The sequence below is a fragment of the Phytoactinopolyspora halotolerans genome, from assembly GCF_010550675.1.
In the GTDB taxonomy this organism is placed as follows: Bacteria; Actinomycetota; Actinomycetes; order Jiangellales; family Jiangellaceae; genus Phytoactinopolyspora; species Phytoactinopolyspora halotolerans.
Window position 1 is genome coordinate 1 of sequence record NZ_JAAGOA010000012.1, and the last position, 57,671, is coordinate 57,671.

Here is a 57,671-nt window from a genome sequence, read left to right on the forward strand (position 1 = left end):
CGTTGATCCTGTGGGGCACCGGGGGCGGGCCCGGTCAGGGCGGGCTGAGCGTGGTGGTGCACCTGTACCGCACCGCGTTCACCTCGTTCCAGCTCGGCTACGCCTCGGCCATCGGCGTCGTGCTCGCGTTGATCATCATGACGCTGTCGCTGGTCACCCTGAAACTCTTCGGCTTCTTCAAGAAGGAGTGAGACGGCCGTGACAAGTGAGAACAACAGCGGTCAGCACGCACGGCCCACCACCGGCACCACCGGCACCACCGGCGCCGGCGCCGGCGGTGCGGGTGCGGGTGTCGCGGTCCAGCCGGGCACTGGCGGCGTGCCCGGCGATGGTGACCCGCGCCGGTGGCCGGCGAGTCTGCACCCGGACGGCCGGCGCCGCCGGCTGCACGGCGGACCGAAGAAGGTGATCGCGACCGCGTTGGTCACCGCGGTCGCGGTCGTGTTCATCATCCCGTTCTACTGGCTGCTGATCAGCGCGCTGCGCCCATCGGAGCGGATCTTCGCCGACGCCGGGGACTTCCTCCCCTCGGCGATCACCCTGGACAACTTCACCAACCTGTTCAACCAGACCCCGATCCTCACCTGGTTCGCCAACTCGGTCATCCTCGCCACCGGCTCCACCATCGGATCGATGATCGTGGTCACCATGGCCGCCTACGCCCTGGCCAAGATCGAGTTCCCGCTACGCAACACCATCTTCGTCGGGATCCTGGCCTCCCAGATGCTGCCGTTCCACCTGCTGCTCATCCCGCTGTTCCTGCTCATGATCGACCTCAGCCTGATCGACACCCACCTCGGCGTGATCATACCCATGCTGGCACACCCGTTCGGGCTGTTCTACATGCGCCAATACATGCTCGGCCTACCCCAAGAAGTCTTCGACGCCGCCCGCGTGGACGGCGCCTCGGAATACCGCATCTTCTTCGGCGTCGTCGTCCCCATGGTCAAACCCGCCATGGCCACCCTGGCCATCATCTTCTCCCTGGAACAATGGAACGACCTGCTCTGGCCCCTGATCGTCATGCGCTCAGAAAACAACTTCCCCCTCTCCGTCGGCATCACCACCCTCGTCGGTCTCTACCGCCCCCGCTGGGACCTGGTCATGACCGCCGCCGTCCTCGCCGTCGTCCCCATCATGATCCTGTTCTTCCTCCTACGCCGACAATTCATCAACGGCCTCGGCCAATTCGGAACCGGAACCAAATAACACCCATGATCATGAACAGAAACCATCCACATAACACGACTTCTGTTCATGATCATGGGGACGCGTCCCAGCCAGAAGCAAAGAAGGAGCGAACGTGCCGAACGGCCACTCCCCCACCCGAACCATCTACAGTGACCCGGGCGCGTCCATCGAGGACCGAGTCGACGACCTGCTGGGACGGATGACACCAGACGAGAAGCGTGCACAACTCGGCAGTGTGTGGGCCTTCTCCCTGTTGGAGGGCAACAGGCTCGCTCCACAGCGGGCGCGTTCGGTGCTAGCCCAGGGCCTCGGTCACCTGACGCGTCCCGCCGGGTCGACCGGCATGAGGCCGCGCGACGTCGCCCGGTTGACCAACGATGCCCAGCGGTTTCTCGTGACCGAGACGCGGCTGGGCATCCCCGCCATCGTGCACGAAGAGGTCTGCTCAGGGGTGATGGCCCGCGACTCGCTGATCTACCCGCAGGCGATCGGGGTGGCCAGCACGTGGGACCCGGAACTCAATCGGCAGCTGGCCGACTCGGTCCGCATCCAGATGCGGGCGATGGGAAGCCATCAGGGCTTGTCGCCGGTCCTCGACGTCGTCCGCGATCCACGTTGGGGACGCACGGAGGAGACCTACGGTGAGGATCCGCATCTGGTCGCCCAGATGGGTCTGGCATTCGTCCGTGGACTCCAGGGCGGCTCGCTCGCCGACGGGGTGATCGCGACGGCCAAACATCTGGTCGGGTATGGAGCATCGGAGGGCGGCATGAACTGGGCTCCCGCGCACCTGCCGCCCCGCCTGCTGCGGGAGGTCTACCTGTATCCCTTCGAGGCGGCCGTGCGCGAGGCCGGTCTCGAATCGGTCATGGCCGGATATCACGAGGTCGACGGCGTCCCGTGCCATGCGAACCATGAGCTGTTGACCACGGCGCTGCGGGACGAGTGGGGGTTCGCCGGCACCGTGGTATCCGACTACTTCGCCGTGGAACAGCTGTCCTCCTACCACCAGCTAGCAGTGGGCAAAGAGGAGGCCGCCGGGCTGGCCCTCGATGCGGGCGTCGACGTGGAGCTGCCCGCCACCGACGCCTACGGCGAGCCGCTGGCCGATGCGCTCGTGGCGGGACGGGTCAAGGACGACCGGCTCGACCATGCGGTGGCGCGGGTGTTGCGGCACAAGTTCGAACTCGGCCTGTTCGAGGACCCGTATGTCGACGAGTCGGCCGTGGACGGGGCCGTCATGACCAAGGGGCAGCGAGCGCTTGCTCTAGACATCGCTCGTCGCAGCATCGTGCTGCTGAAGAATGACGCGACCGTCCTGCCGCTCGACGACGGCGTGCGATCCGTCGCCCTCATCGGCCCGACCGCCGACGAGGCCCGCCATCTCCTCGGTGACTACACGTTTCCTGCGCATGCCGAGACGCTTGCCGTGGCACGCAGTGAGGGCGGTCTGCTCGGCGGTGACATGTCCATACCGGAGGACCTCGAGATCAACGAGCATGTCGACGGCGTGCCGACGGTACAGGACGCGCTGGTGGCGCGGCTCGGTGACCGCCTCCGGCTCGCGGTCGGCTGCGAGATCGACTCACCGTCGACCGACGGATTTGCGGATGCCGTGGCAGTGGCCGCAGCCGCCGATGTCGCGATCATGGTTCTCGGTGACCGCTCGGGACTCACCATACAGTCGACGTCGGGCGAGTCTCGCGACCGCGCGTCCCTGGACCTCCCTGGCGTGCAGGAAGATCTGTTTCGGGCGGTAGCCGCCACCGGAACCCCGATCATCGCTGTGCTGGTCGCCGGCCGGCCAGTCGGCAGTGACTTCCTGCACTCACACAGCAGCGCGGTCATCATGGCCTGGCTGCCGGGCGAGTGCGGCGCCCAGGCCATCGCTGAGACATTGTTCGGCGACAACAACCCCAGCGGGAAGCTGCCCATCTCCTACCCGCGCGGCGTCGGCCAGATTCCCGTCTACTACGGTCACAAGCTCTCCGGGGGCAGATCTCATTGGCACGGAGACTACGTCGACATGCCGACGAGCCCGCGGTATGCGTTCGGTCACGGACTGACCTACACGACGTTCACCGTCGAACAGGCCGGCATCGCTCGCTCGGAGGTGGTCGCCGGCGAGAATGTGGACGTGGAGGTCGTCGTCGCCAACACCGGCCAACGAGCCGGTGAGGACGTGGTCCAACTCTACGTCCGTGACCCCCAGGCCAGCGTCACCCGTCCGGTTCTGGAGCTGAAGAGCTTCGCCCGTGTCTCGGCCGCGGCCGGAGAACGGAAGACTGTGCGATTCCAGCTGCCCACCGGGCAGCTCGGCTTCTACAACCATGACATGGAGTACCTGGTAGAGGCCGGAGCCATCGAGCTGCACGTGGGGTTCGCCTCCGACGCGCTCGTGCACGCCGGCACGGCCACCGTCGCCGCAGTCAGGGACGGCCGGCCAATTCCTCCGGTTTACACCGGGTCGGTGGTCATCGAGCCGACTGCCACACGGACATGACAGCCCATGGGGGGAGGTCGATGTCGAGGGCAAGCACCCCGGTGTCCGGGACGGTCAGCGTGTAGCGCAGGAGCGAATCGGCGACATCACGCAGGTACGCGTTCTCCGCCCGGGATGGGTTGATCGGAGATCCCATCCGATACCAGGCCTCGGCGACGTTTCCGTGCTCGACGTCCATGATCTCGACCATGAACGTGGTGCCCGGCTGAAGGCCGTCGATCCGGTGCCGGATCCTCCGTTCTGATCCCAGCTCGGCAAGCGCGCGTGCCTCCCGGTATGAGCCGCACGAACCGACTGACGCCCCACCCATGTCATCGGGGTAGTTGAAGAACAGCCCGGATACAGCCGACGTCTCGCTGTCGCGAGTGATCACCCCATGGGACGTCTCGAGCAGCAGCCGATCGCCGAGCCGTTCGAGCATGGCGAAGGCATGGAAGGTGGGCTTGTGGATGCCCTGCTCGTTGACCAGGCCGAATCCTCCGTGGAACGGCCCTATCCCGGCACCTCCCTCCTCGAACACGTCCGTGAAGGTCCAGTACGAGATCGAGTCTGCCAGGGCAGCGCATGTCAGATACGCTCGCGTGATGTACGTGGCGGCGAACAGTGAATCGTGGATGTGATCGCGCGACGACGGCGACGAGGACCACTCCGTGATGTGAATCTCCGCACCGGGATAGGCGCTGTCTGCGATCAGCCGACGAAGCAACGTCAGGTCGTCGAAGGTCGCATCGGCATAGCGTGCGATCTGCACTCCTTCGCCGTCGGAGTCGAACGCGAAATCGGTCGGATACAGATGGGTTGAGACGAAGTCGACCGGCAGTCCCCGGTCGGCACACCAGTCGAAGAAATCCTCGATCCAGACCGGGCGCCAGTCGAGCGTGTCGACATCGGTCGCGACGGCTGTCTCGTGCATCGCCGAGCGGTCCTCGGTCTCGCCCTTGTAGCGGTCGTCAGGCACGAACACACTCGTGGAGGGCCCACCCACCTTCAGCTCGCGGTCGATCTCCTTGATCGCCGTCACGGTCTGCGCGTACAGCTCGAAGTACTCGGTCTTCGTCCCGGTCCAGAAGTGCGGAACCAGGTTCGGTTCGTTCCACACTTCGAATCGCCACTCCCTCACCTCGGCCGATCCGTACCGCTCGATCCAGTGCTCGACCGTCCTTGTGACCAGCTCCACCCAGCGCGCCATGTCCTTGGGCGGGCTGCAGTGCGCACCCCACCAGAACACCGTCTCCTCCACCGTCGCCAGTTCTCGCGGCATGAAGCCCAGCTCGACGAACGGACGGGCGCCGCATTCCAGGATGAAGTCGAACACCTTGTCCACGTAGCTGAAGGTGTATACCGGCGACGCAAGGCGCTTGTTCGGGCCGAAGCCACCGCCATAGCTCTCCCTATACACGAACATGTCGTCGTGGAACACGCCATGGAATCGGATGTACCGGAACCCGAGCGTATCGACGGCTTCAGCGAACTGCCGCTGCCAGTCCGCACGTAGCGCTTCGTTCGCCCGCCCGGCGCCCACGCATTCTCTCCACACGTGCTTCAGAGGGCTTTCCTCGCATAGGTCGCCATCGATCCGGAATGGGGAGTCCGCCCGGAATGTGGTGCCGAACGTGTCGCGACTCATCTATGCCTCACTTCTCTTCGCTTATCGGGCGTGGATTGGAAGCGGAATGGCAAATGACGCCCGTAGCTCTCCGCCCCTGCCCACATCAAGCGACAGACCTGGCTGCCAGTGCCCGGACCCGCTCCCTCATGACACCGATGACCCGAAAATATTTCGAAAATGTTCGAACGTATTCGCACGATATCCAGGGCGCCCACCATCGTCAATAGGCGATCACCGAGAACCATCACCGTAGAGGACGAAGATTCGACATGGTAGGTTCGAAATACTTTCGACGACGAGAGGAGTGCCATGAGCGGTCGGCCCCGTTCCGAGCGGGCCACTCTGGCGGACGTCGCCCGCTTGGCCGGCGTCTCACCCGCGACCGCCTCGAAGGTTCTCAACGGACGCAGCGACGTCGCCTCGCACACCCGTGACCGCGTCCTGCGCGTCGTCGCCGAAATCGGCTACAGGCCGACGACGGCCCATCAGGCACAGACGCGACATCGGACCCTCGTGACCGTGCTCGACATCGTGGAATCCCGTTATGCCGCCACAGTGCTTCAAGGAATACTCGTGGCCGCGACCGCCGCGCAGGCCGAACTTCTGCTACGCCTGCCACCCGACGAATCAGTCGGCACAGGCCGAGCAGCGGCGCGCTCCTGGATCGCCGAACTGAAGTCGTCCGGTGCGATCGGGATCGTCGAACTCGCCGTCACCGTGCCCGACGCGGTGCTGCTTGCCGCACAGGACCTCGAGCTGCCCGTCGTGACCATCGACCCGATCGACACAACCGGTTCTCGTGTCGTCAGCATCGGCGCCACCAACTGGGCCGGCGGACGGTCGGTGACCGACCACGTCCTCGAGCTCGGGCACCGGAGGATCGCCTGGATCGGCGGACCCGTGCGCTCTGCCCCCTCGGCCGAACGCTTCCACGGATACCAGGCCGCACTCGACTTGGCCGGAATAGCGCCGGACCACGAGCTGATCCGCCACGACACCTTCTCCGTCGAGGCGGGCCACCGCCACGGCCACGACATCCTCACCCTCGACGAGCGCCCGACCGCGATCGTCGCGGGCAACGACGAGATCGCCGTCGGCGTTCTGGCCGCTGCCAAGGAGCTGGACATCGCCGTCCCACGTCAGCTCTCGGTCACCGGGTTCGACGACACGCCACAGACCGAGTGGACCACCCCCCGACTCACCTCGGTTCGACAGCCCCTCACCGGGATGGGCCGGATGGCCGTCGAAACCGTGCTCAGCATGGCGGACGGCACCCAGCCCGTATCCAGACACCTGCAGCTGGCCACGAGTCTCAGCGTCCGCGACTCGACAGGACCCGCGTTCTCGTCCTGATCCGCCGGTATCGCCGTGATGACTAGTGCTACTGATCGAGCAGCCACTGGAGAATCGACATGTCCTCGTACGTGGGCCCAAATGCGGCGTGGCAATCGGGCTCGGAGAACGCGCTGTTCCTCTGCCGTATGGCAGCAGTTCGGCGCCCTGGGCGCCTTTCAATGTCAGTAGACATCGACATCCCGCTGGTCTGCGCGGGATATCCGCCCATTCTCGCGCCGACGCTCGTCGTCGTCCTCATCTCCCAACGTCGTTTCGTCGCCGCCCTTCTGCAGGGCTCTGTGAAGGGGTGGGGAAAGCCGCTCGGCGCTGGCGGATGAGCCCGGTCCGACGGACTGACTGTCCACAGCAACGACGCTGACAAGGCGGTTGCATATATTGCACTTACTGTCATGTTATATGCAACTCGATCTTGACACGCCGGATGTGCGTCAGCCATGGTTTAACGATCAATGATCGGCGAGGCTCCGCTTGATCACTCGCCCAATGAAGGGAGAGGCAATGCCCGTGGCACATCCCGATCACCTCGCGGCACGGCACGTGGCCCGGCGACTACGGCGGTCGATCCTGGCCGGCTTGGTCGTGGCAGGCGCGCTGGCCGCCGGAACGCTCACGGCTCCCGCGACGACGGCCGAGCCCGCGGCCGACCTGGGCCCCCAGGTGGTCCGCACGGACGCACCGCCGTCCGGATACTCGGTCACCTTCAGATACGACGCGCCCGACGACGTGGAGGCCGTACATATCTATGGCGACTGGTTCTACTCTCAGCCTGAGAGCGTGACCTGCTTCGACTGTGGCGACGGCCGTGACCCATCACAGTGGCGACCGGGCGACATCGCCGCCACTCCGTGGAAGACCCTGGCGATGGAGCGCGGGGACGACGGAGTCTGGTCGATCACGGTACCGCTGCCCGCGGGCAGCTTCCGCTACGCCTTCACTCACGACTGCACCGACGAGTTGGCCACCGGATGCACCCTGCACGACGACCCGGCCAACCGATGGCAGATCCAACCGCAGTACGAGGGCGCGCCTGGTGCTGTGCGTAGCACGATCTACGTCCCGGAGAGCAAGAAGTTCCCGACCTACGACACCGATGACCAGGCTCCACCCCGACCCAACAAGACCGGGACCTTGGAGTCGCGCCGCTATCCGTCGCCGCAGTCCACCAACCCCGTAGGCGTCCATGATCTGGTCGTGTACCTTCCGCATGGGTACGACCCGGATCGAGCGACGCCGTACCCGACGCTCTACCTCAGCCACGGCGGCGGCGATCACTCGATCGCGTGGACCATGCAGGGCGTCGCCCACCACATCCTCGAGAACGCCATCCAGGACGGTTCAGCTCAGCCGATGGTGATCATCTCCACCGATTTCAACGGACTGCCGGGCGGGAACGAAGGTTACGTCGACGAACTCAGGGACAACGTCATCCCGTTCGTGGAGCAGAACTACAACGTGTCCGATCGAGCGGAGGACCGCGCATTCGGGGGCTTCTCCGCGGGTGGCAGCCGTGCCTACACGGTCATGTACGACCACACCGAACTGTTCGGCTATCACGCCGCATGGAGCGCCGGTGAGCGCGAGGCGAACGAGGCACAGATCGACCGCATGAAGGCCGTGACCGGAGGCATCATGATCGGCACCGGCCTGCAGGACCATTTGGGCAACATCGCCGAGAACTCGCAACTGAACGCGGCCGCTCTGAAGGCAGCCGGCGTCGATATCGACGAGCACAACGTGCCCGGCACCCATACCTGGCACGTCTGGCGCCCGCTGCTCAATCACTACCTGCGGGAGCTGGCGTTCAGCACGACGTCGACCAGCCTGGAGCTCGACGTGACCCCGGCTGGGCATGCGGATCGCGTGACGGTGACGGCGACCGCCACGGTCGACGCAGTGACCACGAGCATCACCGCACCTACGGGCAAGGTGGACTTCTTCGCCGGCGACCGCCATCTCCGATCCGCACCGTTACGCGACGGCGAAGCTCGCATCCGCACGTCCATCGACAAGGCAGTGCTCGACGAGCCCGTGGTCGCCCACTACCACGGCGATGATCTGTTCAGCGGGTCGGACAGCACGCCGGTGACCGTTCGCTGATCTTTCCCTTCCGGCTCCTTCCACCAATCAGGGGCGGCACCTCTCACCCGCGGAGGTGCCGCCTCGACGCCCGCGCGGAGGTCGGCCCCTCGTGGTCAGCCGTCCCGACCGACCCGCCGGGCGCGGTCTCGGCCGAGTGTCCGAGCTCGGCCGAGATCAGCGCCGCCGTGTCGAGGAGGAGCGGAAGCCTCGCCTCCAGCTGCGCCAAGGTGGCGATGACCTCGATCGCGGTGATCGAGACCGCGGCGACCACTTCGCCACGCGAGTCTCTGATCGGTGCGGCCACACACATGACGTAGGCGTCGTGTTCGCCGTTGTCGGTGGCCCAACCGCGCTCCCGGACCTGAATGAGCTCGAGCTCGAGAGAGGCCCGGTCGGTGAGGGTGGTGTCGGTGTGCCGCTCGAACCGGACGTGCGACAAGAGGCGGTCGCGCTCGTCCCGCGGCAAGTACGCCAGAATCACCTTGCCGACCGCGCTGGCATAGATCGATACGGCGCGCCCGATTCGCGACGGCAGCTTCACCGCATCGAAGGCGGGACTGTCCACCTTGTCGATGTAAATGATCTCGTCGCCGGTCAACTGGGCGAGATGCACGGTATGCCCAGTTTCGCGCTGAAGCCGCCGCAGGTGGGTCGACGCGAGCTGGCGCAGGTCCATCGAGCCGAGCGCGACTTCGGACAGTTCGATGAGGCCGCTGCCGAACACATAGGTGCCCGCTCCTGTCTTCCGAACGAACCGCGCGGCTTCGAGCGTCTGCAGGATCCGCAGGGCCGTCGACTTGTGGACGCCGAGCACGACCGCCGCCTCGGTGAGCGACAGCGGGCGCTCCGCGGACCTCCGGATGATCTCGATCGCCCGCTGGACCGTCTGTGCCACGACCCCTCCGTATTGCAGTAACTGCAACCGTTCACGACTCCAACCAGAGCCGCGCTTGACAGCGTTGCATATGTTCTTATGATTGTGGCACGACTTTAACGATCAACCACCTATCACCTTCTGAGGAGCGCCCGATGAGGACACCTCGCGTTCGCCGCGTCACGGTCGCCGCGGCAGCCGTCGGCCTTGCCGCAGTCGTCTCGACCGGATGTGGTTCCGACAGCGAATCCGGGGGTGGTGAATCCGAGGGGGGCGTGACCACGCTCGCCTTCGCCGCCTCGACCTTCGGCGACCCGGGCCGCGGCCCGCAACTGCAGGAATGGATCGACGAGTTCAACGCGAGCCAAGACGAGATCCGGGTCGAGGCCGCGTCGGTCCCCTACCCCACGTTCGGTCAGACCGTGCTGACCCAGATGGGCGGTGGTGAGGGGCCAGACCTTGTCCGCTTCGACATGCCCGAGTTCGAGGCCGCCTCGGACGCTGGCCTGATCGCGCCGCTCGACGACCTGATCGACGTCAGCCAGTATGAGCTGCTTGAGCAGCCGGATCAGTTCATGGTCCACGACGGCGTACGGCACGGGATCATCTTCGAGGCGTCCAACTACGCGATGTTCTACAACGCCGACCTGATCCCCGAACCGCCCACGACCTACGAAGAATTCTTCGACACTGCCCAGTCGCTGACGAGCGGCGATATCTTCGGCCTGGCGTTCCGTCAGACTGAAGCCGAGGAGGCGGGCGTCTGGCAGGACATCTTCAACTACGTCTACGGCTTCGGCGGCGCGTGGTCCGACGGCGAGAACCTGACGATCAACGCGCCGGAGAACCTCGAAGGCCTGCAGGCCTACAAGGACCTCTACGACGCGAACGTCATCCCGCGCGGCGCCGACGCCGCCACGTTCCGCCGCATGTTCGCCGAGGGCAAGGTCGCCATGGAGCTCAACAACGGCGGCTACGCCACCCACCTGCGCGCGGAGAGCCCGGAGCTGAACTTCGATGCCGCCCCGATCCCGTTCCCCGTGCGCAGCCAGGGCTCCATCCTCGCGCCGATCGTGATCAATGAGGCGAGCAGCGCCAAAGAGGAGGCGGCCACGTTCATCCGCTGGGCTCTGGAACCGGAGAACCAGGTGAAGCTCCAGGAGATCCTTGGGGCGAGCAGCGTGGCGACGGCCACTGAACGCAGCTCCGAATCGCTACAGGACATGCCGTACCTCACAACCTTCGACGACCTCACTGAATCAAGTCTTCCGCAGGTCGTCCTCGGATTCGAAGCGCAGACGCCGGACATCCGCAAGATCGTGGTGCAGAACGTGATCGCCGCGCTGCAGGGTCAGGTCGATCTCGAGACCGCTCTGGACAACGCCCAGGAGCAGGCGACCGACCTGGTCGGCTGACGCCACGGCGCCGGGGGCGAGGCGCACTCGTCCCCGGTGCCGGACCACGCAACGAAGGACACCCACCCGATGACCGTGATCGAGCAGACCCGAGCGCCCCGATCCGAGGCCCGGCGTCGGCGTAGTCCACTCGGGAGCCGGTGGACGCCGTATCTGTTCCTTGCCCCAGCGGCCCTCTTCATCGCCCTGTTCCAGGCCGTTCCACTCGCTCAGGAGATCTTCCTGAGCTTCACCCACACATCTCTTCTGAATCCCACGAGCAACACATGGGTGGGGCTGGAGAACTACGCCCACATCTTCAGCGACGACGAGTTCCACCGCACTCTGACGATCACACTGGTCTACGTCGTCGTCTGTGTCGTCGGCTCCGTCGGTGCCGGGCTGGGCGTGGCCCTCATCCTCAACCGGAGCTTCCGTGGCCGGGGCATCGCCCGTGCGCTCGTCACGGTTCCATGGGCCGCTCCGGGTATCGCGGTCGCCCTCATCGCGACGTGGATGCTCAACCCCCAGTACGGGATCGTCAACCGGTTCCTCAACGCCGTCGGGCTCGGCGTTCCCGGGGGCGCCATCCTGGACAGCTCGACCTACGCCCTCCCGGCGATCCTCGTGACGACCACCTGGCAGCTTTTCCCCCTCACCTCCGTGGTGCTGCTCTCGGCTCTGCAGGCCGTCCCGAAGGATCTGACCGAGGCCGCGACCATGGACGGTGCCGGTCGATGGTGGACCTTCCAGGCCGTCACATGGCAGGTCATCAAGCCCACGGTGGGTCTGCTGGCCCTGCTCATGACCATCTGGTCGCTGCGTCGCTTCGAATTGATCTGGCTGATGACCAAAGGCGGTCCGGTGGGCTCCACCGAGACGCTCGTCATCGACCTCTACGCCCAGGCATTCGACTCCAAGCAGCTGGGCACGGCGGCAGCCATCGGCATGGTCGGCGTCGTCATCTCGCTCATCGTCATCGCTGGAAGTCGATTCGTCGCGCGCGCGGCGGAGAAGGAGAACATCCGATGAGCGGCGAGATGCCGAGCGAGCGGAGCGGCCGGCACAGCGAGGAACGAGCGCAGCCGCCCGCGGAGCAAGCGAGAAATCGAGCGCGACCAGAACACACGAGCGGCGAGATGCCGAGCGAGCGGAGCGGCCGGCACAGCGAGGAACGAGCGCAGCCGCCCGCGGAGCAAGCGAGAAATCGAGCGCGACCAGAGCCGACGAGCCGGCTCCGGATCGGTCTCACGCTGCGCATCGTCGCCGTCCTCGCCGTCATGGGGATCGCGATCTTTCCGCTGTACTGGATGTTCGTCACAGCACTGTCGAGCGACGCCGACCTGTTCGCCTCTGACGCTCGGCTCCTCCCGGACTTCTCCCAGTTCGGCGTGTTCGTCGACGCGTTGGCCGAAGGCGAGACGGTGCGCTGGCTACGCAACAGCCTGGTGATCGCCACCGGCACAACGGCCCTGTCGATCGTCCTGGGCATACCCCTCGGCTACGCGCTCTCGCGATTCTCGTTCCGAGGCAAGGCCCTGATGACGGTCGTGCTGCTGCTGACCCAGATGCTTCCCGAGGCGCTCATGGTGGTGCCGCTGTTCTCGCTGTTCAACCGTTTCGAGCTGCTCGACTCCCTGGTCGGGCTGATTCTGGCGAACGCGGCGTTCGTGCTGCCGATCGCGGCGCTGATCCTCAAGGGCGCGATCGACGGTATCCCGCGCGAGCTGGAGGAGGCCGGTCGAGTCGATGGTGCCCGGCCGTTCACCATGCTGACGCGCATCAATGTCCCCCTGATCGCGCCGTCGATTGCGGCCGCCGCGGTCATCGCGTTCTTCCACGCCTGGAACGAGTACGTCTTCGCGGTGACGTTCATCTACTCACCAGAGATGCAGCCGGCGTCGGTGGGTATCGCGAGCTTCATCGGCGAGGTCGGCACCCCTGTCCAGACCGTCATGGCGGTGGCCTTCATGTTCACCCTGCCCGCCGTGGGCTTCTATCTGTTCGCACAGAAATACGTGGTGGCCGGCATGACCGCCGGCGCCGTGAAGGGCTAACCCCGATATGAAGATCACTTCCGTCGACACCTTCGTCGTCGACTTCTACCGCACCAACCTCGTCATCGTCCGTGTGTCGACGGACGACGGCATCGTGGGGCTCGGCGAGGCCACCCTCGAGGGCAAGGAACGCGCCGTCCAAGGGGCCATCGCCGAGGTCGCCGAGGCGGTGATCGGACTGGATCCGACCCGCATCTCGGGCACCATGTACGAACTGGCCCGTGACTGGTATTGGCGCGGCGGACCGGTCATCATGACGGCCCTGAGCTCGCTGGAGACGGCCCTGTGGGACATCTCGGCCCGCGAATTGGGGGTGCCGGTGTCTCGGTTGTTCGGCGGCGCTACACGGGACCGGGTCCGCGCCTACGCGAACGGTTGGTTCTCCGGGGCGGTGACGCCAGACGACTACGCCGCGGCCGCACTCCGGACCGTCGAGACCGGCTTTCGCGGGCTGAAGTGGGATCCGTTCGAGAATTACGATCTCACTATCACCTCGCAGCAGCTGGATCGCGCACTCGCGCAGATCGACGCCGTCCGCTCCGCCGTCGGGCGCCACGTCGAGATCTTCATCGAGGGCCACGGCCGGTTCGACGTCCGGCATGCGATCAAGATCGCCCAGGAGATCGCCCAGTTCGAACCCGTGTGGTTCGAGGAGCCGTGCCCTCCGGACAGCCTCGACGCGCTTGCCGACGTGCGCCGGGCGTCGCCCGTGCCGATCGCTGCCGGCGAACGATGGTTCGGCCGGCAAGGTTTCGTCCCCGCTCTCTCCCGTCAGGCGGTCGACTTCGTCCAGCCGGACGTCACCCACGCCGGTGGTCTCTCCGAGCTGGCGTTCATCTCGACCCTCGCCGCGGCCGGCTACGTGGGCTTCGCGCCGCACAACCCGAGTGGCCCGTTGAGTACGGCAGCGACCCTGCAGCTCGGCGCCACCTTGCCCAACTTTCGGTACCTGGAGATCATGGCGACCGACGTGCCGTGGCGTCCGCGCGTCACGAACGAGCGACTCACCTTGACCGAAGACGGAGACGTCCTCGTCCCGACCGGCATCGGACTCGGCATCGAGCTCGATCTCGAGGAGATCGCAAAGCATCCGTTCACCCCGCGTCCCATGCGCCTGTTCGAGGACGCCGTCTACGACATCCGGCCGCCCGACGAGCGTTCGTTCTTCAACCTGGGCGTCGACGCCTGACCTAGCCTGCGGCAGGAGCGGCTGACCTCCGGTTCGTGCGTCACCGGGTGGATTCCCGCAGGATCAGCTGCGCGTTCACGATCGTGGTCACCGGGTCCGGTGCCTCGTTGCCGTCGGCTCCAGCCGCGGCGATGCGGTGCTCCAACCGTTCGAGGACCCGATCGGCCATCGCATCGTTACCGGGTTCCACGGACGACAGCCGGGGCACCAGGAAGTCGGTTTCCCTGCCGTTGTCGAAACCGATCACCTGCACATCGTCCGGCACGTCGACACGCAGATCGGCCAGCGCCCGCAGCACACCCATGGCGGCGGCATCGGTGAAGACGAAGACACCGTCGAATGCGACACCGGACTCGTACAGCTCCTTCACCGCGCGCAATCCGGAGCCGGGATCGAACGACTCGACCTCGACCACCAGTCGCTCGTCGACATCGACGCCGAGCTCGGCGTGGGCCTGACGATAGCCGCGCGTGCGCAACGACGGCATGTCGTCGACATGGTCGTCATGTCGTCCACCGATGATGGCGATGCGACGCGACCCGGTCCTGAGCAGGTGCTCAGTGGCCTGCCGAGCGCCGCCGACGTTGTCCATCATGACGTGGTCGAACGTCTTCGGGACCGGCCTCTCACCGATGAACACGACCGGCGTCCCGAAATGCAACTGCTCCAAGTCGGCGGCGTCGACGCGTAAGGGGCTGATGATCGCGCCGTCGTACATCCGCAGCCGGCCGAACGAGAGGGCTTCGAGCTCCCGCTCGGCGTCTCCCCCTGTGCGCTCGATGACGAGGTGCAGGCCACGCCGCTCGACGCCTTTGGCAAGCCGACTGGCGAGTTGTGCGTAGTACGGCCGGTCGATATCCGGGACGATCAGACCGATGGCGGCTGTGCGGCCGGCACGCAGATGGCGTGCGGCCTGATTCACCTGGTAACCGAGCTTCGAGATAGTCGCCAGCACACGCAGCCGGGTCTCGGCGCCAACGCCAGGCCGACCGTTGATGACATTGGACACCGTCTGCGCCGATACGCCGGCCTCATGGGCTACATCGATCATCCGTACCACCACTCCATCATCCCGCGTCGGCGGTGCGAACACGACCGCGCACCGCTGCCAAGCGGCACGACACCGGACGACCTGGCGTTTCGCTTCGAGCTGAGCTTGGTGAAGAGGCTTCGCCTTCGAACGCCGCGGTGAGATCCCCCGGCGGCTGCGGATGAACGACGAGACGCTCGTCCTCGACGACACGACGCACGCCTGCACCCACCAGATCGTCTGAGACCCGAGGACCACGTCAGGGCGAGGACGCATAGCGTAGTGGACAAGTCAGCAAGAACGGATGGACTTAGTCCATTGACTTAGTCATCCTTCGCCTTGCATGAGCCCAATTGTCAACGTCCACGACGCAAAGACTCGCTTCTCAAAGCTGCTCGAGATGGCGCACGAGGGGCAGGAGATCATCCTGGCCAAAGCGGGCAAGCCCTACGCTCGGCTCATGCCTCTGGCGCCGGAGGCCGCCACGCGGCAACCTGGACGCTTGAATGGCAGCGTGGGCGATGCGTTCTTCGAGCCGTTGCCGCCTGAGGAGCTTGATGCATGGGAGCAGTGCTGATGCAGGCGCTGCTCGACACGCACACAGTACTGTGGTGGTTCACCGACGACAGCCGACTATCGGCAAGCGCACGAAACGTGATCGGCGACGAATCCAACGAGATCTTCATCAGTGCCGCATCGGCGTGGGAGGTGGCTACCAAGCAGCGGATAGGCAAGCTGGAGAAGTTGAACCTCGTGACGAGAGATCCGGCGTTCGAGCATTTCGACGTCACGACCCTTCCGGTAACACGACGCACGAGCGACGAACGAGTGCTGTCGCCCGACGACGCCGTGGACCTGCTCGAAGCGCGCCGCACGTTCGACGGGCTGCATCCGCTTCGATCGAGGCGCTGACCGGACCACCGGGTTGACGAGGAGTTCAGCGTGCGCGATGGTGAGGACTCGCCCCCCGGCCGTTCATCGGAGCGAGCTCCGAAGCGCAGGGAGTCGATCATGCGACGTCTCATCAGCACCGCGTCCGTCGTCGGCGTCCTCGCCGCATCCACATTGACCGGAGCGGCGGGCGCCGAGCCCTTCCCCGACGTGATCGTCCTGCCAGGAGCGAGTTCGGCCGAGGGAATCGCTGTCGGCAAGGGATCCGAGTTCTTCGCCGGCGACCTGTTTCAGGGCGACATCTTCCAGGGGGATCTCCGATCGGGTGAGGCATCCCTCTTCATCGACGCCCCTGAAGGCCGATTGGCCGTAGGGCTGAAGGTCGATGTCAGCCACGACCTGCTCTTCGTCGCGGGCGGCTTGACCGGCCAGGCGTACGTGTACGACGCGCGGACGGGGGCCGACGTCGCCGCGCTGACGCTGGCCGATCCAGAGCTCGGGACGTTCGTCAACGACGTCGCGCTATCCAACGACGCGGCGTGGTTCACCGACTCCGTCCAGCCGCACCTTTACCGCGTCCCCATTGCACCGAACGGATCTGTGGGCACGCCGTCCACCCTGGTTCTCACGGGACCGGCCGCGAACCTGTCCGGCGAGTTCAACCTGAACGGAATCGCGGTCGCCCCACACGGGAAGGCGCTGATCGTCTCCCATGGCGGAGACTCGACCCTGTACACGGTCGATCCGGCCACGGGAGCGAGTGCGCCCATCTCCGGCGCGGACCTACCCTCCGTCGACGGCATCCTTGTCGAGGCTGGGCGGCTCTGGGCCGTGCAGAACTTCCTCAACCAGGTGACCGAACTGCGGCTCAGCCCCGACCTGTCGTCCGCCACCGTCCAGGACGTCATCACCAGCCCCGACTTCCAGACACCGACGACGGTGGCACGCCACGGCGGCAGGCTCGCGCTTGTCAATGCCAAGTTCGACACGGGTATCCCGCCCACCGCGGACCGATACGAGGTCATCCTCGTCGACCGATGATCGCTGGTAGCCCGGGCCGAGGCTCGGCGAGCGCCTCGGCACACGGCCCGAGTCGCAACTGGTCTCCGGCGCGACCGCATCTGGACTCGTCCTGTCAACCGTTCCAGCCGGCGTCCGGCTCGAAAGGGAACATCGGCCGGCGGCGGTGCCGGTGGTCGAGGAGGGAAAGGTCGGCGGTGGTGCAGCCGGGGGTGTTGGCCCAGATGAGCCGGGCGGCGATCGGTTCGAACGCGGCCCGCGGCGAGTGCACGCCCTTGGCGGCGATGATCTTGGCCGCGGTCGGGTCGATGCCGACCATACGGAACTGCTCACGGCTGGCGGTGCCGGCCGGGCGGGAATGGATGGCCAGCAAGAAGCCGTCGTCGGTGCGCAGTCCTGCGGACGGGCCGAGATCGTAGTACCGCGCCCCGCCATGCGTCGGCGTCGGGTCCTCGAACCTTCCGTCGGTCAGCGCGATCACCTCACCGGCAACCGGGAACGGCTCGCCGTGCCGGTGGTCGGTCCGGCCGCCGACGTCCAGCTCCACCCGCCCGCCGACCTCCGCGTCGGTACACGCGGCGACCGCCTGGGCGTCGTTGATCGACATGATGAGGCCGGTGACGCCGAGGCGCCGGGCGGCGTGCAGCACGTGCGTGGAATCGCCGGGGCTGCCGCCGCCGACGTTATCGCCCATGTCCATGAGCAGCACCGGTCCGGATTCGGCGGCCTCGGCCTGCCGGAGCGCGTCGTCGACGGGCGTCAAGTCGGCGTCGAGCCGGTCCCGGACCGTCCACGCCGCGTCCGCCAGCACCCGCGCGACGTCCGCGGCCAGGCTCGCGTCGTCGTCGGTGACAGCGACGAAGGTCATCCCCATCTCGGCGACGTCGGCATAGGGGAATCCCTCTACGACGCTGGTGGAGAGCACGCCGGGACGCTGCTCCTGCTCACGGGCGAGCGCCAGCAGAGAGGCCATCGGCTCGTCGCCGGTGCCCTGACGCAGGATGTTCACCGCCAGCGGCGGATCGGCCAGGGCAGTCACCGGACGTATCTCACCCCGCACGGCCGCACCGAGGATCCGCGCGCAGGCCAGACCCTGCTTCGCCGCATCGACGTGCGGATTGGTCTGGTAGACGGTCACCACGTCGGCATGGTCCACGAACTGCCGGGAGATGTTGGCGTGCATATCCACGGTGACGCCGAGCGGCACGTCACCGCCGATGAGGTCCCGCACCCGCCGGACGAAATCGCCGTCCGCGTCGCGGGCGTTCTCCGCCACCGCCGCACCGTGCAGGGCCAGCAGCACACCGTCGAACGGGCCCTGCGCCGCAAGTGCGTCGAGCATGCGCGCGGTGAGGTGATCGTAGGCTTCCGCCGTGCTCGCTCCGGCCGGGGTCAACCACGCGAACACCAGCGGCACCACTTCCGCCTCCGGCTGCTCGGCCCCATACGCGAAGAACCCGGCCAGCGTCGAGTCGGACTCCGCGTAAATCGCCCGGATCTGCTCGCCTTCGGTGATGCCTGCTTCGTGCCAGGCCTGCAGCGTGGCCCGGCCCGGCGCGAACGTGTTCGACTCGTGGTTGAACCCGAGCGTCGCCAACCGCATCAGGGCGCCACCTTCACCACGAGCTCCACCTCGACCGGGACGCCGAGCGGCAGGCTGGCCACGCCGACGGCCGAGCGCGCATGCCGGCCCCGCTCGCCCAGCACATCCAGCAGCACCCGGCTGGCGCCGTTGGCCACGGCGGGGTGGTCGGTGTACTCAGGCGTGGAGTTGACGAACACGGTCAACTTCAGCGCCCGCTGCACCGCATCCAGCGACCCGAACGTCTCGATCAGCCGGTACAGACCATTCGCCACCGCTGTACCCGCCTCAGCCGCGGCCTTCTCGGTATCCACGTCCACGCCGACCTTGCCCAGCAGCGGACCCTGGGCTCCGGCGAAGGCCACCTGGCCGGAGACGTAGGCGGTCCCACCGTCGACGACGACGGCGTCGATCACGGCGTCGGCACCAAGCGGGGTCGGCGCCACCGGCGCAACGGTAGCCAGCCGGTTCTCAGCAGTACTCACGATAAGGGTTCCTCTCTCAGTTGTGTCTCACAAGGCGGCGCAGTCCAGGCCATGACAACATCGTCATCGTGATCGCAAGACCCGTCCCGGCCGTGCCGGCGTCTGGCATCCGGCATCGATCACCGGCACGCCGTCGACGATGACGTGGTGCACGCCGACCGGCGGCCGGCACGGATCGAGAAACGTCGCCTGATCGGCGACGGTCAGCGGGTCGAACACCGTGATGTCGGCGGCCAGTCCGAGCAGCAGCCTGCCGCGGTCGCGCAGACCGACGCGATCGGCGACCGCGCCGGTCATCTTGTGCACCGCCCCGCCCAGGTCCAGATCCCCCAACCCGCGCACGTAACGCCCCAGGACGCGGGCATGCGCGCCGAACGCCCGTGGATGGGGTCTGCGTCCGTGCTGCTCGTACGGGATCGCCGATCCGTCCGAGCCGAGCGTGCAATGCGCGTACCGCAGGAACGTGCGCATGTCCGCCTCGGCGCGGTAGAACAGCACCACCTGCACCCGGTTGCCGCCCTCGCGGCACAACTCGAGGACGTAGCGCGCCGGCGACATTCCGGCGCCCGCCGCGGCGGCCTCGATCGTCGCGCCCTCGGGCGCGTCGAGCACCGCGTCGGTGCGGGCCAACACCACCCGGTCCCAGAACCACGGGATCCGGGCACCGTCGCCCCAGCCGGCCGCGAGATCCGCTTCGGCTCGCTGCATCGTGCTCGCGTCGCCCAGCCGCTCTCGCAGCGCCGACACGCCGCCCTCCTGCACCCAGGCGGGAAGGTACTGAGTCAGCGCGGACGCCGACGCGTCGTACGGATACACATCGCACGCGGCGTCCACCCCGTCCGCGCGGGCGTCGTCCAGCACGGCCAGCAGCTCGCTCCCCCGCCCCCAGCTGTTCGGCTCGTTCAACGCGATGTGCGAATACTGCACCCGCGCACCGGTGGCGCGACCCAGTGCGACCGCCTCGCGCATGCCGGAGAACCCGTCGCCCCGCGCGTGCGTCGCGTACAGGGCGCCGTATCCGGCGAGCGTCGAGCACAGCGTCTCCAGCTCCGCGGTCTCCGCATAGCTGGAGGGGACGTAGGTCAACCCGGTCGACATCCCGAACGCGCCCTGCTCCAGCGACTCCTCGAGCAGGCCCCGCATCTTCCTGACCTGATCTCCGGTGATCTGCGCGCTCATCCCCGCGGCGGCGATGCGCAGCTGTCCGTGGCCCACCAGGGGCGCCACGTTCACCGCGACCCCTGCGTCATGCACCGCGTCGGCGTAGCCGGCCAGGTCATGCCAGGACGGGCGGACCGGGTCGTCGCCGATCCCGGCCAACAGGTCCACGTGGTCGGAGAACGACGGCGCGGAGACCGGGAACGCGGAGAATCCGCAGTTCCCCACCACCTCGGTGGTCACCCCCTGATGGACCTTGCTCTGCGCCCGGCCGTCCAGAAGCACGCTCACGTCGGAATGGGTGTGGATGTCGATGAATCCGGGCGTCACGGCCAACCCGGTGGCATCGATCACCCGGCGCGCCTCGATGTCGGCATCACCGGTGGTCAGCGCATCGATCCGGCCGTCGCAGACCAACACGTCGCGACGCACCGGACCGGCGCCGGTGCCGTCGTACACCATGCCGCCACGGATCAACAGATCAACTGACACCGAACGCTCCCCGACTCGACTCGCTCCACCGCACGCTCCCACGTCCGTCCCGGCTTCAGTAATGCACCATGCCGCCGTCGACGTTGAGCACCTGCCCCGTCATGAACGAGCTCTCGTCGCCGGCCAGGAAGACGAACACGCCGGTCATATCCTCGGCGAACCCGCGTCGCCGCAACGCCTGCACGGGCACGACCCGCTCGAACACCGCGTCCGCGTCCGGCGACAGCTCGGCCTCGTGCTCGGTCCGGATCGCCCCCGGCATCACCGCGTTCACGCGTACCCCGTCGGGCCCCACCTCACGTGCCAACGCTCTGGTCAGGCCGATCAACGCGGACTTGCTCGCCGTGTAGTGCAGCTTGCCGGGCTGCCCGGTCTGCGCCATCACACTCGTCACGTTGATGATCGCGCCGCGCCCGCCGGCGCGCAGGTCCGGGTACGCCGCGCGCGCCAGCAACCAGGAGCCGCGCACGTTGACCCGCTGCACATGGTCCCACTCCTCCACGCTCAGCTCCAGCCACGAGGCGGACCCAGAGGCGGCCGCGTTGTTCACCACCACATCGACCGGTCCCAGCTCGGCGCGTACCTGCGCCACCAGCGACTCGATGGCCCGCGGGTCCGCCAGATCCGCCGGCACGGCCACCGCGCGTCCGCCGCTCGCGCGAATCTCGGCCGCCAGCTTCTCGGCCAGTTCGACCGGCGTCGGCGACGGCTCACATGCCAGCCCCACCGCCGCGCCTTCGGCGGCATAGGCACGGGCGACGGCCGCGCCGATCCCGCGCGACGCACCGGTGACGATCGCCACCCGGCCGGCCAGCCGCCCGTTCATCGTCGTACCTGCATGCGGCTACGCCCCCGTGGCGAGGGCGGCCTCGAACCGCTCCAGCGCGGCGGCGAGCTCCCGGTCGCCATGAGCCGAGGAGACGTACCAGATGCCACGCGGGGCGACCCACACGCCATGGCTCACCAGGTTCTGCGCGAACGCCGCGTACCGGGTCAGGTCCAGCCGGGCCAGACCGGAGTGGTCGTGAATGGGCGACGGGTCGCCGAACGACACGTGAAACGCCATCGGCAGTCCTTGTATGCGCATCGGCACGTCGTACCTCAGGGCGAGCTCACGGATGCCGGCCATCAGCTTCATGCCGTGGTCTTCGACCCGCGTGTACGGCGGATCCTCCCGCAGCGTCGTCAGCGCCGCGATCACGGCGGCACACGCCGGCACCGAGGAATTGAACGTACCGGAGTGGTTCACCTCGCCGCCGAACATGTCCATCAGCGCGGCGCTACCGGCCAGCGCCGACACCGGCCAACCGCCCGCCATGGCTTTACCGTAGACGGCGAGATCAGGGGTGACACCGAACCGCTCCGCCGCGCCGCCCAACGCCAGCCGGAAGCCGGTGATCACCTCGTCGAAGATCAGCACGATGCCGTGCCGGTCGCACAGCCGCCGAAGCTGCTGCAGGTAGCCGTCCCGTGGCATGATCGCGGCGCTATTGCACATCACCGGCTCCACGATGACGGCCGCGACGTCGTCGTGCGCGGACAGCGTCGCCGCCACCGCGTCGACGTCGTTGAACGGCAAGAAGTACGTGTCGTCCAGGTGGTGCGCCAGCTGCCCTTTGCTGGCCGGCGCCGTCTTGCCGTCGACCGCGGTGACCAGTACGTTGTCCAGCCAACCGTGGTACGTCCCCTCGAACCGCACGAATTTCGTCCGGCCGGTCGCCGCACGTGCCAGCCGCAGGGCGACCTGGTCCGCCTCCGTACCCGTCAGACCGAACCGCACCCGCTCGGCCCAGCCCACCGTGTCCAGGAACAACTCGCCGGCCTCGTTCTCCAACACGTGCTGGCCGCCGAAGATCGTGCCCCGCCGAGATTCGCGAGCCACGGCGTCGTTCACGCGCGTCGACGCATGACCGAGGAAGTTCGGCCCCTGGCCCAGCAGGTAGTCCACATAGCCGTTGCCGTCCACGTCGTACAGCCAGGCACCTTCGCCCCGCTCGAAGAACACCGACGGTCCGGCCAGCCGCACGTTCGAGTGCACCCCGCCCGGTGTGAGCGTACGGGCGTGATCTCGCAGTTCGGCGGTTCGCGTCCGGACCGCTTGCGGTTGCACGGCGGCACCCATATGCACCTCGTTCCCACTGTATGAGTTCTAGTTTCTACTAGATGGAACCTACCGGACGCGAGCTGGACAACGCAATGCCCGATCGGCGAATCATCTCGCTGAAAGAGGGATATGTCCCGCCAGATGGAACCGAGCGCGGGCATGCCGATGCACGCGCCGCGCGCAGCCTGCTCAGATCGCGCTGGTTCAGCCGGCCGCGCCGGTGAACTCCTGCCTGATCACCACAGCGGCGTCCGCCAGCGCCTTCGCGACATTCGCGACGCCATCCGAGGTCAGCCGGGTTGTCGGGGCGGAGATGCTGATGGCTGCCGGCAAGCCGATATCCGACAGCGGCACGGCGACACAGCGACCGTCCGGCTCGTTCTCGGTGTCGTCCACCGCGTAGCCGCGCTCACGAACCCGGGCCAGGTCCTCCAGGTACGCCGGGAGGTCGGTGATCGTCGCCGGCGTGCGTCGAGGCAGCCCTTCGGCGTACAAGATCGCCTTCACCCGGTCCTCCTCCAGGCCGGCGGCGATCGCTTTCCCCAGCGCGGTGCAATGCAGGTGATCACGGTCACCTGGACGGGCCGCCAGGCGGACGCTGTGCGGGCTCTCGACGATCTCGACGTAGGACACCCGGTAGCCGTCCAGGATCCCGAGATTGAACGTCTCCCGGAACTCGTCCCGCAGCCGCATCAGGTGCGGCCGCACGCGGTCGGCCAGCACCGTCAGCTGTCTGGACTGCAGGGGCAGGAACGCGGGACCGATGCGGTACGTCCCGCTCAACGGGTCACGCATGACGTACCGCCGCGACTCCAGCGTCGCCAGGTACCGGTACGCCGAGCTCTTCGGCAGCGCAGTCACCTCGGCCACCTGGGTCAGCGAGAAGCTCTCCGGGCTCTCCTGGATGAGATCGAGGATGTTGCAGACCCGCTGAACAGCACGGATCGAGTAGGCACTGTCCCGCGAGTCGCCGCCCTGCTCCATCGCACACAGCTCCTTTGTGTCACCGATCGGATCAGCACCCATAGTGTCTGCCCGTGGCCGTGCGCCTGACAAATCGGGCTCGTTGGGTGAGAACGGCTCCTCGCTCACTGAGATACGGTGATCCGACCACGAACACCCAGACTGCGGAAGGACGGCATGTACGCATACGTCGGCGGTACGGCGATCGGGAGCCAGGGCGGCCCCGCCACCGGAATCAGCATCATCGAGCTCGACGGGGCAGCCGCCGCCACCCGCACGTTGACCGCCGCCGAGGCCATCCAGCCGATGTATATGGCGCTCTCGCCCGACCGCCGGACGCTCTACGCCACCCAGGCCACCGCCGACGGCCGGGTCAGCTCATGGACGGTCGGTGACGGCCGGCGGCTCACCGCGCTCGGCGACGCCAAGTCCAGCGGAGGCGGCGTACCCTGCCATCTCTCCGTCCACCCTGCCGGAACGCACCTGCTCACCGCGAATTACGCGACCGGAACGGTGGCCGTCCACCCCATCAACGATGACGGCTCCCTCGGCGAGGCCAGTCACGTGCTCAGGCACGACGGATCAGGGCCACACGAGCGTCAGGGCGCCGCCCATCCGCACATGATCACCACGGACCCCGTCACCGCGGAGGGACGAGGCCACGTGCTCGCCGTCGACCTCGGCACCGACACGATCTACCGCTACCACCTCGACCTGGATACCGGGCGTCTGGCCGAGCACGACCACATCCACCTCCCGGACGGCACCGGGCCGCGGCACATCGTCGTCCGCGGTGGCTACGGATACGTGGTCGGGGAACTCGCCTCCACGTTGACCGTCATCGATCTCACCACGTCACCCGCCCAGCCGGCCGGGACGGTATCGACCCACGTCACCGGCGGTGATCGGCCCAGTCTCCCGTCCGCCGTCCGGCTCTCCGCCGACGGATCTCGCGCGTACGTCCTCAACCGCGGCCCGGACACCATCGCCACGTTCGCCGTCAACGGCCCGGACGTCGCGCTCATCTCCACCGTCGACGCTGAGGGCGAGTACCCGTGGGACGCCCTCCTCCGGGACGGCCACCTGTACGTCGTCAACCAGCGTTCCAGCAGCCTGACCACGTTCGCCATCGACGCCGCCACGGGTATCCCGGGGCCGGTCGGCGTCGTGCGCCAGGTGCGCCATCCCGTGTGCATCCTGCCGGCGGATCCAGACGGCTCTTGACCTGGAGCGCGCTCCAGTTCATAGCGTCATCGACAGTCACGACGACGCGAAGGAGCAACAGTGAAGACCGTCGAACTCGCCCGCACGGGCGAACAGGTGAGCCAGCTGGCACTCGGCTGCATGCTGATGGGGACGAGCACGGACGAGACAACGGCGACCACGATGCTCGACCGGTACCTCGACGCCGGTGGCACGTTCCTGGATACCGCCAATTGCTACGCCTGGTGGCACGAGCGCGGCAGCCAGGGCGGAGAGAGCGAACAGGTACTGGGTCGCTGGTTCGCCCGCACCGGACGCCGGGACGAGGTGTTCCTGGCGACCAAGGGAACCGCAATGGTCAAGGACCCGGACCAGGTCTTGGTGGACGGCCGGCCAGACTGGGAACGCGCCTACCAGAGCTTCGACGGAGCGGGCGCGGATAACCTGCGCAGGTCCGTCGACGACAGCCTGCGCAGGCTGCAGACCGACCACATCGATCTGTATTACGTCCACGTCGATGACCTGTCCACACCGCTGGAGGAGACGCTGGAGGCGCTCGCCGGAATCGTGCAGGCCGGCAAGGTCCGCTACATCGGCTGGTCCAACGTGCGCACCTGGCGCCTGGAGCGCATCCGCCAGCTCTGCGCGCAGCACGGGTGGCCGGCTCCGGTGGCCGTCCAGCAGCAGCACTCCTACCTGCGCCGCAAGGCCGGCCTGCGACACGCCTCGATCGTCGACGACGAGCAGCTGCACTATCTGCAGACGCATGACGACCTGATGCTCGTGGCGTATTCGCCGATTCTCAAGGGCATCTACGACGACGCCGAGAAGCGCGCCGACCACCCGATGATGGGAGCCTATGCCGGTCCGGACGCCGAGGCGCGCATCGCCACGCTCGGGGAGATCGCCGACGAGGTGGGCGCCACCGGTAACCAGGTGGTTCTCGCGTGGCTCATGCACCAGACATCGCCCTGCATCGTGCCGCTGATCGGTCCCCGGACGTTGGAGCAGTTCGACACCGCGCTACCGGCGGTCGACATCAAGCTCACCGACGAGCAGCTCACACGGCTGGACGCCGCCGGCGCATGAGTGTCAGTCCGGTCCCGTAGCCTGTCTGGGTTGCGTCGCGGCGGGCGCGGGCGCACAGGCGAAGGAGGTGCGCCGATGTCGAAGCGGGGCTGGGGCCTGTTCCTGGCGATGAGCCTGATCTGGGGTATCCCGTACCTGTTGATCAAGGTTGCCGTGGAGGACCTCTCACCGGCCACGATCGTGTTCGGCCGCACGGCCATCGGCGCCGCGCTGCTGCTGCCGGTCGCGATCGCCCGTGGCTACCTCAGGCCGGTGCTTCGACATTGGCGCGCGCTCCTGGCGTTCACCGCCATCGAGATCTGCATGCCCTGGCTCCTGCTCGGCTATGCCGAGCAGCGCCTGTCCAGCTCCTTGACCGGGCTGCTGATCGCCGCCGTACCGCTGGTGGGCGCGGTCCTGGTCACCGCCACCGGCCACGAACGCATCGATGGGCGGCGCGTCGTCGGGCTGCTGGTCGGGCTCGTCGGGGTCGCCGCCCTGGTCGGCTTCGATGTCGCCACCGGTGACCTCTGGGCGGTCGCCGCCATCGGCGGCGTCGCCATCGGCTATGCCGTGGGACCGATCATCCTCGCCCGGCATCTCGCCGGCCTGCCAGGGCTCGGCGTGATGGCGCTCGCGCTGTCGATCGCCGCGGTCGCCTACGTGCCGGTCGGCATCGCTCAGTGGCCCTCGACCACACCCGAGTCCGAGGTGTGGTTGTCCGTCGCAGGCCTCGGCCTCATCTGTACGGCGCTGGCGTTCGTCGTTTTCTATCAGCTGATCGCCGAGGTCGGCCCCGCACGCTCCACCGTGATCACCTACGTCAACCCAGCCGTGGCGCTCGTCCTCGGCATCGTGATTCTCGACGAGTCGTTCACGGTCACCACCGCGATCGGCTTCGCGCTGATCCTCACCGGGTGCGTGCTCGCCACGGCGCGGGACAGGAAACGCGGAATGCCTCGCCCGGAGCCTCAGGTGTCCGGAGCGTGACGGGCCGTGCGCCGCGACCGCCTCACTCCGCCGTGACCAGCCAGGTAGCGCCTGGGAACCGGACTGTACCGCGAACACGGTGACGACGAAGCTCCGCCCGGACCTCATCCAGCGCCGCTGCCCAGCCGTCCGGACCCAGCCTCGGTTCCACCTGTGCCCGGGCCAAGCGACCCGTGGTGGTGCCGAGGATCGTGGCAAGCCGCTCTTCCACCCCGTCGCTGCCGTCGATCCCGTAATCGCATTCGAAGTCGAACGCGTTCACGGTGATGTCGGTCCAGCCGGCACCGGCCAGCAGCGCCCGCAACCGATCCGGATCGGCGAAGGCATGGGGACCGGGCGCGCCGGGTGCCGGCGGCTCCGGCGGCGGATCGAGCCGCTCGACGAGCAGGCTCGTCCCGAGCGTGAACATGGGGTTCTCCTCCCGCCCACGCCAGCACGCGAACGTCATCCGGGCACCGGGTCCGGTCGAGCGGCGGATGTTGGCGAAGGCCGCCGCGGGCTCATCGAAGAACATGACGCCGAACCGGGAGAGCACGCGGTCGAACGGCGCGCCGGGTGCCTCGCCGAGGAGGTCTGCCACCTGCGCGTCCCCCACCACGATCGTCGCGTCCGGTACCCGCCGCTGCGCGGCCGCGGCCATCCCCTCGGAGATGTCGATCCCGACGACGTTCGCACCGGCCGCCGCACCTGCTGCGAGCAGCGTGCCGGAACCACAACCGACGTCCAGCAGCCGGCGCCCCGGCCGCACATCCGCGTGGTCCAGGATCGCCGCCGTCACCGGTGCGAACACCGCATCGAAGATCCGCTCGTTCTCCACCCATCCGGCAGCGCCGTCGGCCCAGATCTGCCGCATCTGCTCGTTCATCACAGGCGCAACCCTAGTGTGCGCCCGAGTCGCCGGATCCGACGCCGTGCAGGAACGTGCGCACCGCGACGTCCACCGCGCGATGCCGGGGCAGTTGGTCCGACGCGATGGCTTCGGCCGCGGTGTAGATCAGTGAGTAGAACACTCCCAAGATCCAGCCGGGCGTGACATCGGCGGCGATCCCGCCTTCCGCCTGAGCGCGGGTGATCACGCCGAGCACGTCCTCGTCCTCGGACTCGTCCCAGTACGGATTCCCGGCGAACCGGTTGGGGTCGGAGAACAGGAACAGGATCGCGTCGCCGTTGTCGATCCCGGCGCGCATGAGCGCTGATAGCTCGTCCACGGCGGTGCGGCAGCCCACTAGAGCTTTCTCCCCCTCGCGCTCGATCGCCGCGACCGCCTCCGCCAGCGCGGCGTCGACCAGGGCCTGCCGCTCCGGAAAGTATCGATGGAGCGTGCTGCGGCTGACGGCGGCCCGTTCCGCGATGTCGCCCAGCGAAGCGGAGAAGTCCCGCGACCATAGTGCGATGGCCGCGTCGAGGATGGCGCGGCGGGTACGTTGCCGCACACCCGACGATTCATGCCGCTGCCGTCCCACTGTCACATCAAGTGAGCGTAACAGCGCCAATCAAAACGGCACATCCAGAGTTGAAAATGAGACATCAATGTGTCATTCTCGGATGGACGCGTCCCACGTCGTCACCGCCAGCACATCATCCGGAGCTCGCCATGACCTATGCTCTGCCGGCCAACAGCGCCGATCCCGGCGCGACGCCGAACATGCCGATGCGCGAACGGATCGCCGTGCTCTGGTCATATGCCCGTCCACACCGCGCGATGATCGGCCTCGGTGTCTTCCTCGGACTACTCGGAACCGGGACGGAGCTGGCCACCCCGATGGTCACGAAGTGGGTCCTGGACGGGTTGGCACTGTCCGAATCACTCCGCGGGCCGGTCACGGCGCTGGCCGTCCTGCTCGTCGCCGGCACCGTCATCGGGCTGATCCAGGCGATCATGCTCGGCACCCTGGCCGAGCGGATCATCCTCGCGACTCGAACGGGCATCATCCGACATCTGCTGCGCGTGAAGGTGCCCGAACTCGCCCACCGCTCCAGCGGCGAGATGGTCGCCCGCGTGACATCGGACACCTTGCTGATCCGCGAGGCAACCATGTCCAGTGTGGTCAATGGGGTCAACGGCTTGGTCGGCGTGGTCGGCGCGCTGGTGTTGATGGGCGTGCTCGACCTTCCGCTCCTGGCGACCACGGTCGCGGTCATCATCGTCGTCGGTGTTGCGGCGGCGCTGCTGATGCCGGGACTGTCCAAGGCCCAGCAAGAAGCGCAGGCCGAGATCGGCCTGATGGGTGGCCGGCTCGAGGGCATCCTCCGCGCCCTGCGGACGGTCAAGGCGAGCCGCGCCGAGGATCGCGAAACCGAGCGGATCAGCGAATTCGCACGCCGCTCCACCCAGAAAGGCATCCGCGCGGTCAAGATCGAGGCGTGGGCCTGGACGATCACCGGCGGCGGAATCAACCTCGCGATCATGATCGTGCTGGGGTTCGGCGCCTGGCGAGTCTCCACCGGAGCGCTGGAGGTCAGCGCGCTGATCGCCTTCCTGCTCTACGGCTTCCAGCTGATGATGCCGGTCATGCTGCTGACGATGAGTATGACCGCCATCCAGTCCGGACTGGCCGCGGCGGCCCGCATCGCCGAGATCACGGACATGGAATCCGAAACCGACGATCACACCACCCGTCCGGCCGGCGCCGACGCAATCTCCCCCGACGACGCTCACACGCTCGTCCTCCGCGATGTCGTGTTCCGCTACTCCCCCGACGCCACGCCCGCGCTCGACGGCGTGAGCCTGACGATCCCCCGCCGCGGGCACACCGCCATCGTCGGCCCGTCCGGGGCCGGCAAGACGACGATCTTCTCCCTGCTGTTGAAGTTCTTCCGACCCGAGCACGGTGAGATCCAGCTCGACGGCCGCCCGTTCAGCCAGTGGACGTTGGACGACCTCCGCGGCCGGATCGCCTACGTGGAACAGGACACGCCTTTGATCCCGGGCACGCTGCGCGAGAACCTCACCTACGCTGCGCCGGACACCGATGAGTCCGCGCTCTGGCGCGCTCTCGAGGCGGTCCGGATGGACGAACGCGCCCGCACCCTGCCCGATGGCCTGGACACCGACGTCACCGCATCCACACTCTCCGGTGGCGAGCGCCAGCGCATCGCCGTGGCACGGGCACTGGTCGCGGACCCGGAGTTGCTCCTGCTCGACGAGGTGACCGCGCAACTCGACGGCCTCACCGAAGCCGCAGTCGCCGAGGGCATCCGGCGCCAAGCCTCTCGGGGAGCGGTGGTGACCATCGCGCATCGGCTGTCCACCGTGATGGACGCCGACCAGATCATCGTCCTAGAGGCGGGCCGGGTCCGCGCCGTGGGCAGTCACACGGCGCTGCTGGCCACCGATGAACTGTACCGAGAACTGGTCACCGCCCTGCGCATCACCAGCGATCAGGGCGCCGGCGACGACGAAGCGGCCACGCTCAGCCCGGCCTGACGCCCCGGGTCCGGCGCTTTCGCGTCCCGGGTGCGCGCGGCGGTGCTGATCGGTAGGTGTGTCCGGTGGGTGTGGTGGTTTCGACGATGTGGCGCTGGGCGTCGACCACGCGGACGTTCCAGCCGGGGATTTGGCGGGTGTGGTTGCCGCGTTGGCACACGCCGCGTCCGTTGGCCGGCATGGTGTCTCCGCCGTCGGCGTAGGGGTGCACGTGGTCGTACTCGCGGATGTCGGCGTCGCAGTACGGATCCCGGCAGACGCCGCCATCACGGTAGTGCAACAGCTTGGCCAGCACGCCGTCGAAGCGGCGCCGGCGGGGGTCGCAGTCACGCACGATCCCGGTAGCGGGGTCGGTGTAGAGCCGCCGGATCCAGATCCGCGCCCGCTCGGCTGCACCCTCGCCGCCCTGGCCGTGGGTGTAGTCGGCATCGTCGTCGCCGCTGCCCCCGCTGGTGCCGTGGGTGTGGGTGTGGGCGGCTTGTGCGGCGAGGTTGCGCGCGATCTGGGCCGGGACGGGTCCGTAGCCGGGAATCTCCGCGGGCGTCTCATCACCGCCGAGCAGCGACGTGTCGGTCATCACCAGCCCGATCTCGGCGGACACCGCGTCGGCCTGTCCGCTCACCCGCGCGATCAACTCGTCGGCCATGATCTGGTTGCGGGAACGCTCATCCCCGGACGACACGGCCGCGTCGGCGTGACGACGCAGCGACGCATACGCCTTCACGCCCTGTTCCACCGGGAGCAGCGCGGTCAGGATGGTCATGGTGTCCGGAGCCGGGCGCAAACTCACCCGCCGATCCTTGCGCGCGTTCGACGCCCGCGCGACCGCGGCGGCGGGGTCGGCCTCGATCGCCAACCGCCGCGCCATGCCCGCGGCCTTCTTCGGCCCCAACCCCGCCAACTCCTCGGCCAGCCGCGCGTCGACCGCACGGCGCTCGTCCGCACCCAAATGGGAGGTCTCGTTCACCACCAGGGTGGCCACGAACTCCGAGACCTCACCCCGGCGCAGCAGCGCCAGAGTCTGCGGCATGTCCCGGATGAGCACCCGCGCATGGGTCAGCTGCCGGGCCGCCGACGCCGGTGAAAGCCCGCGGGCAAGCCCGACCTGCTCAGCGATCCCCCGCCTGGCCCGCTCCCCACGCAGCCCTCTCGCCTGGTTCGCCGCCTGCTGCGAGGCGTCGAAGTCGACCTGCTCACCCACCTGCGCCGCGAACACCGCGGCCTTGAGCCTCTCCAGCACCGCGATCCGGTCGATACGTTCCGCATCGTCCACCGCACCAGGCAGCCCGGCCAGCCGGTCGATCAGACCGGCCAGCTCGGCAACCACCCCGGAAGGCGACACAGAATCGTTCATACGTTCGAGGCTAGACGATCTCGAACCCCGTTCACAAGAGAATTGACGGTGTATCCCGTTCACCCGACGCTGAACAGTTCCAACAGCACCATCAACAAGACAAAGCATTCAAATTACTCGTCACGGATGTACTGGAGGTATAACCAGCCACACGTCACGTAGACGGTACGCGCTTACGCCCTGGCCCTGACGGTTCGGTTTCGCACATCGGCGAGTTGCCCGACCTCATCAGGGGTTGCGAGGCTGGCGTCGACTGAGAGCAGCGTCAGCAGTTGGAGTGATCGGCTGGCCCGGGCCGCGGCCTCCACCTAGTGGTGCCCGTCCAACAGGACGTGGGTCAACGCCCAGTGCGCGTAGTCATCACGGCTCTCGTCGGCATCAGCAGGCCGGCAGATGTCGAGCGTCAAGACCGCCACCGCAGTGGGCGCCGAAGATGCCTTCAGCAACACCTCATAACGTCCCACCTGGGCCGCGTCGTTCCAGCTCGCCGCCGACGCCTCACCGAACCGGATCCGAGCGGTGTCCGCGTGCACGCCAAGACTCCGCACGGGTCCGATCAACGCAGTCATCCAGTCGCCACCTCTTGTGCGCCGTCGGCGTGGCCGTTCTTTCTCACAACACTGTGTCCAGGAGATCGTCTAGACGTGATCGCGACATGTTGATTCAGCTTCGCGCAGAAACCTCACATCACACACCTGGTGTTCAACCGTTGCCGACACCATCGCGGACATCGGCCGCGTCGCACCCTCGGGCGTCCACGCCCGACGCGGCGCGCCGAAGCCATTCCGTACCGAAGGGATTGTGCCGATGGCATCGCGGCAGAAGCTCGTCTCGACGACCCTCGCCAGCACGCTCGTGCTCGGGTTGCTCGCCACCGCCGTTTCGACGGCCGCGGCGGAACCGGAACCCGACGCCGCGCGCGCCGGCGGCCAGCGCCAGGCCCAGACGTTCGACCTGCAGGCCCACCGCGGCGGACTAGCGCTCCGTCCGGAAAGCACACTTGCGTCGTTCGGCAACGCGCTGCAGCTCGGGGTCTCCACGCTGGAGCTCGACATCCAGATCACCAAGGACGGCCACGCCGTCGTCACCCACGATCGGCGGATCAACCCGGCCAAGTGCGCCGACACCGAGCCGGTGACACCGGACGACCCCCAGTTCCCCTACGCGCAGGGCACGTATATCAAGGACCTGACACTCGAGCAGGTGCGCACGCTCGACTGCGGCACGCAGACGCTGTCGAACTACCCCGAGCAGGAGGCCGTACCCGGCGCGAAGATGCCGTTGCTGAGCGAGGTCTTCGACCTGGTGAAGCGGTACGGCGCCGACGACGTCATGCTGAACATCGAGACGAAGGTGGAGGCGGGCGCCCCGCACGAGACAGCCCCTCGGGAGCAGTTCGTCGAGGTCACGGCGGCAGAGATCCGCGAGGCCGACGTGGAGAAGCAGGTCACCATCCAGAGCTTCGACTGGGGCGCGCTCATGCTGATGGGCGAGGTCGCACCGGAGCTGCCCCTGGTGGCCCTGACCAACTACAGCTTCCTCCAGGTGGATCAGCCGGGCGCGTCGCCATGGCTGGGCGGCATCGACATCGACGACTTCGACGGCGACCCGATCGCGGCCATCAAGTCGTTCGGCGCTGACGTCTTCTCCCCCGTACACGGCTTTCCCCAGGGCGGCTCGGTCGACGACCCGGACTACCAGCCGTACGTGACCGCCGAGATGGTGGACCACGCGCACCGCAACGGCATCGAGGTGATCCCGTGGACCATCAACGACGTCGCCACCATGAACAAGCTGATCGATGACGGCGTCGACGGCATCATCACCGACTACCCGGACCGGCTACGGCAGGTCATGGACGAGCGTGGCTTCCGGCTGCCGCGTGGCTACGAGTCGCCGTTCGACATCCAGGGCCACCGCGGCGCGCGGGCGGTCCGGCCGGAGAACACCCTGCCGGCGTTCGAGTACGCGCTCGCCAATGAGGATGTGTCCACCCTGGAACTCGACACCGGCGTCACGGAGGACGGCGAGCTGGTGGTGATCCACGATCGCACCATCAACGGCTCGCACTGTGAAGACACCGAGCCCGCGACACCCGGCGACCCGGAGTTCCCCTACGTCGGCGACCGCGTGCACGACCTGACGCTGGAGCAGATCAAGACGATCGACTGCGGTTCGAAGACGCTGCCGAACTTCCCCGACCAGGTCGCCGTGCCCGGAGCGCGGATTCCGACCCTGGACGAGGTGTTCGATCTGGTGGAGCAGAGCGGACGGGACGACATCCGGCTCAACATCGAGACGAAGATCAGCCCGCTGGTAGACGACACCGCACCGTACCGGGAGTTCACCCGCGCCCTCGTCGAGGCCATCCAGGACGCCGGCCTGCGGGACCGCGCCACCATCCAGTCCTTCGACTGGCGGACCGTCAAGCACGCCCGCCGGCTGGACCGTGGCATCGACACGGTGGCGCTGATCTGGCAGTACGGCCCCGAGGAGTGCGCGACGCTGGCCGACGAGTGCTCGTTGCGCGCATCCTACGACGACCCCTCGGTGAAGAGCCCGTGGACCGCGGGCGTCGACTGGTGGCGCATCCGGGACATCGGCGTGATGGCCAAGATCGTCGGCGCGTCGACCATCTCGGCCAACTGGCAGGTGCACGATCCGGAGCAGGGCAGTGTCAGCTCCGACGACTGGTACGCGCGCGAGGATCCGGCATACTTCCACGGCCCGGAGATCGAACGGCTGCACCGGATGAAGCTCAGCGTGGTGCCCTACACCGTCAACGACGAGGCCACCATGCAGCGGGTGATCGACCTCGGCGTCGACGGTCTCATCAGTGACGATCCGGACGCGGCCGTCCTGGTGGCCAAGCGCAACGGCCTGCGCTGAACCATCCACACCCAGGCCGGCAGGTGTCCGGATAAGGCTGGAGGGTTGTACCGGCTGTCACCGGCACAACCCTCCGGTCATGTTCGGACAGCCGGCTACCCTCTGGGCCGGCCACACGTTCGCGTCCTCGGATGGGCGTCGGCGATGTGAACGCTCAGCTCTACGATAGGGCCGTGACCGAACGCCAGTTCCAGCCGGTCAAGTCGGCTGACCGCACGCTGGAGATCCTCGAGGTGCTAGCCGATTCCACCGAGCGGCTCAGTCTCGCGCATCTCGCTCGCGCGCTGTCCATCCCTAAGAGCAGCCTGCACGGCATCCTTCGGACGATGGTGCAGCGCGGATGGGCCGAGACCGACCCGTCCGGCACGTACTTCGGCCTGGGCGTTCGTGCCCTTCTCGTCGGCGCGTCGTACGTCGACCGGGACGACGTCGTCAGCCGGACGCAACCGTTGCTCGACCGGCTCGGCGCCGAAACCGGCGAAACGACGCATCTGGGCCGGTTGGATGGCTCAGACGTCGTCTATCTCGCCAAGCATGAGTCGCCGCACCCGCTGCGCATGTTCTCCGCCATCGGCCGCCGGGTGCCGGCACACAGCACCGCGCTCGGCAAGTCGCTGCTGGCCGAGCGTTCCGACGCAGCCGTGGCCGATCTGCTGCCACGGCCGTTACCCCGGCTGACCGCCAACACCGTCACCGACCTCGAGACGCTACTCGGTGAGCTCGCCCGGGTCCGCGCGACGGGTCACGCCGCGGATCGAGAGGAGAGCAGCGACGGCATCTGTTGCTTCGCCGTCGCCCTCCCCACGACGCGCCCGGCGGTCGATGCACTCAGTGTCTCGATACCGGCGTTCCGGTTGGACGACGAGGTGGAGCGCAGGGTCGTCGACGCCTTGACGCGCGTCCGCGACCAGTTCCGCCGGTCCGCCGGGGCGGCCGTGCCTACCTGATCGCGGCGTTTGCGCACCAGCACCCGAAAACCTTGTCGTCGACACCCTTGACGGCGGGTAACGCCCTCTTTACGATCGCCGTACATATATGTGAACGGCGTTCGCATCATCGAACGCCGTCGACGATCGAGAGGGTGAGCTGGATGGGACGTGCACGCCGCAGGGTCGCCGGCCTGCTGGGCCTGACGACGATGATGATGACAACCCTGATCGCCCCGGCACTGGGCGCCTCTCCCCCGGCAGCCGGCAGCTCGCGAGACCCGGCGACGGTCGTCGCCGGGCTCGCCGCGGTGGAGGGCGCGGCCGGCGGCGCAGGCTGCGACTACCCGGCACAGATCCTCGACCTCACCGACTGGAAGATCACCCTTCCGATCGACGATCCGGACCGATCGGGCGAGCAACCGCTGGAGATCCGCCAACCGGAGCTGAACACGTACGCGATCGAGCCGTGGTTCGCGGTCACCTCCACGTGCGACGGGGTGCAATTCCGCGCACCGGTCAACGGCGCCACCACCCCGAACTCCAGCTACCCCCGATCCGAACTGCGCGAGATGACCAACGGCGGCGCCGACCATGCCGGCTGGTCCTCCGACTCCGGCACGCACACCATGGTGATCACCCAGTCGATCAAGAACGTGCCGAACGACAAACCGCACGTCGTGGCCGGCCAGATCCACGACGGCGACGATGATGTGAGCGTCTTTCGGCTGCAGGGCAACAAGCTCTACGTCACCCGCGGCAACGACAGCACCTACCACCTCATCACCGATGACTACCGGCTCGGTACCAAGTTCGAGGCCAAGTTCGTGGTCAGCGACGGCGAGATCAGGGCCTACTACAACGGCCGGTTGGAGACGACCATCCCGGCGGACTTCGACGGCGGCTACTTCAAGGCCGGCGCCTATACGCAGGCGAACTGCACCAACTCCTCGCCGTGCGACAGCAGCAACTTCGGACAGGTCATGATCTACGACGTCGAGGTGACTCATCAGTGAACCGCCGCACCGCCGTCGCCGCTGCGGCGGCATTGACGATCATCCCGCTGGCACCGGCCGCGGCCGCCGCACAGGAGACGCCAGAACCCCCGGAACCGATCAGCGTCGCGGAGGTCACGGCGTCGAGCAGCGACGGCAACCTGCCGGAGAACACCCTCGACGGCGACCTCACCACCCGGTGGTCCGCCCTGACCGAAGACCCGGCGGATCCCGAGTGGATCACCTGGGACCTCGGTGCGGTCCGCACCGTCGGATACCTCGGCCTCGCCTGGCACCGCGGTGACGTCCGCGCCGCCTTCTACGACGTGCAGATCTCCCACGACGGCCAGACCTGGACGACGGCCGTCGCGGACGGTGAGAGTTCGGGCGGCACGATCGACCTGGAACCGGTCACGCTCGGCGCGTCGCCGCAGGCCGGGCTCGAGGCTCGGTTTATCCGCTACCTCGGATACGGCAACAGCGCGGGCAGCGGCTGGAACAGCGTCGCCGACGTGCGGGTCTATCCGCCCAACGCCGACGGCGCCGTCGTCGAGGAACTCGCCTCCCAGCTGCCGGAGCCGGATCCGGACGCGAAGCCGTGGACGCGGCCCGGCCTGGTCGACCCGGACGGCCACCCGATCGCGGTCGATCCTCCGGCACCCGTTTCCGGACGCACGCTCGACGTCCTCGAGTTCGGGGCAGATCCCGAGCCGGTCTCCGGGGACGACGCGTCCGCCATCCGGGAGGCCGTCGCCGCGGCCGAACCGGGCGACGAGGTGTATCTCCCGCCGGGGGTCTACGACCTGGACACCACCGTGCCCGCCGACCCGACCAGCAACATCGCGCTGCGCTCCGGGATCCATCTGAGAGGCGCCGGGGCGGGCGAGACCATCCTGCGCTCGTCGTTGACGCCGGACACCCACTCCGGCAAGGTGTTGCGCGGCCTGGGCATCTCCGACGTGGCCATCACCGGGCTCACCGTGACCTCTACCTTCGACGGCGAGTTCACCGACGATCCGTCCGACGCGGGAGGTGGCGGCCCCGCCTACGGAGTCTTCGTCGCCAACGCCGGGATGCGTCCAAGCGTCCGGGTGCTGGTCGAGGACGTCGTCGTCGAACGTTTCCAGCGCTCTGGCGTGCGCATCGAGAAGAGCCGGCACGTCGCCGTGCGCGGCAGCACGTTCCGGAACGCGACCAGCGTCGGCGGCGGTGGCCAGGGCTATGGTGTGACGATCCAGGGCACGCCGTCGGTGGACCGGTACGCCTACACCGACGACTCGCGGTACAACGTCGTCGAAGACAACACGTTCGAGGGCCCGTACCTGCGGCACGCGATCCTGCTGCAGTACTGGACGCACAACAACCTGGTGGCCGGCAACACCATCACCCGCACCGTCTACGACGCCATCGACCTGCACGGCGAAGACGAGTATCTGAACGAGGTGCGACACAACACGGTGACCGGCAGTCGCGCGGCCGGCATCGGACTCGGCAACACGGGCGGATCGGCCACCCAGCACGATGCGTCGGGGCCCGGGAACTGGATCCACCACAACGTGCTCCAGGGCAACCGGGAGGGCGTCATCGTCCACCTCGGATCTCCGGAGACGCTGATCGAGCACAACGTCATCACGCGGCGCAGCTCGGCGCCGGCGCGGGTGGGTATCGAGGTCCGCAATGCTCCGGACACGGTCGTCCGGGACAATCGGATCTCCGGCAACCGCGCCGACGGATTCTGGGGCATCCGGCTGCAGGAGGATCCCGGCGATGACGGTCACGCCGCCGGCATCCCCAGCGACGTGCTGATCGAGCGGAACACCGTCAGCGGCAACGCCAACGGCATCCGCATCGACGCCGGTACCGGCATCGTCCTGGACGCCAATCGCGTTGAGGGCAACGCCGGCGAGCAGCTGCACATCGCCGACGACGCCGACGTGACGCTCCGCTGAGCCGGGCCGCATCGGCCGGACTACCCGGGTCCGGCCGATGCGGTAGCGGCCAGCCAGTCGCGGACCGCGGCGAGTGCGTCGCGAGCCTCCGGGAGGTCGGGGTGCCACGCCTTCTCCCATTCGAGGCTCAGCACACCCGCGTACCGGCGCCGATCAAGGACGCCGGTGATCTCGCCGAGCGGGACGTGCCCGGTGCCGGGCAGGACGGGCTCAGGGCGGCCGTCGGCGAGCACCGCGTCCTTGACCTGGACGTAGGCCAGTAGGCCGTCCAGCGACGCCGCGCTGGCCTCGGGCGATTCGCCGGCGGCCCAGCTGTGGACGATGTCCCAGATGGCTCCGATGTACCGAGGATGATCGCCGGCCACATCCTGCACGAGTGGCGCCACCAGGCGCGCGACGTCTTCGCCGGTGCGGTGGCTGTCATGGGTCTCCACCAGCAGCCGGACGCCGGAGTCCGCGGCTGTCGGGACGGCGGCCTCCAACCGGCGCCGTCCGCGTTCTTCCGCGACGGCGCCGGCGTCATTCTCCGCGCCGGGGAACAACCGCACGCCGCCGGCACCCAGGTCGGCCGCTAGCCGCACGTGCTCGGTGATGTCGTCCACGACCGCGTCGTCGTCCCCCGCAGCGCACAGCTTGACGTACGAGCACACCGCGAGCACGCCCAGACCTGCTTCGTCGAGGCACCCGCGGAGTTCCGCCCGCTCGGCGGACGACATGCCGACGTGCGCCAGCTGGCCCTCTCCAGCCCGCAACTCGAGTGCCACGCAACCTGCCGACGCCGCGACATCGATCACCTCGCCGATCAGGGCGCCGGGCATACCCAGGGTCGAGACGGCAAGCGGCCACGTCATGACGTGGTCACTTCTTCTCGGTTCTGGCATGGAACTTGCGGTGAGCCGCCTGCCGCGAGGTGCCCAACACAGTACCGATCGCCTCCCACGAATCCCCGGCTGCACGGGCATCTGCAACAGCCTGATCGAGCGCTCGCTCCGCCTCCTCCAGATTGGCGAGTGCTTGGCCGATAGCCCTCAGATGACGTGCGTCGCGCGCAGGCGTAACCTCCGGGTCGAGGGTGTCCAACCATTCCTCGACGCTGCTCTTATGCTGTGCCTTGGCCATCATCATCACCCTTTGGACAGGTAGTCGTAGAACCTCGGGCGCATCCGATCAGCGTGGATGACACGTTGCGGATCATGCGCCGGCACCACCACGATCTCCAGCAAACGACCCGTGCAATCGGCACCGAGAACCAAGATCCGCAACTCGCCGTCGTACTCCTGCTCGATGTACCGAAATGGATTCCGAATCGCATGAAGAATGTCGGAGTCGCCGAGGCCATGTTTCCGCACCGCGTCCGTGATCGCCACGTCGCGCCCTCCATCATCGTGTCATCATAATGTTGACATCGACCTCTGTCAACAACTTGTTGACAGAAGCGATCTTATGGGCGCCACATTATCGGCCGGTACCGACAATGTTCGGCGCCCATAAAACATCAACAGACGTAGAATGAGGAGTTATCAATCAGTTGCAGACATCCACGAGCTAGAACGCTCAACCAACCTTCGAGGCTCCTCACTCCGGCAGGAGCTCACGAAGCTCACCATCCCCGTCCACCGATGCCGGCTCGGACGGCGCGGACTCTCCCACGGCGTTCGACGCCACGACGACGTACTCCGCGCCGTCCACCACTTCGGAATCCGTCCACGTCGTCGCGGTCACATCGGTGACCACGACCTCGCCGTCCCGCAGCACCGTGTACGACGCGGCCAGCCGGCTGCCGGACCAGGACACGGTCACCTCGTCCCCCTCCGATGCCGCTGCCACCGAGGTCACCGTCTCGGGCGCGGCTGGTTCGCCCGCCCCGTCGCCGCATTCCGGCCGCGCCGGCAGCGTCCACGTGCCGGAGAACCGCACCTCGTCCGGGATGCTGTCGTCCGGATAGACGACGAACCGGTCCACCAGCGCACCGTCTTCCCTCGCCTTGATCAGCAGCGTGTGGAAGCCGGGCTGCAGATCGAACCCGATCGGCGACTGCCGGTAGAACCAGTCCCCGACGCTGAGGTTCACCGTCGCCGGAGTGCTGTTGTCCATCGAGATGTAGACGCTGTCCGTGGACCCGGACTCGCCATGGCCGAGCACCGCCACGTGGTAACGCCCGGCCTCCGTGACCTCCAGGTCGTAGCGGCCCCACAGGTCGGGGTTGTTCTTGTACTCCGAGCCCCGCGGCACCGACGCGACCCGTCCGCCATAGCGGGTCAGGTCGTCCACGAGCTGGTACTCGCCGCTGCGGCCGCTGTACCGCTCGGCCTCGACGACGGCGCCGTCCGCGCCGACCTCGTGCGTGAGGGAGCACCCGGGTACACCACTGACGGTGGACGACGGCTCGCTCGCTCCGGCGTCGTTGACGGCGACGACCCGGTAGGTATAGCCGGAGCCGTCCTCGACGTCGTCGTCGGTCCACGTCGTGGCGCTGATCCCGTCCGCGACGACCTCGGCGTCGTCATCGGTGAGCCCGCCGCGCAGTACATGGTAACTCTCTGCTCTAGCCGAACCGTCCCAGGTCAGCGTGACCTCACCGGCCGCACGGCTCACTCGCACCCCATCCGGCGTCCCGGGAGGAGTGGTCTGCGGCGTCGCCTCCACGACGCCGGAGAGCGGGCCCGTGCCGATCTGATTGACCGCGCGGACCGCGTACCGGTACGTGATGCCGTTCGACACATCCGTGTCGACCCAGCCCGGCTCGGTGACGCCCTCGGCGACGGGCTGCAGCTCGGCGTCACCGGTGGCCCGCAGCACGTCGTATGACGACGCGTCCCGCACCGGCAGCCAGCCGAGCTCCACCCGCCGATGCGAGGCCACGGCCACCAGGCCGTCCGGCGCGGCCGGCTCCTGCGCGCCCGCGGTACCGATCGCGGCGGACGACGGCCGGCTCCGGCCGACCTCGTTCACAGCCACGACGCGGTACGGATACGCTTCGCCGTCGGACAGGTCCCGGTCCGCGTAGAACGGGACGGCGACCTCCGCGATCTCCCGGCCGCGCCGCAACACCCGGTAGGACGTGGCCGTGTCCACCGGCTCCCACGACACCTCGATCACTCCGGCGTGACCCTGCGCCGTGACGCCCGACGGCGCCGCAGGTGCGGCGTGCGGAGCTCCGTACTTCAGAACCAGCTCGCCGCCGCCGCTCACTTCGACGCTCACGCGGCCGTCCGCGAGGTCCACCGGCACCGCGGATCCGTCCAGCGTCGCCCGCTCCAGCGCCCGGCCGGGCGACGCCGCCAGCGACAGCTCGTAGGAGGTGTCCGGACCGTCGGCGATCTCGACCGTATGACGGGTCGGGTCGCTGACGTCGGCGGAGAGCGTCACCGACGCCGACGACGACGCCAGCACGGTGCCCCGCCACGAGACGGCGACGGCGTCGTGCATGGCGTATCCCGCCAGCGCACCGCCGGTGGTCCGCACCCAGCCCAGGGCGCCGTCGACCACGACGTCTCCCGCTGCCGCGGTCGAGCCGGAGCGTGCCGCCACCACCGTGTCGACGTAGTCGTCGGCGGAGATCCGCGCTGCCAGCGCATCCGCGGTACCGAGGTCCTCCAGCCGCGGCTCCGCATCGTCGAGGCCGGCCGGCACCAGCACGGACAGCAGGTCCGCGGACGTGCCTTCCTGGCTCAGCCGCAGGCCGGTCGTCTCCTCCACGTCGGTAGACGGGTCCGGGTAACCCTCGAAACCGGTGTCCGTGCCGGTGCCGTACGGGTTGAACCGGTCGGTCACCAGCGTCGTCTCGACGTCGGCGGGCACGGTCAGCGCGTGCAGCCGCGCGGGGTCACCCCAGGGGCCGTCGCCCGTGGTCCAGGTGCGACGGTTGGCGACGCCGGAGAGGGTGCCGCGCACGTGCCAGTAGGCGTCCCACTCCTTCGAGCTCTCGGCCGCCATCCGGTCGAGCACCACGAAGTAGTCCGAGCCGGGGAACGCCACCGCACGGGTATGCGTCGCGTCCTGGTCGTCCCAGTACGCCGCCGACTTCTCGGCGAAGCCGAACATCGGGCCGGAGAGGAACCCGCGGGTGGGCGTCGGGTCACCCACCGCCGAGCCGTCGGCGGTCACCACGTTGTGGTGCTCGGGGCCCTTCCATCCGTCGCGACCGCCGAACCGCTGCGGTCCGTAGCCGTTGTCCCGGGCGAGCACCGCGTTCTCCGCGTCGATGAGCAGCTGCAGGCCGTCGGCGTGGTCGTGGTTGTTGCTCATCGCCACGCCGCTGAAGTATCCCCAGCGGGTGTCGGCGTCGCCCATCCGCCAGTCGCTGCGGAAGATCGTGTCCCCGCCGCGCGGGCCGGCGTCCATATCGATGGTGCCGGTGCCCTCGTCCGGGGCCACCTCGGCGATGGTGGAGTCGTAGAGTGCTATCTCCTCCGGCCAGCCGTAGAACTGGTTGCGCGCTCCCGTCCAGTCGTCCGGGTACCGGGCCGCATTCCAGTCGCTGTTGAAGAACTGCCACTGGAACAGCTCGCCCAGACTCGCCGACTCGCTGAGCGGCGTCGGCGTGTCCGCGTACGCGGCCGCGACCGTGTTCAACCAGGTCACCTTGGACCAGCCGTCGTCCAGCGGCGGCATCAGGCCCTTCGGATTGACGGTCTTCAGCTGCCACTCGAACGCCGGCTGCAGGGCCGGGAAGAGATCGACGCCGGAGGCGTTGCGGTACTGCCACATGAACGGCGTGCTGTTGAGGATGGTGAAGATCCAGTAATACCCGGCGCCGTCCCGATAGATGCCGTCCTTGGTGAACATGTAGCGGAAGACCCGGTTCATGTTCTCCAGCCCGCGGTCCAGGTACGCCTGCGCGTCCGGGTCAGCCGAGAAGGCCAGCGCCCAGGAACCCAGCGCCGCGCCCGCCTTGGACCGGTGGTTGTGGCTGCGCACCCCCTCGTCCTCCAGGTACGTGTACAGCCAGTCCGCGCCGCGTTTCACCGCCGCCCGGATCGCCGCGTCGTCGTCCGGACCGATATCGGCCGCGATCCAGTCGTAGGCGAGCGCGTAGTTGGTCATCTGCTGGGCGACGTACTGGTCGGTGGGCACGATCGTGTCGAACGCGGCGCGCAGGTTCGCCACCGCCGCGTCGAGATACCGCTGCTCCCGGGTGATCAGCCAGGCGAACGACGTCGCCTTGGCCGCCTTGGTCTTGACGTCGTCGGCCGGGTCGACACCGTCCGCGGCCGCTGCCGCGTCGGCGTCCTCCACCAGGCGTCCCCACGCCATCGCGTAATGCCGGTGCGGGTCGGGTGCGTCGCCGCTCACCCGGGCGCGCAGGAGTTCGACGCCGTCGGTGTCGACATACTGGCTCGGGTGCACCTCCTGCGGCGGAAGGACACCCTCGGTCGGGATGGTGATCCCTTCCCACCATTCCTCGTCCGGGTCGTGACCGACCGACTCCCCCGGCACCAGCGGCGGACTGGCCGCCTGCAGCGGCGCCGCCAGCGCGCCCGCGACGAGCACCGCCGCGAGGCCGGCCACTACCGAATGAACCGTTCTTCGCCGAGACATGGATCGCTCCCATCATGTGGTGAACGGGTTGTCGTACGTCTGGTGCAGGTGTCGTAGATGCGGTGCAGGCGTCATGCGGATGGAGCCCGTCGAAGGCGCCCTTCCGGTCGAAGGCGGCGCCGGGCCGGATGCTCTCGTTGATCCGCCGCCGTACCGGCGCCGTTCCCGGTGGCGACGAGGGCAAGCCAGACGGGAAGGGAGATGCCGAGGAAGGGCACGATCGTGGGAAGCAGCACGCACGTCAGTCCGAAAGCCGCGACGATCGACAGCAGGACCAGCGAGCTGATCGGGCGCTGGGCGCCTAGGGCCACCACCGCACGCAGCCATTGAGCCGTCGTCGCGTCCCGATCCCGCGACGCGGCGGCCGGAAGCATCAGCGCCAGCAGCAACAGCGCGCCCGCCACCGGGAGCATCGCCGTGGCCAGCAGGAAGGCCGCCGGCGATTCTCGGGTGCCCAGGAACAGCAGGTTCACCAGCACCATCGCGGCCAACACGGTGGCGACGACGCTGAGCAGCCAGGTCCGGCGCCAGGTCGCCGCCATCTCGCGGAAGGTCTGCGTGAACACGGCGTCGTCGCCGTGTTCCTGCCAGCGGTGCAGCGCCCTTCCTGCCGCCACCGCGGCGGAGAGCCAGGTCACCACCCCGAGCGACAGGATGAACGCCGCGACTCCCGCCAGCGCGAGGTTGGCCGGGTAGGACAGGACCGCCAGCGCGGTGTCCTCCCAGCGTCGCCGCCGCACCTCGGTGCCGTTCACGACCGTGGGCCGTTCCCGGCCGGGTACGCCGCCACGGAATACGCCGCGAACCCGTCCGCGGCGATGTCCGGTTCGGCGCCCAGCGCGTCGGTGGCGTCCTTCCCGTCCAGCTGGACGGCGACGATCTCCCGATCGCCGTCGCGCTCCACGTCGACGACGACGCTGCGTGCGCCGTCCCCCTCCCGGACGCTGATCACCGACGGCGCGTCGTCGTCCCACGCGAGCGGCTCCAGCACCGTGACGAACCGGGCGCGTTCCCAGGGCCCGGTGGTACGGCGCAGGGTGTGCTGCACCTTCTCCAGGGAAAGGCTCGGCGTGCTGGACGTCGGGTTCGCCGCGATCGGGGTCGCCACCACCTCGTCGTCGGTGTCACCGGGTTCGAGCGCGGTGACGCGCAGCCGACCCGATCCGGCGGCGGCGATCCACTGCCCGTCGCCGACCGGCTCGGCCGGATTGTCGGTCTGCAGCAGCCACGTCCAGGCCCGCGGCACCTCGGCGGCGGACTCGTCGACGATCACCAGCGTGCCGCGCGGCGACATCACCAGATGCCGATCCACCTGGCGTACCCCCAGCTCCGGCTCGTACATCGCGGCCGTTTCGCTGACCGCGTGCACCCAGCCGTCGCCCACCGTCGCGGTGCGGATGCGGGCGGTGTGCCGGTGCGGCAACCCCTTGTAGACGTGGTAGCGGTCCTCGTTGACGAACCCCTTGCCGTCGACGAGCACCGAGCTGTGATGAGCGGTGAGCTTGCGGTTGGAGTAACCTTCGTCGACCGCCAGGTACGCGCCGTGACCGAGCAGCACGAAACTGCCCGCGTCCGGATGGTGGTGACCGGCGTTGAGCGTGGTCCACCCCTGCTCGACGGCCATCCGGTGCGACGCCTCCCACGCCTTGTGCCCGCCGCCCGGCGAGGCCTTGAACGACACCAGACAGGCGTCCGGCGACCACGACGTGCGGCCGACCACCAACCCCAGATCGCCGAAGACGCGCCCCAGCGGCAACGATCCCGGGTCCTGTTCCGGCACCTCCGGGTCGTACCAGAGGAGCTCCTGGTACGCCTCCGGACGCACGCCCGGCTTGACCCCGCTCTCGTACGCCTCCCGCCAGAAGAAGTCGTCGAGCACCCGGTTGGCGAGCCACTGCGCCTGCGGGATCCGGTACTCCGCGGCGAGCTTGTAATAGAACGCGGCCGAATGTCCGCTGCGCCGGTCGTGGCAGTCCCCGTGGTCGACGATCCGTTCCAGATCTGGGGCGGCCTGGTAGAGCCGGTACCAGAACGTCTCCCGGAGATAGGGACTGTCGGCGAACCAGTCGAGTCCTTCGGCGGCGCGCAGCACGTCGAGGTATGAGGCGATCCACGGCACGCCGTAGCGCCAGTACACGACGCCCTCGCAGTTCGAACCGTCCTCGGGCAGCAACTCCAGCACGGTGGCGAAGTTGCGCTTGGCCCGCTCCGTCCACTCCCTACCGGGCGGATGCTCGTCGACCAGGACGTATCCGGCGGTAGCCAGCCCGGCATAACAGATCCAGTTGTGGTTCTGCCAGTACGACGAGGACCACCAGTCACCCTCGGAGGCGACGGCGAAGTCATAGAGCCGGGTGCCCTGCAGGATGAGCTTGTCGCGCAGCGCGGCGCGCTCGTCGTCGGGAAGGGAGTCGCCGGCCCAGGCGTAGGCCAGTGACAGCCCGTGGCAGAGCCAGCCGGCGTCGAGGTCGTGGTCCGGCATGTGCGCCTTGCCCCAGTGCGGGAAGGACACCGGCGGCGCCAGCCAGCGGCGCAGTTCGGCCAGGTAGTGCGTCTGTCCGGTCAGCCGGTACGCCAGCGCCAGGTTGGCCGCTGTGGGCCCGAAATAGGTGATGCTCGCCTGCGGATGTTCGGCCGGCGGGACTTCGCCGCGGTAGCGTTCGCATTCGTCCAGCAGCCGGCGGAACTGTCGCCGGTGCGTGGTGTGGACGTCGCTGCGCAGCTGATCGAGCCTTCCGGCAAGCAAGAGGGGGCGAGGGACGGTCACGTGTCCTCCAGGGTGTGCTCGTCGATCCGGCCGGAACCGTGCTCCACCCGGAGGCGAGCCGGCCCGGTCTGGTCGGTGCTGATGAGTTCGATGCGGTGGACGGCTCCCGGGTCGCCCGGCCAGTAGACGGAGACGAAGGCCACCGCGGAACAGGTGGCGGAACAGGTCGCGGTCCAGTCGGCGACGGCGACGACGGCCGCGGGGTCGTCCGACGGTCCGCGGCCCGGGACGGTGGCCAGCGTGGACGGCGCCGTGGCGACGTGCCGGCCGTGCAGCACCGTGCCGCCGGTGTCCCAGCGGCTGCACCACGTCCCGTCCGGTTCGGTCCGGATGTCCAGCGTTCCGCCGGGCCGTAACCCGAGGTCGACGACGTGCTCCGCACCCGACGGCACCGTCACGCACACGGCGTCGAGCAGGTACTCGTCGTTCATGATCACCGCACGGCGCAGACCCGCGCCCGGAAAGGCGTCGTCGGCGCCGACCAGAAGACGAGCCGGCGGGCCGGGTTCCCACGCCAGCACCGTGCCGGTGCACGGCTGCTGGTCCGCGCCGTCGATGCGGACCGTCGGATGTGCGACGGTGCGTGTGTAGTGCCCGCGACGCAGCGGGCTGCCGTAGGGCGGGACGCCGGGGGCCGGCTGCCACGGTTCGTCCGCGCCGTACAGGTACAGCGCGAGCTTGTCCAGATGACCGTGCGAGCCACCGTGCGGCCCGGCGTCGACGACGGCCTGCCACGTGTCGGCCGGATCGCGCAGCACGACGGCACCCGTGCTCGCGTACCACACGGACCCACGTTCGGTGCCGATCCCCTCGTCCAGCGGTGGACCGGCGAACCAGCCGTCCAGCAGATCCTCCAGCCCGTCGTGCCGGTCACCCAGCTGCCGGCGGGCATACGCCTCGATCCACTCCACGCCCGGCGCCGTCCACAGTTGCCGGGCCAGCGCACACACCTCGATCAGCTCGAGCAGCGCGCCGTCCCGCCGGTACGGCCCGTCGTGCAGCACCGGGACCAGCCCGGCCGGCGTGGCCAGCGTGGTCAGCACCCGGACCATGCCGGCCAGCCGGGCCACGGCGTCGCCCGGAAGCTCGCGCGGGTCCTGGCCGGCCAGGTTGAGCAAGTGTGCCCGGAGCACGAACAGGTGGTAGTAGGTGGCGCCCTCCCACTCCCAGCCGTCCTCGCCGACGGCGGCCGCCAGCTGCTCGAACGCTCCCTTCAGCCATGGCCCCGCGTCGACCGGCTCGCCGAGCGCGTGCAACGCCCGCGCCGCCATCCCGCCCGCGCAGTCCAGCCACGCGGTGTAGTTGCTGCGCAGATCACCCCGTTCGTCCACGAGGACCCGGCGAGCCTCGTGCACCGTGGACATCAGCCCACGGAGCAGGTCGACGGTGTCGTCGCGCAGCCGCCCGCGCAGCGATGGGTCGGCGGCGGCGAGCACCCGGACGGCGTCGGCGATCTGCGTGCCCCACAGCGCCTCGGTCAGGGCCTGGGAGAAGAGCTTGCCCCGCAGCATCCAGGGCTCGGCCTGCTCGCTCCACCCGTCCGCGGCCACCTGAGGGTAGAGCCGCCCGTAGGCGTCCAGGAGCTCCGACGCCCGGTCCCGGTCCGCCGCCTCCCCGCGGATCCGGTATCGGTGCGCGCGACGACGCAGCTCCCGCGCCTGCGCCTGATGTGCCAGCACCGTCCAGGCGGCGTCGTAGCGTGGACCGCTCATTCGGCATCCGTGCGGGCACGGATACCCGTCGCCCGTCGGCGGGCCGAGCTCGGTGCCGTGCGTCGGACAGACGTGGTCATGCCACCACCCGCCACGCGCCCACGGAATCGGCGTCATCGGAACTGTGATCCTCCGTTGATGTCGATCACCTGGCCGGTGACGAAACCCGACAGCGACGACGCGAGGAACGCCACCACGCCGGCCACGTCGTCCGGCACCCCTTCCCGGCCGAGCGGGATGCCGGCCACGATGCCGGCCCGCGCCTCCGGCGAGGTGAACGTATCGTGAAACGCGGTCTGCCCGATGAACCCGGGGGCCACGGCGTTGACCGTGACACCGTCCGGCGCCAGCTCCTTGGCCAGGCCTCGGGCCAGGCCGATCACCGCGGCCTTGGCCGCCGCATAACCGGCGGAACCGTTGCCGCCACCGTTCTCGGCCGCCATCGACGACATCATCACCACACGTCCGGCCTCGGATCGGGCCAGGTGCGGGATGGCCGCCCGCGTGGTCATGAAGGCGGTGGTGACGTTGACGTCCATGACCTTGGCCCAGTGTTCGTCGGACATCTGCGCGACGGTGCTGCGGCCCACCAGGTGCCCGGCGTTGGTGACCAGGATGTCCAGCCCGTCCAGCGCGTCGACGGTTCCGGCGACCACGGCGTTCGCGTCGGAGGCCGCGGTCAGGTCGCCGGGCAGGGCGACGGCGCGCCGGCCGCTGTCGAGGATCTCCTTGGCCAGCGTCTCGGCACCGTCCTTGCTGGAGGCGTAATGGACGGCGACGTCCGCGCCACCGGCGGCGAGGGCTCTGGCGATCGCCAGGCCGATGCCGCTGCCGCCACCGGTGACCAAGGCGCGCCGTCCGGTCAGATCGAGTTGCATAGTCCGTCCTCTCGGTTGGTGTTTCTGGTGCGTCGCCGGGCTCATTTGATGCCCGCGTTGGTGAAGCCCTGAATGAAGTACCGCTGCGCCACCAGGAAGAGCAGCACCATCGGGATCGTCGCCAAGGTGCTGCCGGCCATCAGGTAGGCCCACTGTGTCGTCTCCTCCTGGCGGAACACCGCCAGCCCGACCTGGATCACGCGCAGGTCGTCCCGGGTGGTCACCAGCAACGGCCAGAGGAAGTTGTTCCAGCTGTCCTGGAAGGTGAGCAGGGCGACCGTGGCCAGGGCCGGTTTGATCAGCGGCGTGTAGACCTGTCCCCAGATCCGGAACTCGCCCAGACCGTCGATGCGCGCCGCCTCCTCCAGCTCACGCGGCAGCGACAAGTAGAACTGCCGGAACAGGAAGATGGCGAACGGGCTCAGCCCGCCTGGGATGAGCAACGCCCACCAGGTGTTCAGCCAACCGCTGCCGCCCTGACCGAGGATGTCGTTGCCTCCGAACAGCGGCATGAACTTCACGATCAGGAACTGCGGCACGATCTTGGTGTACGTGGGGATCATCAACATGGCGATGAAGCCCAGGAACACGAGCTCGCGGCCGCGGAACGGGATGCGCGCCAGCGCGTATCCCGCCATCGCGCCGAAGATCAAGGTGATGATCGTGTGGCCGGTGGCGATGATGAAGCTGTTCCGGAAGTAGGTGGCGAACGGTGCGGCGTCGAGCGCCTCGGCATAGTTGCTCCACGCCCACTCCTTCGGCCAGAACGTCGGCGGGAACTCGATGAGTTCGCCCGGACCCTTCACCGAGGTGAGGATCATCCACAGGAACGGCACGATCATGGTGAACGCGCCGAACGCCAGCACGCAGGTCAGGGCGATGCGCTTGCCGTCGAACCGTCGTTTGACCGGAGACGCCGCAGTGGTCTGCGTCATGGCCGCACTCACGTGTCGTCACCTCCGGTGAGCCGCCGGTTGACGACGGTCAGCACGATCAGGAAGGCGAACAGGACCACCGACTGCGCACACGCCATGCCCATCCGGAAGTTCTGGAACGCGCTGCGGTAGACCTCGTAGGTCATCATGGTCGTCGCGTTCGCCGGGCCGCCGTCGGTCAGCACGTAGATCTGGTCGAATACCTGGAACGCGCCGATGATCGAGACGACGAAGACGAAGAACGTGGCCGGTTTGAGCATCGGCAGCGTCACCGAGAAGAACTGCTGAATCTTGGACGCTCCGTCGATGGAGGCCGCCTCGTACAGGTTGGGGTCGATGTTCTGCAGTGCCGCCAGGTAGATCAGCATCTTGATCCCGATCCCCTGCCAGATGCCGACGATGATCACCGACCACAGCGCCCAGTCCGGGTTGCCCAGCCACACCTGGCCGGGCAGCCCGACGATCGACAGCAGTCCGTTGAGCAGCCCGTACTGCGGGTTGTACATCCACAGCCACACCATCGCGATGGCGACGGTCGCGGTGACATGCGGAAGGAAGAACGCCGCCCGGTAGAGCGTGCGCCCGACGATCCGCTGGTTCAGCAGCACGGCGATGACGACGGCGACGGCCATCGACACCGGGACGGTGAAGAAGGTGTAGACGATCGTGTTCCACGTGGCCTTGCGGAACACGGCGTCGTTCCAGATCTCGATGTAGTTGTCCAGCCCGACCCACCGGGGCGCGCTGATCACGCGATAGTCGGTGAAACTGAGTACCAGCGTCGCCAGCACCGGGATGGCGATCCAGAGGATGCTGTGGCCGAGTGCCGGCGCCACCATCAGCCAACCGGCCCGGCGCAACTTGCGCGACGCCGACGGGCGGCGCCGGGAGCGCCACCGCCGGGCGGTGGCGGGCTCGGAGCCGGCCACCGTGCCGGACGGTTTGGTCGTCATGGTCATGCCTACCGCGCCATTGCCTCGCGTGCTTCGCCGGCGAGATCGTCGAGCGCCTGCTGGGGCGTTTTCTCACCGAGCAGGGCCGCCTCGATCGCCGGGGTGAAGTCGCCCCGGATCTCCAGCCACTGCGGCACGCCGCCTTCGCGCTGGGCGATCTCGAGGTTTTCCATCGCGAACTGGACCAGCGGGTTGTTCTGCACGTACTCGCTGTCGAGCAATTCGGTCCGCGCCGGGACGTTGCCGCGCTGTTCGTTGGCGCCGAGCGCCGCCTCCGGTCCGGTGAGGAACTCGACCAGTGCCGCGGCGGCCTCCGGATGATCGGAGCCGGCCGAGACGGTGGCCAGCGTGCCGCCGAAGAACATGCCGGGTTCGCTGCCCGTGATCGTGAACGGCACGAGCTGGTCGGCCAGCTCCGGTGCGGCCTCCTGCAGCTGGATCCACAGGTTGTTGTGGCCTACCGCCATCGCCGCCCGGTCGTTGAGCAGCGGATGCACGTCGATGTCGGTGCTGGAGAAGCCGATGTCCTCCACGCGGTCCTCGTGCATCAGATCCACCAGGTACTGCAGCGCGGCGACGCCCTCGGGCGAGTTGAACGTCGGCTCGGTGAAGTCCTCGCTGAACAGTGAGCCGCCGTGGGCGAAGAGAAAGACCTCGTACATCTGGCGCAGATCCATCGAGAGCATGTCGAAGCCGGCGCGCTGGAGCTGACCGCCCGAGTCTCGCTCGGTGAGAGCGATCGCGTATTCGCGCAACTCCTCCAGCGAACTCGGCGGCTCGTCGAAACCGGCCTCGGCGAGCAGGTCCTTGCGGGCGATGCCGAACCGGGTGTCCAGCATGATCGGAATCGCGTAGAGGTCGTCCTGCCACACCCCGCCCGCGAGAATCTCCGGGGTGAAGTCCTCGGACAGGTCATCCACGGTGATTCCGAGTTCGCCGAGGTCGGCCAGGATCCCGTTCTCGGCGAAGGCCTCGATCCAGCCGACGCCCATCATCATCACGTCCGGCACCAAACCGCTGGCCACAGCGGTGGTGAGCTTCTCGTTGAGGCTGCCGTAGTCGGTGTAATCGACCGTCACGGTGACGTCGGGGTACTGCTCGTAGAACTGCGGAAGCAGTTCCTCTTCGAGCAGCGCCTTGCCCTCCGCGCCCTCGAAGATGGGCGTGAGGACGGTGAGCTCTCCGCTCACCTGCCCGTCGCCTGAACCGTTCTCGCTACTGGTCTCCGAGTCGTCGCCGCAGGCGGCGAGGACGAGTGAGGTCGTCGCGGCCGCGAGAAGCGCCGCCGCGCCTCGGCGTGTCCAAGATGTCATGCGCTGTGCTCCTTCCGAGGAGTCAACCGGCGATGTGCTGTATGCCGAGCTACTGTAACGATGCAGTGACCCTAGGGGAGCATTTCCAGCACGTCAATAGGGTGTTACTCGGAAGACAACCATCTGCCCTGCTCGGAACGGTGGAATTGCTACTGCATCGTTACACTGATACGCTACGATCGCCCCTAGTCGACTAGCAGAAATCGGGTGCGATGGCAGGCGTCACCATTCAGCACGTCGCTCAGGCCGCCGGTGTATCCCCCACCACGGTCTCCAATCTGCTGAACGGCAGGGCGAATCAGATGCTCCCCGAGACCCGGCAGCGCGTCGAAGCCGCCATCGAGCGGCTCGGCTACCGGCCGAACCGGGCCGCGCGGCACCTGCGCACCGGCCGGTCCCGAACCGTCGGCCTGGTGGTGCCGTCCGTCGGCAACCCGTTCTGGGGCACGTTCGCCCGTTACCTCGAGGCTGCGGCCTTGACCGAGGGGTACAACGTGTTGCTCTGCAACAGCGAGCGCGACCCGGACCGGGAGCGGCGGTACGTCGAAGAGTTATGGTCGGACGGCGTCCAGGGTGTGGTGCTGTGCTCGTCGCTGCCGTCGCTGGAGCACGTCATGCCGCTGATGGACCGGGGCCTGCAGATCGTCGCCTTCGACCGGGCCGCCCAAGCCAACGACGCCGACTCGCTGGTCAGCATCAGCATCGACAACGCCGTCGGCAGCCAGCTGGCCACCACGCACCTCACCTCGCTGGGACACCGGCGGCTCGCCTTCGTCTCCGGTGCGCTCGGCAGTATCAACCGCAAGGAGCGCTACCGCGGATTCACGGCCGCCCTGGAACAGGCCGGGCTGTCCACCGAGAACACCCTCTGGCCGGGTGCGTCCGGCGAGCAGTTCGGCGACGTCGAGACGGCCGAACTGGGTCGCCGCGCCGCACGCGAGCTGCTGGCGACCGACGATCCGCCCACCGGGATCGTCGCCATCAACGACATGTGCGCGCTCGGGGTCTGCCGGGGTGTCCGCGACGCGGGACTGGAGGTCGCCAAGGACGTCTCGGTCGTCGGATTCGACGACATCGTCCTCGCCGACCTCTACGATCCGCCCCTCACCACGGTCCGCCAGCCGATGCCGGAGATGGCCAAGGCGGCGATCGCCGAACTGAAATCGCGGGTCGAGGGCCCCGGCACCGGCCAGGGCCGCTCCCTTCTCCTGCGCCCGGAACTCGTGGTGCGCCAGTCGAGCGCTCCCCCACGGGGCTGAACGCCGGATCTTCGCTCAGCCCGGTCCGCGCCCCGGCGCGATACCGGCGCCGGCCTCGTCGATCCGTTCGTCGACACGGCGGGCCAGTTCCACGTCCCGAGCGGTCACCGCGCCGACCGACGCGGTCTGGATCACCAGCTCCGCCGAGCTGCCGTCTCGATCCACATGCGGCGTGCTCCCGAACTCGCCACGCAGCTCCGAAAGGCCGGCCAGCACCGCGTCCAGGTTCTCGGGCGGGAGTTCGATCGTGCGTCGCAACGCCGTCGCGTCGCCCGTCCAGTAAGGCAACCGTCGCAGCGCGTCGTCGACCTCGTCGTCCGTGAGCGGCGCTTCGTGCCCCGTCGCCCCGGTGATTCCGCCACCGGGACCGGGATCGGCGAACAGCGGCCGTATGGCATCGGGCAGGTGCAGGCTGCGGACCAGCTCCGGATCCTGCTCCGCCAGTGAGGAGAGCACTGTCTGCACGCGCAGCGGGACGTCTTCCGGGGGCTGCTCGGTCACCATCGCCACCGCGCGTACGAACGTCGCGTCGTCCCAGTGGCGGACGGGTTCGCCCGCCGGGAGGTCCTCCCGGAACTCTCCGGGAAGACCGTGATACAGGCGGTCCCTCCCGTCCTGGTCGAGGACGCGCGCGAGCACGGCGAGGGTGGCCCTCGTCAGCGTGCGCGCCTGGGGAGTGTCGAGGCCGAGGTTCCTCGACACGGCGGTAAGAAGCTCTTGGTATTCCACGCTCATCGGCTTCCACTCCTCGATCGACCGGGTCGTCGGGGCCGGTGATGGCTCGCGTACCCACCGGACGCCCGGCCGAAACGGCCCACCGGCCCTCGAACGTGACTGCCCGAGTCGGCCCATAGTCAGCCCGTCGTCCGCCCGCGGTGCGCCTGCACCCTTTCACCGATGCGACCGCCGCCGTTCATTGCCGGGACAACTTTCACCGTCTATGGTCTAGATCACTCCGGAATGGGTCCATTCAGGCAAGGACGAGGTGAGCTGACATGACAGTGTCTCGACGTTCGGTGCTGGGCGGTATCGCGGCCACGGTGGCAGCCGTGCCACTCGGGGGTGTCGCCGTCGCCAACCCGGATGCGACGACGGCGCAGCGGCGGTCCCGCCACGTCGTCCTGGTGGACTGGGACGGCTTCGACCCTGACTACCGCGGCCGCGTCCCTACGCCCAACCTCGACCGGCTCGCCGCACGTGGCAGCCTCTCCATCGCCGAGACCACGTTTCACACCGTCTCCAACCCGGTCCGAGCCTCCATGAGCACCGGCGCCTACCCGGAGACGCACGGCAACGTCGCCTACGTCTACGATCCCGCGACCGACACCGCACAGGGCCAGAGCCGATTCCTTGCCGCCGAGACCATCGCCGAGGCGCTGGCGGCCGAGGGGCGCACGATCGCCTCGGTGCAGTGGTACATGATCCAGAACAACGGGGTCACCTACGGCGATCCCGAGCACCTCTACGTCCAGCCGGGCGGGCCCTTCCAGCAACGGGTCGACGCCGCGATCGACATCCTCCACCAACGCCCCGTCGATTCCAACGGTCAGCAGGTGACGGTCCCCAAGATTCCCGATTTCCTCGCCGTCTACAGCTCCGACCTCGACGGGACCGGCCACAACGAAGGGCCGGACAGCCCGGCGATCGGCTCCATCCTCGCCGAACACGATCACCAGCTCGGCCGCCTCATCCAGGCCACCAAGGACGTGGGTATCTACCCGGATACCACGTTCATCCTCACCAGCGACCACGGCATGACCGCGTGGAACCGGACCCTCATCCCGGACGTACTGGCGGCTGTGGACAGCGCCGGATATCAAGCCGAGATCGTCACACCGGGCAACTCGCCGGCTCCGGAGACGGAAGTGATCATCGTGCCGAACTCGGTGCGCGTGGGCCATATCACGCTCCGTGGCCGAGCTGCCGATAACCCCCACCGGCTCAAGATCACCGCCACGCTCCGCCGGCTCCGGCAGGTGATGCGCGTCCTGGACCGGGACGACCTCGCCCGGATCCACGCCAGCGAGAAGCTCGGCGACCTGGCGGTGGAGGCCAGGCCGCCGTGGGGCTTCGCGCTCAGCGAGCCGCCCGAAGGGACGTGGCGCGGCTCGCACGGCGGGCTCGAGGAGATCGAGGTTCCGCTGTTCCTCGCCGGCGCCGGAATCCGTTCCGGTGTCCGTCCCCGCCAACCCAAGATCGTCGACGTGGCGCCGACCATCGCCGAGCTCCTCGGTGCCCGGCCGCCGGCGCAGGCACAGGGCCGTGTCCTCAGCGAGGTCTTCGCGGAAAGCCCGGCGCGATCGCGAGGCTGACACGACGGCGGGGGCGTGTCGACACCCGCCGTTCGCCCGCAGATCAGCATGCGGACGGATCGATCGGGGCACTATGAGAAGGTGATGATCGACGACGTCGACTCGCCGGCCCGGCAGGCCTCAGCCTTCCAGGCCGGCTCACGGCGCCGCGTCATCGGGCTGATCGTGTTCGGGGCGGTGCTCGTCGCGGCGGGCGTGACCGTCCTCCCCACATGCGCGCCGCAGCTGGCCGGTGCCCTGCGAGACAAGCCCGCCGCGCCCCTGCTGCTGACGGCGTGCTGGCTGCTGGCGGCGTCCGCGTCGGTGATCGGCAAGAAGGTCGTCGCCGCGGGTCACCTCACCTGGCGGACAGCGGTCACGTCGCACATCGGCGGCACGGTGGCCAATCGGGTCGTCCCGGCCGGCCTGGGCGCGGCGGGCGTGTTCATCGCCGCCCTGCGCCGTGGAGGCGCCACCACCACCGGAGCCGTCGGCGTGGTCGCCTTGTGGGCCGCCGCCAGCGGTGTCATCCATGCCGTCGGGCTCGTGTTGGGTGTGGCCTGGCTGCGTGGCGGAGGCTCGGCGACGGTAGCGGCGCTCCTGGCGATCGGCGCGACGATCGTGATCGGCCGCCGCGTCGTCACGCGATACGGTACGTCGGTCACCATGTTCCTGAGCCGGCGACGGATGCCTGCCGCCGTTTCCGGCGCCCTCACCACCAGACTCCGCCGGATCGCATCCGCCGTCGGCGAGGTCGTTGCGGCAGCCCGGGCGCGGCCGGGGATGGCGTTCGCGGCACTGCTCGCGCACCTCGCGGCCATGTCGAGCTTGGCCATGGGTTTCGCGACCGCGTCCGCTGTCGTCGGTGTCCCGGTGACGGCCACCGCGAGCGTCGCGGCGTATCTGGCGGGCACGGCGCTGTCGGCCTCCACGGCGACCCCCGCCGGGATCGGGTCCGCGGAGGCCGCGCTCGTGGGTGCCCTCGTCGTCGCCGGCGCCGGCGTCAGCGAGGCTCTGCCTGCCGTGCTGCTCTTCCGCGCGGTGACGTTGCTGGCGCCAGTCGTTATTGCCGCCCTGATCGCCGTCAGCCACCTGCTGTCGGCGATGACGCGCCGAGCGTGGTCAGTGGCGGCGTGGCGAACCGTGGACGGTCCATCAGCAGCTTCCACTCCCCCGTCTGTCGATCCAGTGCCCTGACGTCCCCGCGGTGACACCGCATTGAAGAGGAGCCCGGCAGCCACTGC

At 68.3% G+C, this 57,671-nt stretch carries 47 protein-coding genes and 2 pseudogenes; 24 read left to right on the forward strand and 25 right to left on the reverse strand.

Annotation, left to right across the window (positions count from 1 at the left end; all coding sequences use genetic code 11):
• The 3 genes and pseudogenes from G1H10_RS17015 to G1H10_RS17025 all read left to right on the forward strand — a co-directional run.
• Window positions 1-191, forward strand: a pseudogene (locus tag G1H10_RS17015) (carbohydrate ABC transporter permease); the annotation flags it as partial.
• 7 nt (window positions 192-198) lie between these two features.
• A complete protein-coding gene (locus G1H10_RS34610; RefSeq protein ID WP_163739964.1) occupies window positions 199-1,209 on the forward strand; it encodes a carbohydrate ABC transporter permease in 1,011 nt (336 codons plus the stop codon).
• Window positions 1,210-1,303: 94 nt separating this feature from the next.
• The gene (locus tag G1H10_RS17025) at window positions 1,304-3,694 is read left to right on the forward strand and encodes a glycoside hydrolase family 3 N-terminal domain-containing protein (RefSeq protein WP_163739966.1); all 2,391 of its coding nucleotides are present in this window, start codon (window positions 1,304-1,306) and stop codon (window positions 3,692-3,694) included.
• On the opposite strand, the gene G1H10_RS17030 is transcribed toward G1H10_RS17025, so the two are convergent.
• The gene (locus G1H10_RS17030; RefSeq protein WP_163739968.1) at window positions 3,666-5,321 is read right to left on the reverse strand and encodes a GH39 family glycosyl hydrolase; all 1,656 of its coding nucleotides are present in this window, start codon (window positions 5,319-5,321) and stop codon (window positions 3,666-3,668) included. The genes G1H10_RS17025 and G1H10_RS17030 overlap by 29 nt on opposite strands.
• Window positions 5,322-5,612: 291 nt before the next feature.
• Between G1H10_RS17030 and G1H10_RS17035 the strand changes: the two genes are divergently transcribed.
• Together G1H10_RS17035 and G1H10_RS17040 are read left to right on the forward strand one after the other, a co-directional pair.
• Window positions 5,613-6,656 (forward strand): LacI family DNA-binding transcriptional regulator, encoded by a 1,044-nt coding sequence (locus G1H10_RS17035; protein ID WP_163739970.1) that lies wholly within the window; start codon window positions 5,613-5,615, stop codon window positions 6,654-6,656.
• A gap of 501 nt (window positions 6,657-7,157) precedes the next feature.
• Window positions 7,158-8,756, forward strand: a complete 1,599-nt coding sequence (locus G1H10_RS17040) for an alpha/beta hydrolase-fold protein (RefSeq protein ID WP_163739972.1) — start codon at window positions 7,158-7,160, stop codon at window positions 8,754-8,756.
• A 43-nt stretch (window positions 8,757-8,799) separates the two neighbouring features.
• Here the strand turns inward: G1H10_RS17040 and G1H10_RS17045 are convergent, their stop codons facing one another.
• Complete coding sequence (locus G1H10_RS17045) at window positions 8,800-9,633, reverse strand: IclR family transcriptional regulator (protein WP_163739973.1); 834 nt, start codon at window positions 9,631-9,633, stop codon at window positions 8,800-8,802.
• Between the two features lie 134 nt (window positions 9,634-9,767).
• On the opposite strand from G1H10_RS17045, the gene G1H10_RS17050 reads away from it, so the two are divergent.
• The 4 genes from G1H10_RS17050 to G1H10_RS17065 all read left to right on the forward strand — a co-directional run bounded on the left by G1H10_RS17050 (window position 9,768) and on the right by G1H10_RS17065 (window position 14,252).
• Window positions 9,768-11,027, forward strand: a complete 1,260-nt coding sequence (locus G1H10_RS17050; RefSeq protein ID WP_163739976.1) for an ABC transporter substrate-binding protein — start codon at window positions 9,768-9,770, stop codon at window positions 11,025-11,027.
• A 69-nt stretch (window positions 11,028-11,096) separates the two neighbouring features.
• Complete coding sequence (locus G1H10_RS17055) at window positions 11,097-12,038, forward strand: carbohydrate ABC transporter permease (RefSeq protein ID WP_163739978.1); 942 nt, start codon at window positions 11,097-11,099, stop codon at window positions 12,036-12,038.
• A complete protein-coding gene (locus G1H10_RS17060) occupies window positions 12,035-13,063 on the forward strand; it encodes a carbohydrate ABC transporter permease (RefSeq protein WP_216853365.1) in 1,029 nt (342 codons plus the stop codon). The genes G1H10_RS17055 and G1H10_RS17060 overlap by 4 nt, the downstream gene beginning before the upstream one ends.
• Window positions 13,064-13,070: 7 nt before the next feature.
• Entirely contained in the window at window positions 13,071-14,252 is a 1,182-nt protein-coding gene (locus G1H10_RS17065) for a mandelate racemase/muconate lactonizing enzyme family protein (protein ID WP_163739980.1), read from the forward strand.
• Between the two features lie 40 nt (window positions 14,253-14,292).
• Here the strand turns inward: G1H10_RS17065 and G1H10_RS17070 are convergent, their stop codons facing one another.
• Window positions 14,293-15,303: a LacI family DNA-binding transcriptional regulator gene (locus G1H10_RS17070; protein ID WP_174264449.1), complete on the reverse strand. Its 1,011-nt coding sequence runs from the start codon at window positions 15,301-15,303 to the stop codon at window positions 14,293-14,295.
• A gap of 322 nt (window positions 15,304-15,625) precedes the next feature.
• Between G1H10_RS17070 and G1H10_RS17075 the strand changes: the two genes are divergently transcribed.
• The 3 genes from G1H10_RS17075 to G1H10_RS17085 all read left to right on the forward strand — a co-directional run bounded on the left by G1H10_RS17075 (window position 15,626) and on the right by G1H10_RS17085 (window position 17,214).
• Window positions 15,626-15,859: a type II toxin-antitoxin system Phd/YefM family antitoxin gene (locus G1H10_RS17075; RefSeq protein WP_163739982.1), complete on the forward strand. Its 234-nt coding sequence runs from the start codon at window positions 15,626-15,628 to the stop codon at window positions 15,857-15,859.
• Window positions 15,859-16,194, forward strand: a complete 336-nt coding sequence (locus G1H10_RS32435) for a type II toxin-antitoxin system VapC family toxin (protein ID WP_376778631.1) — start codon at window positions 15,859-15,861, stop codon at window positions 16,192-16,194. The genes G1H10_RS17075 and G1H10_RS32435 overlap by 1 nt, the downstream gene beginning before the upstream one ends.
• A gap of 99 nt (window positions 16,195-16,293) precedes the next feature.
• Window positions 16,294-17,214, forward strand: coding sequence for an NHL repeat-containing protein (locus G1H10_RS17085; RefSeq protein WP_163739983.1), 921 nt, complete (start codon window positions 16,294-16,296; stop codon window positions 17,212-17,214).
• A gap of 94 nt (window positions 17,215-17,308) precedes the next feature.
• Here G1H10_RS17085 and G1H10_RS17090 read toward each other — a convergent pair whose 3' ends face one another.
• The 6 genes from G1H10_RS17090 to G1H10_RS17115 form a co-directional block, all read right to left on the reverse strand.
• Window positions 17,309-18,796: a M81 family metallopeptidase gene (locus G1H10_RS17090; protein WP_163739985.1), complete on the reverse strand. Its 1,488-nt coding sequence runs from the start codon at window positions 18,794-18,796 to the stop codon at window positions 17,309-17,311.
• Window positions 18,796-19,260, reverse strand: coding sequence for a RidA family protein (locus tag G1H10_RS17095; protein ID WP_216853367.1), 465 nt, complete (start codon window positions 19,258-19,260; stop codon window positions 18,796-18,798). The genes G1H10_RS17090 and G1H10_RS17095 overlap by 1 nt, the downstream gene beginning before the upstream one ends.
• Window positions 19,261-19,323: 63 nt before the next feature.
• On the reverse strand, window positions 19,324-20,910 hold the full coding sequence (locus G1H10_RS17100) for an N-acyl-D-amino-acid deacylase family protein (protein ID WP_163739987.1): 1,587 nt from the start codon (window positions 20,908-20,910) through the stop codon (window positions 19,324-19,326).
• A 55-nt stretch (window positions 20,911-20,965) separates the two neighbouring features.
• Entirely contained in the window at window positions 20,966-21,736 is a 771-nt protein-coding gene (locus tag G1H10_RS17105) for an SDR family NAD(P)-dependent oxidoreductase (RefSeq protein ID WP_163739989.1), read from the reverse strand.
• An 18-nt stretch (window positions 21,737-21,754) separates the two neighbouring features.
• Window positions 21,755-23,032, reverse strand: coding sequence for an aspartate aminotransferase family protein (locus G1H10_RS17110; RefSeq protein WP_163739991.1), 1,278 nt, complete (start codon window positions 23,030-23,032; stop codon window positions 21,755-21,757).
• Window positions 23,033-23,218: 186 nt separating this feature from the next.
• On the reverse strand, window positions 23,219-23,998 hold the full coding sequence (locus G1H10_RS17115) for an IclR family transcriptional regulator (protein ID WP_163739993.1): 780 nt from the start codon (window positions 23,996-23,998) through the stop codon (window positions 23,219-23,221).
• Window positions 23,999-24,115: 117 nt separating this feature from the next.
• Between G1H10_RS17115 and G1H10_RS17120 the strand changes: the two genes are divergently transcribed.
• The 3 genes from G1H10_RS17120 to G1H10_RS17130 all read left to right on the forward strand — a co-directional run bounded on the left by G1H10_RS17120 (window position 24,116) and on the right by G1H10_RS17130 (window position 27,238).
• Window positions 24,116-25,201 (forward strand): lactonase family protein, encoded by a 1,086-nt coding sequence (locus G1H10_RS17120; protein ID WP_163739995.1) that lies wholly within the window; start codon window positions 24,116-24,118, stop codon window positions 25,199-25,201.
• Between the two features lie 60 nt (window positions 25,202-25,261).
• The gene (locus G1H10_RS17125) at window positions 25,262-26,269 is read left to right on the forward strand and encodes an aldo/keto reductase (RefSeq protein WP_216853368.1); all 1,008 of its coding nucleotides are present in this window, start codon (window positions 25,262-25,264) and stop codon (window positions 26,267-26,269) included.
• Window positions 26,270-26,344: 75 nt separating this feature from the next.
• Window positions 26,345-27,238: a DMT family transporter gene (locus G1H10_RS17130; protein WP_163739997.1), complete on the forward strand. Its 894-nt coding sequence runs from the start codon at window positions 26,345-26,347 to the stop codon at window positions 27,236-27,238.
• Between the two features lie 22 nt (window positions 27,239-27,260).
• On the opposite strand, the gene G1H10_RS17135 is transcribed toward G1H10_RS17130, so the two are convergent.
• Both G1H10_RS17135 and G1H10_RS17140 read right to left on the reverse strand, forming a co-directional pair.
• Window positions 27,261-28,103 carry a class I SAM-dependent methyltransferase gene (locus G1H10_RS17135; protein ID WP_246219642.1) on the reverse strand — a complete coding sequence of 281 codons (843 nt, stop codon included), beginning with the start codon at window positions 28,101-28,103 and terminating at the stop codon, window positions 27,261-27,263.
• Between the two features lie 13 nt (window positions 28,104-28,116).
• Window positions 28,117-28,707: a TetR/AcrR family transcriptional regulator gene (locus tag G1H10_RS17140; protein ID WP_216853370.1), complete on the reverse strand. Its 591-nt coding sequence runs from the start codon at window positions 28,705-28,707 to the stop codon at window positions 28,117-28,119.
• 125 nt (window positions 28,708-28,832) lie between these two features.
• Here G1H10_RS17140 and G1H10_RS17145 point away from each other — a divergent pair, with 125 nt between their 5' ends.
• Window positions 28,833-30,665, forward strand: coding sequence for an ABC transporter ATP-binding protein (locus G1H10_RS17145; RefSeq protein WP_163739999.1), 1,833 nt, complete (start codon window positions 28,833-28,835; stop codon window positions 30,663-30,665).
• On the opposite strand, the gene G1H10_RS17150 is transcribed toward G1H10_RS17145, so the two are convergent.
• Entirely contained in the window at window positions 30,652-32,019 is a 1,368-nt protein-coding gene (locus G1H10_RS17150; protein ID WP_163740001.1) for an HNH endonuclease signature motif containing protein, read from the reverse strand. The genes G1H10_RS17145 and G1H10_RS17150 overlap by 14 nt on opposite strands.
• Before the next feature lie 308 nt (window positions 32,020-32,327).
• Window positions 32,328-32,588: a hypothetical protein gene (locus G1H10_RS17155; RefSeq protein ID WP_163740003.1), complete on the reverse strand. Its 261-nt coding sequence runs from the start codon at window positions 32,586-32,588 to the stop codon at window positions 32,328-32,330.
• A gap of 238 nt (window positions 32,589-32,826) precedes the next feature.
• On the opposite strand from G1H10_RS17155, the pseudogene G1H10_RS35060 reads away from it, so the two are divergent.
• The 5 genes and pseudogenes from G1H10_RS35060 to G1H10_RS17175 all read left to right on the forward strand — a co-directional run.
• Window positions 32,827-33,918 (forward strand): annotated as a pseudogene (locus G1H10_RS35060) (glycerophosphodiester phosphodiesterase); the annotation flags it as partial.
• Between the two features lie 6 nt (window positions 33,919-33,924).
• Window positions 33,925-34,908, forward strand: coding sequence for a glycerophosphodiester phosphodiesterase family protein (locus G1H10_RS35065; RefSeq protein WP_376778632.1), 984 nt, complete (start codon window positions 33,925-33,927; stop codon window positions 34,906-34,908).
• Window positions 34,909-35,039: 131 nt separating this feature from the next.
• The gene (locus G1H10_RS17165; RefSeq protein ID WP_163740007.1) at window positions 35,040-35,855 is read left to right on the forward strand and encodes an IclR family transcriptional regulator; all 816 of its coding nucleotides are present in this window, start codon (window positions 35,040-35,042) and stop codon (window positions 35,853-35,855) included.
• 143 nt (window positions 35,856-35,998) lie between these two features.
• Complete coding sequence (locus tag G1H10_RS17170; RefSeq protein ID WP_163740009.1) at window positions 35,999-36,850, forward strand: polysaccharide lyase family 7 protein; 852 nt, start codon at window positions 35,999-36,001, stop codon at window positions 36,848-36,850.
• On the forward strand, window positions 36,847-38,778 hold the full coding sequence (locus G1H10_RS17175; RefSeq protein WP_163740011.1) for a right-handed parallel beta-helix repeat-containing protein: 1,932 nt from the start codon (window positions 36,847-36,849) through the stop codon (window positions 38,776-38,778). Before G1H10_RS17170 ends, G1H10_RS17175 begins: the two co-directional genes overlap by 4 nt.
• Before the next feature lie 20 nt (window positions 38,779-38,798).
• Here the strand turns inward: G1H10_RS17175 and G1H10_RS17180 are convergent, their stop codons facing one another.
• The 11 genes from G1H10_RS17180 to G1H10_RS17230 all read right to left on the reverse strand — a co-directional run bounded on the left by G1H10_RS17180 (window position 38,799) and on the right by G1H10_RS17230 (window position 52,877).
• The gene (locus G1H10_RS17180; RefSeq protein ID WP_163740012.1) at window positions 38,799-39,629 is read right to left on the reverse strand and encodes a sugar phosphate isomerase/epimerase family protein; all 831 of its coding nucleotides are present in this window, start codon (window positions 39,627-39,629) and stop codon (window positions 38,799-38,801) included.
• 7 nt (window positions 39,630-39,636) lie between these two features.
• Window positions 39,637-39,897 carry a hypothetical protein gene (locus tag G1H10_RS17185; RefSeq protein ID WP_163740014.1) on the reverse strand — a complete coding sequence of 87 codons (261 nt, stop codon included), beginning with the start codon at window positions 39,895-39,897 and terminating at the stop codon, window positions 39,637-39,639.
• 5 nt (window positions 39,898-39,902) lie between these two features.
• Window positions 39,903-40,145 (reverse strand): DUF4258 domain-containing protein, encoded by a 243-nt coding sequence (locus G1H10_RS17190; RefSeq protein ID WP_163740016.1) that lies wholly within the window; start codon window positions 40,143-40,145, stop codon window positions 39,903-39,905.
• Between the two features lie 208 nt (window positions 40,146-40,353).
• Window positions 40,354-44,319 carry a fibronectin type III domain-containing protein gene (locus G1H10_RS17195; RefSeq protein WP_163740018.1) on the reverse strand — a complete coding sequence of 1,322 codons (3,966 nt, stop codon included), beginning with the start codon at window positions 44,317-44,319 and terminating at the stop codon, window positions 40,354-40,356.
• A 71-nt stretch (window positions 44,320-44,390) separates the two neighbouring features.
• Window positions 44,391-45,074, reverse strand: coding sequence for a YesL family protein (locus G1H10_RS17200; RefSeq protein ID WP_163740019.1), 684 nt, complete (start codon window positions 45,072-45,074; stop codon window positions 44,391-44,393).
• A complete protein-coding gene (locus tag G1H10_RS17205; protein ID WP_163740022.1) occupies window positions 45,071-47,086 on the reverse strand; it encodes a DUF4962 domain-containing protein in 2,016 nt (671 codons plus the stop codon). The genes G1H10_RS17200 and G1H10_RS17205 overlap by 4 nt, the downstream gene beginning before the upstream one ends.
• Window positions 47,083-48,798, reverse strand: coding sequence for a heparinase II/III domain-containing protein (locus tag G1H10_RS32440; protein ID WP_163740024.1), 1,716 nt, complete (start codon window positions 48,796-48,798; stop codon window positions 47,083-47,085). The genes G1H10_RS17205 and G1H10_RS32440 overlap by 4 nt, the downstream gene beginning before the upstream one ends.
• A gap of 113 nt (window positions 48,799-48,911) precedes the next feature.
• Window positions 48,912-49,676, reverse strand: a complete 765-nt coding sequence (locus G1H10_RS17215) for an SDR family NAD(P)-dependent oxidoreductase (RefSeq protein ID WP_163740026.1) — start codon at window positions 49,674-49,676, stop codon at window positions 48,912-48,914.
• A gap of 41 nt (window positions 49,677-49,717) precedes the next feature.
• On the reverse strand, window positions 49,718-50,623 hold the full coding sequence (locus tag G1H10_RS17220) for a carbohydrate ABC transporter permease (protein WP_216853372.1): 906 nt from the start codon (window positions 50,621-50,623) through the stop codon (window positions 49,718-49,720).
• Entirely contained in the window at window positions 50,620-51,570 is a 951-nt protein-coding gene (locus G1H10_RS17225; protein ID WP_163740028.1) for a carbohydrate ABC transporter permease, read from the reverse strand. The genes G1H10_RS17220 and G1H10_RS17225 overlap by 4 nt, the downstream gene beginning before the upstream one ends.
• A gap of 2 nt (window positions 51,571-51,572) precedes the next feature.
• Window positions 51,573-52,877: an ABC transporter substrate-binding protein gene (locus G1H10_RS17230; protein WP_163740030.1), complete on the reverse strand. Its 1,305-nt coding sequence runs from the start codon at window positions 52,875-52,877 to the stop codon at window positions 51,573-51,575.
• Window positions 52,878-53,089: 212 nt separating this feature from the next.
• Between G1H10_RS17230 and G1H10_RS17235 the strand changes: the two genes are divergently transcribed.
• Window positions 53,090-54,136 (forward strand): LacI family DNA-binding transcriptional regulator, encoded by a 1,047-nt coding sequence (locus G1H10_RS17235; RefSeq protein WP_163740032.1) that lies wholly within the window; start codon window positions 53,090-53,092, stop codon window positions 54,134-54,136.
• Between the two features lie 15 nt (window positions 54,137-54,151).
• Here G1H10_RS17235 and G1H10_RS17240 read toward each other — a convergent pair whose 3' ends face one another.
• Window positions 54,152-54,871: a DUF2267 domain-containing protein gene (locus G1H10_RS17240; RefSeq protein ID WP_163740034.1), complete on the reverse strand. Its 720-nt coding sequence runs from the start codon at window positions 54,869-54,871 to the stop codon at window positions 54,152-54,154.
• 260 nt (window positions 54,872-55,131) lie between these two features.
• Between G1H10_RS17240 and G1H10_RS17245 the strand changes: the two genes are divergently transcribed.
• Both G1H10_RS17245 and G1H10_RS17250 read left to right on the forward strand, forming a co-directional pair.
• Entirely contained in the window at window positions 55,132-56,448 is a 1,317-nt protein-coding gene (locus G1H10_RS17245; protein ID WP_163740036.1) for an alkaline phosphatase family protein, read from the forward strand.
• An 84-nt stretch (window positions 56,449-56,532) separates the two neighbouring features.
• A complete protein-coding gene (locus tag G1H10_RS17250; RefSeq protein ID WP_246219646.1) occupies window positions 56,533-57,624 on the forward strand; it encodes a lysylphosphatidylglycerol synthase domain-containing protein in 1,092 nt (363 codons plus the stop codon).
• Window positions 57,625-57,671: the final 47 nt, after the last annotated feature.

What these genes read in the sequence shown, in the direction of transcription:
- G1H10_RS17245 (WP_163740036.1), top strand. Translation starts at nt 55,132, where the DNA reads ATGACAGTGTCTCGACGTTCGGTGCTGGGCGGTATCGCGGCCACGGTG.
- G1H10_RS17090 (WP_163739985.1), bottom strand. Translation starts at nt 18,796, where the DNA reads ATGCGGTTGGCGACGCTCGGGTTCAACCACGAGTCGAACACGTTCGCG.
- G1H10_RS17135 (WP_246219642.1), bottom strand. Translation starts at nt 28,103, where the DNA reads ATGAACGAGCAGATGCGGCAGATCTGGGCCGACGGCGCTGCCGGATGG.
- G1H10_RS17085 (WP_163739983.1), top strand. Translation starts at nt 16,294, where the DNA reads ATGCGACGTCTCATCAGCACCGCGTCCGTCGTCGGCGTCCTCGCCGCA.
- G1H10_RS17215 (WP_163740026.1), bottom strand. Translation starts at nt 49,676, where the DNA reads ATGCAACTCGATCTGACCGGACGGCGCGCCTTGGTCACCGGTGGCGGC.
- G1H10_RS17230 (WP_163740030.1), bottom strand. Translation starts at nt 52,877, where the DNA reads ATGACATCTTGGACACGCCGAGGCGCGGCGGCGCTTCTCGCGGCCGCG.
- G1H10_RS17145 (WP_163739999.1), top strand. Translation starts at nt 28,833, where the DNA reads ATGACCTATGCTCTGCCGGCCAACAGCGCCGATCCCGGCGCGACGCCG.
- G1H10_RS17075 (WP_163739982.1), top strand. Translation starts at nt 15,626, where the DNA reads ATGAGCCCAATTGTCAACGTCCACGACGCAAAGACTCGCTTCTCAAAG.
- G1H10_RS17050 (WP_163739976.1), top strand. Translation starts at nt 9,768, where the DNA reads ATGAGGACACCTCGCGTTCGCCGCGTCACGGTCGCCGCGGCAGCCGTC.
- G1H10_RS17070 (WP_174264449.1), bottom strand. Translation starts at nt 15,303, where the DNA reads ATGATCGATGTAGCCCATGAGGCCGGCGTATCGGCGCAGACGGTGTCC.
- G1H10_RS17180 (WP_163740012.1), bottom strand. Translation starts at nt 39,629, where the DNA reads ATGACGTGGCCGCTTGCCGTCTCGACCCTGGGTATGCCCGGCGCCCTG.
- G1H10_RS17060 (WP_216853365.1), top strand. Translation starts at nt 12,035, where the DNA reads ATGAGCGGCGAGATGCCGAGCGAGCGGAGCGGCCGGCACAGCGAGGAA.
- G1H10_RS17250 (WP_246219646.1), top strand. Translation starts at nt 56,533, where the DNA reads ATGATCGACGACGTCGACTCGCCGGCCCGGCAGGCCTCAGCCTTCCAG.
- G1H10_RS17150 (WP_163740001.1), bottom strand. Translation starts at nt 32,019, where the DNA reads ATGAACGATTCTGTGTCGCCTTCCGGGGTGGTTGCCGAGCTGGCCGGT.
- G1H10_RS17065 (WP_163739980.1), top strand. Translation starts at nt 13,071, where the DNA reads ATGAAGATCACTTCCGTCGACACCTTCGTCGTCGACTTCTACCGCACC.
- G1H10_RS17055 (WP_163739978.1), top strand. Translation starts at nt 11,097, where the DNA reads ATGACCGTGATCGAGCAGACCCGAGCGCCCCGATCCGAGGCCCGGCGT.
- G1H10_RS32435 (WP_376778631.1), top strand. Translation starts at nt 15,859, where the DNA reads ATGCAGGCGCTGCTCGACACGCACACAGTACTGTGGTGGTTCACCGAC.
- G1H10_RS17195 (WP_163740018.1), bottom strand. Translation starts at nt 44,319, where the DNA reads ATGTCTCGGCGAAGAACGGTTCATTCGGTAGTGGCCGGCCTCGCGGCG.
- G1H10_RS17130 (WP_163739997.1), top strand. Translation starts at nt 26,345, where the DNA reads ATGTCGAAGCGGGGCTGGGGCCTGTTCCTGGCGATGAGCCTGATCTGG.
- G1H10_RS17235 (WP_163740032.1), top strand. Translation starts at nt 53,090, where the DNA reads ATGGCAGGCGTCACCATTCAGCACGTCGCTCAGGCCGCCGGTGTATCC.
- G1H10_RS17105 (WP_163739989.1), bottom strand. Translation starts at nt 21,736, where the DNA reads ATGAACGGGCGGCTGGCCGGCCGGGTGGCGATCGTCACCGGTGCGTCG.
- G1H10_RS17030 (WP_163739968.1), bottom strand. Translation starts at nt 5,321, where the DNA reads ATGAGTCGCGACACGTTCGGCACCACATTCCGGGCGGACTCCCCATTC.
- G1H10_RS17110 (WP_163739991.1), bottom strand. Translation starts at nt 23,032, where the DNA reads ATGGGTGCCGCCGTGCAACCGCAAGCGGTCCGGACGCGAACCGCCGAA.
- G1H10_RS17165 (WP_163740007.1), top strand. Translation starts at nt 35,040, where the DNA reads ATGGGCGTCGGCGATGTGAACGCTCAGCTCTACGATAGGGCCGTGACC.
- G1H10_RS17170 (WP_163740009.1), top strand. Translation starts at nt 35,999, where the DNA reads ATGGGACGTGCACGCCGCAGGGTCGCCGGCCTGCTGGGCCTGACGACG.
- G1H10_RS17155 (WP_163740003.1), bottom strand. Translation starts at nt 32,588, where the DNA reads ATGACTGCGTTGATCGGACCCGTGCGGAGTCTTGGCGTGCACGCGGAC.
- G1H10_RS17185 (WP_163740014.1), bottom strand. Translation starts at nt 39,897, where the DNA reads ATGGCCAAGGCACAGCATAAGAGCAGCGTCGAGGAATGGTTGGACACC.
- G1H10_RS17240 (WP_163740034.1), bottom strand. Translation starts at nt 54,871, where the DNA reads ATGAGCGTGGAATACCAAGAGCTTCTTACCGCCGTGTCGAGGAACCTC.
- G1H10_RS17115 (WP_163739993.1), bottom strand. Translation starts at nt 23,998, where the DNA reads ATGGAGCAGGGCGGCGACTCGCGGGACAGTGCCTACTCGATCCGTGCT.
- G1H10_RS32440 (WP_163740024.1), bottom strand. Translation starts at nt 48,798, where the DNA reads ATGAGCGGTCCACGCTACGACGCCGCCTGGACGGTGCTGGCACATCAG.
- G1H10_RS17040 (WP_163739972.1), top strand. Translation starts at nt 7,158, where the DNA reads ATGCCCGTGGCACATCCCGATCACCTCGCGGCACGGCACGTGGCCCGG.
- G1H10_RS17035 (WP_163739970.1), top strand. Translation starts at nt 5,613, where the DNA reads ATGAGCGGTCGGCCCCGTTCCGAGCGGGCCACTCTGGCGGACGTCGCC.
- G1H10_RS17225 (WP_163740028.1), bottom strand. Translation starts at nt 51,570, where the DNA reads ATGACCATGACGACCAAACCGTCCGGCACGGTGGCCGGCTCCGAGCCC.